Below are 57671 nucleotides of genomic sequence, written 5' to 3'. Positions count from 1 at the left end.
AAATAATATTGCACGCGACTTACACGATGAAATTGGGTCCAATTTAAGTAGTATTTCGCTGTTTACGCAAGTTGCTAAGGACAATAAAAATGGGCAGGAATTAAGCCTTTTTCCCTTGCTGCAAAAAATTAGTGAATACACGCAAACCTCGCAAGAAGCTATGAACGATATTGTGTGGATGGTTAACACTCGAAACGACCGATTTGAGAATATCATTGTACGAATGCGTACCTTAGCAGTAGAACTTTTAGAAGCAAAAAATATTCGATTAACACTTAATTTTGATGACGCGCTTAATGAGTTAAAATTGGGAATGAACGAGCGGAAAAATTTTTACTTGATTTACAAAGAGGCACTCAACAATATTGTTAAGTATGCGGACTGCAGCAATGTTTGGATTGACTTATTTTTGGAAAACAATCGAGTAAAATTGATTATTAAAGACGATGGAAGGGGATTTGTTGAAGCGCATTTGGAGGAAGGAAACGGATTAGTGAATATGAAAAAGCGCGCAGCAGTGCTTAAAGGCGAAATTGCAATTGTATCGAACCCCGGATCCGGAACCCGTTTAGAACTAATTTTTAATTTATAGGAAGTGCTTATATGCCTAATATTAGGCATATTTGTTAAGCTATTTATCACTTAAATTTGTAATATGATAAAAGTATTAGTATACGACGACAACAGCGGAAGACGGGAGGGCCTTCAGTTGCTCATAAGCCAAAGTACCGATGTTACATGTGTAGGGGCTTACGAAAATTGCAAAAACGTAGTTGCACAAGTTGAAACGTTAAAGCCGGATGTGGAGTCTACCGACCGAATGTCGAACCACCGTGATATTGATATCCTATTAGGTTTAAAATCTTCTTCTATAATTAAAGATTGAGCAAATTATTAATACAGCTTAAAATCACTCCACCACAAACTTCTTCTGAAGCCGCACACCATTTACATCACTTAGTATAATATAAACGCCCGGTGCTAGGTCTACTTGTGGTTTAATAATAAAGCTGTTTTCTTCTCTGGCGATAATTGCTGCTCTATAAACGCTCGCTCCTTCCGAATTAAAAATATACAAATCTACCTTTTGATTTTTCTCTTTAATTCCATTTAGTTCTACAGAAAACTCATTTTGGTAGGGATTAGGATTGGGGTAAACGTTCATCGATAATGTTGAAAGCAGTGGATTTTCAGATTCCAATGAATCAATGTATCTTGAGTAGTTTGAATTGGTTGTGATACTGCATGAATCCCCATAGGCTTCCCATTGCCCTGCAAAGTATTTAACCTGAACATAGTAAGTTTGGTTTGCCAAAATTGTACTACCGGATTGATTTGCCCATGAAAGAATAAAGAAATTGTTTGAACTATTTCGGTATATCTCACGTGTGCGATAGCCATTACTGTATGTTCCAGAAACTTTATACTGATAATTTGAAGCACCATAAATAGCATCCCAATAAATAAATGTTGATCCTGAACTGATGGAAGTATTACATTGGGATGTTTGCAATTTGGTGAATGGAGCAGTAGGTGTTGTTAATGTACAGGTACTTCCATAAGGCAACCATGCACCCCCAACAGAAGCAGCGGCTTCAATTGAATAGGTTGTACCGTATTTTACACCACCGGGAGAAATCGAAGGATTAATTGTAGTAAATCTGAAAAAGTTATTTGAATTAGAGGTCTCTATTGTATTATCATATCCGCTGGCCGTAATGTGATACCGATAATACGATGCTGAACTGATTGGCGTAACATAAAAAATATCGTTCAAGGTTGTTTGATTGGTATTACAATAAGTTGAGGTTAACGAAGTTGTTGGAAGGCCTGAAACATGCACAACGCAAGTAGGGCCAAAGCTACCCCATTCGCCTGGTCGGCTGCCGTAAGTTGCATTCGTATTACCTACAAGCGCGCGAACTTTAACGTTGTAGTAATACCCATACCTTACCTTAGGTGTTATTGCTGCCATATCTAGGCGCAATTCACCAACTGAATTAAAGGTAGTACTGGTAGTATCGTATACATAAGCATTGGTAGTGTCGGTTTCTACAATTTTATATTGATACTTGTTAGCTCCGGCAATGGTCGAAACATTAATTAATTCATGCTGGTCAGTTACAATATAATCGCATTGACCAGGTGTTGAAGGATTATCAACTAATTTGTTTTGTGGAAAAGCAGAAAGCGTTATTGGACAAGAAGCACCATAAGGACTCCAGATATTATTCTTTTTATAAGAAACAGAAACATTATAAGTATGTCCATAAATCACACCGGGAGCTTGGGTAATAGGAGAAAAGCTAGTGTTTGAGTTAAAGGTAGAATGCTCAAAATCATAACCTGCCTGCGTGCCAGTACCGACAAACCTATACTTGAAATTACTGACACCTGAAACTGTGTAAGCATAAATCAAATTGGATGAGCTCAAGGTAGTATTGCAATAAGTGGTATCCACCCGTGTCACTTGTATTTCTTTTATTTGAATGTCATCAATATAAAGGCTTCCTTGATTGGCAGCACTGGTTGCCTGAAATCCGAAATATATTTGACCAGTAGCAGTTGCCAAATAATCATTGGCAGAATCTTTATGATAGCTTGTACTACTGCTCGATCCATTAAAGAGAACATAACTACCTGTCAACGTTGAAGCATCAGGGCTTGGTCCTAAATAGACTTGATAAGTTTCGGCAGCACTGCCACTAGCAATTCTATCGTACCAACTCACCCGGTATACGTGACCAGCGGTTACATTAATGGGTGGTGAAAAAAACCAATCATTAAGGGCTGTTGTATTATCTGCATTTTTATCAATACGCATGTGATTACTTCCGGTTCGTGGTGCGGTGGTGCTGGTGTACCAACTGCTTGTGCCTAAACCATCATAATTTTCAATAAGCATACCGCAAGGAATGGTAGGAGCGGTCGCACTTTCTGCACCAAGCGTAATTGTGGTACTAAGGCTTGGTGAAACTGCTTGTGAAGCCCCCGATGCAAAGGATCCTGTGGAGCAGCCAAGTGTTAATGAATCTCTAAAATCATACGGAACTACTTTGTAATAATAAGTTGTTGCAGGCAGTAAAGGAAGCAACGAATAAGCCGTATCAGTACCAACATCCTCATGGTAAACAAGATAGTTAGGTGTACCGCTCCCGCTCCAAACAGTAAGGTCATATCCTTTCAAACAGCTGCTTGCCGTTGTCCAAGTGAGTTTTGTAGCTGTGATACAGCTTGTATTTACGGGTGTAACAGTAACACAGCTTGGCCCCGAACTTGAATCAGGTGTTGCTACCGTTATGTTAATCACTTTAGTACAAAGGCTGTCATCAGTTATTGTAACAGTATGATTGCCTGCTGTAAGACCATTTACAGTTGCTGTATTTGCACCTGTGCTCCACGAATAAGTATAAGGAGCAGTACCATAAATTGGGCTTACTGTTGCAGTTCCAAAGTTTGGACTCAAGCAAACATTATCCGTTGGAGTTACACTACCATCCAATTTACCTGTAATTGCAACTATTTGAGTATCTATATAAGAAGTATTTCCTCTTGTTATTGTGTGCGTAATCGTAAAAGTATAATTGCCGTTCGCTCGGCTTTGAGTGGCACTAGTATTATCCGTATAGTCGGCAAAATAATCCCAGGTAAAAGAAACAGGACTGCCTCTTTGGGGTGTTCTTCTCACATCTCCAAAATCCCATGTATGGATTACATTGGCTGAGTCTTCATCAGCGGTAACAGTAATTTCACCGGGTTTTGAACAACCTGTTCTCGTTATCCTAAACGATGCATCAAATGTACTGGGAATATCAGTGCAATTGTGCAGGTAAACTGATGAAGCCTGTGTGTAAAACTGAAATGTGTCTCCAGTCGTAGTAATAGCCGTGTTATAGTCTGAGTCAAAAAGTTGAAACTGGTTCATTCCACCGGGGGCTCCATTATTCTTAAATTTCAAACAAAAGAATTCATTGGGTCCATTTGGGTAAGTGGTAGTTACCCCAGGAGAAAATGCAACCCGTATTGGAACTTCCATATAACTTACTCCCCCAATAGAAGTACTAGTCATGGGTGTGCCAATAGTAGATCCTGTATCAATGGTACCAGCACTCAATGAAAAGTTAGTTGACGTAAGAGCCCCTGCTAACGGGGGTTCTAAAAAGGCCGGATACACCAACGAAAGATCTATGAATTGAACATTCGATATGGTTTTATGTACACCCAAGCAAACATCAACAATGCTCTCTTCAGCGCAATCTCCATTAGCGTAGGTTATTAAGGGGCAAGTAGCTAAAACACGCACGCATTCATCGCCGGTAGTATAAGTGCTAGTGCCATCTGTCATTGAAACCTGATTGGTATGGCTTGCTGGCGCTGATGGTGTACAAAAATTATTTACTTGTGTAAAATAACCGTCTATAACATAAGTTTTGCACGAGGGACCGGCAGGTATAGTTACTGTTAAAGGTGAGGCAAGGGGATTGTTTACTACTTGAAAATTACTTGGTAAAACATCCGTAATGGTAACTGTTTGCCCAGTTCCCGAATTATTACAAACCTCAACTGTAAATTTTACAGGGTAACCTGCGTAGGTAACAGTTGGTACTGCGGCTTGCTTTATAGTTAAGCACTCTGTTGCAACAATAACTGTAGCTGTAGCTGAATAATCACAACCACTGGCTGTACTCGTTCCTGTTGCAGTAACAGAATAAACCGTTGTTGCGGTAGGACTTGGTGAATAATTATACGAAGTAACTCCACTTACCGCTGTTCCGTTGGCAAACCACTGGTAATTCTGAAAGCCAGTTTGTGGTGCTTCCAAATGTACAGTAGAACCGGGAATGCAATTAGCAAGAGGATCTGAACTTGTAATGCTAAAAGTATTAGGACTTAGGTAATTAACGGTTTCACTAACTTCCCTTTCACATCCATTATTTCCAATAGTAATCAAGGAATAAGTTCCAGGACTAAAAACAGTTATAGAAGGTGTTGTTTGGCCTGTACTCCAAACATAATTAGCATTATTTAAAACATTTGAAGGAGCTACATTTAAAAGCACACCATCCCCTGCACATGCCGCTGATGTTGAATTAATAGTAGGTGTAACGCCTGAATAGGCTCCCATTGCTGTTGTAACTGTCTTAGACAATGTTTGACTACAACCTGATACACTATTATTAATTGTTACGGAGTATGTTCCAGGGCAAACAGTTGTATTGTTTGTTAATGCGCTATTTGACCATGACCAGCTATCACCACTAATTAGAGGAATCACAGATAATGTTACTTCCTGTCCAGCTGGTGAGCAGGTAGTTGTTGGTGTACAGTTCGCAACTATATACCTGTAAGGTTCTTGCTTTATATCTACTGTAATTGAATTACTTGTTCCGGAGCAACTGCCTGCCATCACGCAATAATAAACTCCGCTTACTGTAGCAGTATAATTATATGACGTTGCATTTGTAATTGCTGCCCCGTTCATATACCACTGATAGCTTGCACCGGTTAGATTCAAGTTAGCCTGCAAAAATATTGGTCTATTCCCGCAGGTTACAGGGGATGGATTTAACGGGTTTCCTGCATTTAATGCCTGTATGTTAAATTTATTATCAATAACAAAATCTTGCTCATAGGTATAGAAGCAACCTGTTGAATAAGTAATTGTCAAAGAGACTTTATAGGCTCCGTTTATTAAATTGTAATGAACCGGTTGAAGACCACTCCCGACTAATGTGTATGATGGCACTGGGCCACTAGAAGCGGCAAAGGATGTTGAGGCTGTCATTGGTTGATTAAGTGAGTTTAAAACAACATAACTGTAGGAGTTTCCATCTTCTATTGGGCCTTGATAAACAAGGCTGAAATCAGTAACGCCATTTGTAGGGCATGCAGAAGCATATCCTAAAAAAGTAATTGGATGATCTAAAGGTTCAACCATATAATTCTGTGCATACCATTGACAGGCTCCTGGTTTCACTAGATTACTTTCAGGTTGTCCGTGAACATTATGAACAGAAACGTCTCCCAAGAAATCATCATAAAAATCTCGCTCCACTGTAAAGATATTAACAGCACTTGAAGATTGCAGATAATCACCTAAAAAATTAGAAGCAGGTGCAGCTCCTAGTCTTGTGCTATTCGCAGCAAAAATCGGATGATAGTCGGTTTGGAGAACTGTATTTAATGGTCCCAAACAGGAATTCGCTGTAGGTGTAGATGTTGGGGCCGGGTTGGAACCATCAATTGATTCAGAGAATCGTAGAAAACGGTCAACATATTTATCTGTTCTTCTAAATCCATCATAAACAGTATTTGAAGTACGATTATAGTAATCAGCTAATATTCTATCCACATTCCTTTTTGTTACACCTCCAACCGTATAGTCATCATCAATAAATTCTGCTATCTTACAAGGATTTGTATTGATACCAATTGCTATATCTTGAGGGTTTGTAGCTTCTAAGGATCCGATATAAGTTTCTACATAATAATCATAATTATGATTATCACGAATCTTATCCATTAAAGTAATTAAATCGTTGTAGTCGTCATTGTCTCTTGGCGAACGGACTTGGTCATCAAATAATGCTCCGTTCCAAAATTCCCATTCAGTCGTCAAGACGTCAATATTCTCACATGGTGCTTTGCTAGTAAAGCTATAGTAAAGTGGGTTATTCATATTAACTAACCTTAAGGCTAATTTGCAGTTCTCTGCCACTTCATAACGTGGGTCATCACTCTGAATATTGCTGTCTTCAACGAATTTCAAATCATCGTAAAGGCTAGTTCCATAAGCAGTTGTATCAAAATAAAAAGGATTAGAAGCTCGTAATGAATTCCCAATGCTTAAAGGATTGTTAGGGTCATCCAATTTACTAAAACCTCCAGAACTTCCCACATATTTTATACAATATTCACTTTTCGCAGTACAAATAAACTCTCTTAAAGCTAGAATTTTATCATTAATCTGCTGAGGATTTCCTAAAAATATATTTCTTAGCCCATAGAGGGAAATGTATGTTATATGATTTTGCATGCAATAGGTCAACAATTTATTTTCCTCAGTACTATTAGTTAAAATACTATTTGAAATGTCAATTTCATCTGCATTTGCCCCAGAAGTAACAAGTGTTATAAAACGATTTACATAAAGACCTCTTTGTTCTCCTGGAATTTGAGCCTTTGTTGTAAAACTTACAAGTATTGAGCATGACAAAGCTATTTGTAGTATTATTTTCATGAGTTTAAAATTCTTAAGTTTATCAATATTTCACCATTTTAGATTCTAGTATTAACCTATCATTTGAGTACAATTCAACAAAATAGACTCCTTTAGATAAATGTTCTAAGTTAAATATCGAGGGTTTTGTAGTTTTTTCAAATATTGAAATTTCACCCAGAGAGTTTCGTATGATAATCTTGACATTCGAAAGTGATAAATCTTGCCAATCTAATGTAACAGCAGAAGTAAATGGATTTGGAAAAATTAATAAACTTTGTGCCTTTGTATAATCAATGATTCTGTTTGCGAAAGAAAAATTAAATTTTTTGACAAATAATGAATCCTCTAAAACAAAATTTGTATCTGAAATTCCTCCTGCGAAGTAAAAAGCAGAGTCATAAGCAATAAAGCCGGAAGTATTACTATTATTTTGATACGGGAAATATGCTGACCAGTTATTATTGCCAGCAGTATCTAAAGATATAGTTATAAAATTGTTGGGGAATGCTTGTGAATTGCCATAACCCCCAATAATTAATTCTGTTTGACTTATTGAAAAAGCCTTAATTAAAACAAAATAATTATTCCCATTTGCGCCATTACCTAGTTTATTCCACTTTTGAATACCTTTCTTGTCATATTTAACTATAAATGCGCCATATGCATTACCATAAACATAACAATTAAGGTTATTATCAACAATAATACCCAAAGGGGTTTCCCAGACTTGATTACTCGGACTCGAAATAAACTTTGAGAACCAAAGTATATTCCCGTTACTATCAATTTTCAAAACTCCACTATCAAAACCACTTGTAACATTCAGACCTTGAACGTCTCCCCCTATATAGACATTTGAAGAATCATCAATCGTAGAACAAATGGGATAACCAAATTGATATGTCGTATCAATTACCACAGTCCTCCAAATTTTGTTACCAATAGAGTCAAATTTTTCAACAAACATTTTACCCCCTGGCGCGCAACAACTTGTGTAGCCAATCAGGTAGGGGTTTCCGTACTTATCTACTTCGGCCATTTTACCTTCTTGGTTGTAAGCTAGACTATCGGCTTTAGCCCAAATTAAATTTCCATTCGCATCATATCTATTTAAAAAAGCCATACGGTTACCTAATCCACTTAATGAATCCATTTTTCCTGCTACATAAATGCTCCGATTGTTAAAGATTGTCATCTTATTAAATTCACCAGCCATATTTTGAGCAGCTCCATAGTAGCCATTCCATTTAAAATTGCCATTAGCATCATACTTAACCAAAAAGCCCTCTTTAAATTGGGAATTATTATGAGCTCTTCCGCATACATATATATTATTTAAACTATCTAATTTAAAGTCGTATGGAAGCATTAATCCGCCAATCGTGTCTTCAAATGAACGTTCCCACAATAGGTTACCAGCAGAGTCATGTTTTACAATTAGAAGATTAACATAGTTTCCAAATATATTGTTGCCTCCAGTACCAATAGTTATAATGTCGCCTTGGTAGTCTCTTTTAATAAAAGCGCTTCGACCAATAGCTTCTTTATATTCCCAATCCAAACTTAGAGTTGGCTGAGCAATCAATCTGCAAGTGACATATAAAAACAAAAACAAAAACAAAAAACTCTTTTTTATAATAACATCAAAAGAAGATTTTACCATTTTACTACAAATTAAAATTGATAAGATAAATTTCAAAAGCGAGTTAATTAGTTAAACAAAGACATAATAAAAAAAGATATGCAAAAAAAAATTTATCGCTAATATTTCAAAGTTCGTAGTACGAATTAAGTCATTTATTTTTAATTTGCAATATTAAATCGCAATTAATTGTGAATTTAATCAAGCATACAATCCTTCCAACTTATTCGTCCACTTTGCAAAACAGGTTCAAAATCTTTTGCCCAATTCAATAATAAAAATTCCGATTGGTTCAACTTTGGATACCGGAATATTTGAATTATTCATTTGATTTAAAAACCTGATAAATCAAAGTGCCTGCAACAAATATTCCTGTCCCTATTAAAAGGCCTTTATAATTAAATTCTTTATTGGATTTATTTTCAATGATTCTATTAATTTTTGAAAAATCTGGTTGTTCTTTTTCTGGAAAAGCTTCTGAATACGGTTTCAATCGAATTTGCTTTGGAACCTCCTTTTTTCTAAATCGATCTATATCCCTGAATTCCTCCATTATTTTCTTATTCTTCTCATAAAGCGGTTTTTCAAAAATATTGACTTCAGATGCCGGGCTAAATCGACCTTCTTGATACGCAATGCCATCCACCACCTTTATTATGAAATCGCAGTTGTGCGTTAAAGACTGGTCGCCCTTAAAATTACCCGATTTTGTTGCTTGTGTTATGGCCACAAAAGATTTCCTAGGGTTTTCATTTTTTAATTGCTCTAAAAACTCGCTCTCAATTCCGGCAACATTAATACTATCAATAAATACAAAATCAAATGTACTCTTCGATAGAAAGCTTTTAATTTCATCCTTATCTCTTGTTTCAAGAATTTTCATTTTACTTCCACCAATATCTTTTATTTTTTGTTGAAGGGTTACACTCTCCCCTTCTTCCGCAGCAATGTATAAGACTCTGCCAAAATATTCTTCTAAGTAATCAGCCAAACGAATTGCTAAATTGCTTTTTCCTCCTTTGGGTAATCCCCAAATTACCGCAGAAAAGAACTTTTCAGGCTTGCCGATAAGGTCAAGGAATTTACCCTCAAATTCAAGGCATTGAAATTTCTTTTTTACCAATTCATCTCCGGTAAATACTTTACTTGCTTTGGGCTTAATCACCTGTTCTATTTCCTGCTTCTTTTGCTGGGGTTCACTCATGCTTTGGCCTTCAATTGGCGCGTTCGGATTTCGTTCCGAACGCCCTGCGGAACCCAGTTCGGAACCGTTCGGAACGGGGTCAGAGAAACTCATGCCCTTTTTCAGCATCATCTCCTTAACATGGTTATAAACTGTGGTTTTTCCAATGCCAAGTTGGGTTGCTATTTGCTTAAAACTTTTACCTTCCAAGCGCAGTTTGAAGCTTAATTCTTTTATATCCATTTTAAAATTTTATTAATTAATTTCAAACAAATATAAACATATTACAATTATGTCATAAATTTGCATTTAGTTTATTACTCTAATACAGTCAGAAATGAATGAATCAAAATTCAATGTCAATGATATAAAACTCTCCAACAATCTTTACGATTTGAACAAGGAGATTTTCACAAAAGCCTTTACTTTAAAAGACTTGGGTATTAGCTCAAGAGTTCTCAAGTATTGGTCTTTAATGGGGATTCTGCGCGAAGAAAACAGAGCGGTGGATGAGAATCACAAACTCAATTTTACAGAATACATCTGGCTAAAAATCATTGTTGAATTAAGAGAATTTGGCTATCCAATAGAATATATTAAAAAGGCTAAGGAGATTTTACTAAAAAAAGAATCGCTTGCTGAATCTTTAAAGTTACATACAGACGAAGCCCTAATTGAGTATTTAAGGGGGATGATAAAAGCATCATCAAATAAGGATATTCCGGTTAGTGCATTTCTTAATAGTCCTAGCTCTTGGCAAAAATACAAAACCGTTAAGCGTTCTCTCCTTGATAATACTATATTGATTCTTCTAGGAAAAAAAGAAAATATTGATTGGGTCTTTTTTAATGAGGGAGGTGCATTGTATGTTTATGAGGATGCCTCCAAAAATTCGGAGCAAGTAATTACTTATCTAAAAAACACTTCTCACTTGCGAATTCCACTTATGAATTTAATTATGAATTTCATTGAGGATAAAAGCAAATTAGAATATGTAGCAAAGTATATGCTATTAAGTCCAAAAGAGATGGAAATTCTAAAGCATATTAGAAAGGGAGATTTTGAGTCTATTACTATTCATCTAAGGAACAACGAACCTATTAGGATTGATGAAACACGCAAGATTAAAATTCCTAATACAGCTAGAATATCTGAAATTCTTGCTAAGAGATCTTATGAAAAGATTGAATTGGTTACACAGGAAGGAACCATTACTTACGCCACTAAAACTGTAAAAACAAAACTGTGAAAACAATCCCTGCTAGTGCACTTAAAAAAAGAAGGGTTAAAAGTTCCGCCAGTGCCGGACAAATAATAGTAAAGCTAACTTATTGAATTAATCAAAAGTAAATGCATGTATTACTTAACATGCTCTCATTAAATGAATGCAGAAAAATAATTGAAGAATACGAAATAGAACTTACAGATGAGGAGTTAGCAGCTGTTCGAGATTGGCTTTACCATACAGCTGATACTGCAATTGAAATAGTTGAACAAAGGGAAAATGAAGTTCTAAGTAAAATCATAAATACAGAAACTTATGAAAAAAAGGGTAATAATTTACACTAGGGTATCGACCGATGAGCAAAATAATGGTTACAGTCCGGCTGACCAGAAAGATAAACTCTATAGGTTTTGCGAAAACAATGACCTAGATGTTGTAGGCTTTTATCATGACGATGAAAGTGCGAAAACATTTAACCGCCCTGAGTGGATTAAGATTATGAAGTTCATTAAAATGAATAAGGGTTTTGTGGATTATATTTATTTTTTGAAATGGGACAGGTTCTCTCGCAATGTTGCTGAAGCTTTTATTGAAATTAAGGAATTAAGAAAACTTGGTGTTGAGCCTAGGGCTATTGAACAGCCACTTGATTTTAAAATCCCTGAAAGTAAAATTATGCTCTCAATATACCTTGCTGCTCCAGAAGTAGATAATGATCGTAGGGCTCTAAATGTGTTTCATGGCATTAGAAGAGGTAAAAAAGAAGGTCGCTGGCTAGGTAAATGTATTAAGGGTTATAAGAACGCAAGGGACGAAAACAATAAACCTATAATTATTCCTGAAGGTGGTCAAAAAGAAGTATTGGTAAAGAAAGCCTTTGCCGAATTTGCGACAGGTTTATATAACATTGAACAATTGCGTGGAAAGCTAAATAAAGAAGGTTTTAAAGCAAATCGAAATTCCTTTTGGATGATGCTTCGCAATAAGGGATATATTGGGAAGGTTTTAGTTCCTGCCTATGAAAATGAAAAGGAAGAATGGGTGCAAGGAAAACATAAGCCCTTAATTGATGAACAAACATTTTATATAGTTCAGGATATCCTCGCTGGGCGAAAAAAGAATATCCCCAATAAGTTTAGAACACAAAGAGATGAATTGCCATTGAGGGGTTTTCTTTTATGTCCACAATGCGGAAAGAGGCTAACAGGCTCCGCATCTACCGGACGCAAAGGAGATAAATTTTTCTACTACCATTGTTCCAAGGGCTGTAAAGAAAGGCAGGTAGCTGAAATTGCTAATCACGAATTTGAAAACATACTTTCTAAATTTAAATCGAATGAGCTTGCTATTAAGTTACAAGGAGCTGTTTTAAAAGATAGATTGCAGAAAAAAAATAATGATGGCAAGGCTGAGTTGGTAAGAGTAGCGAAAGAAATTGCGAAACAGAAAGTAAGAATACAAAATGCAAAGGAGTTGATGTTAGATGGTGAATTTTCTGCCACCGATTACAAGAACATGAAATTGGAGATTGAAGAAAAGATTGATTCTTTAACAAGAGAAGAAGCAAATCTAAGGGTAGGAAGCGAAAATCAGTCAGCAAAGGTTCAACAATGCTTAGAGATACTTGTAAACCTCCATCAATACTACGTTTCAGGAGATACTTCCAAAAAACAGAGTATTATTGGTTCGATATTTCCCGAAAAGCTGACTTTTGAAAATCAAAAGTATCGAACCACAAAAGTGAATTGGGTTGTCGCCATGCTTTGCAGCAATATAAAGGACTTTAAAGACAATAAAAAAGGGAAAGGTTTGTTTTCTAACAACCTTTCCCTTAGAGTGGTGCTAATGGATATTGATATGCCGGTAGTAAATGGTATTGAGGGCTTGAAACTGATTCGTAAAAACTGTCCGGAAGTGATGGTGTTGATGCAAACTGTTTTTGAAGAAGAGGAGAAAATATTCGAGGCTATTCGTGCGGGTGCACAAGGATATTTTTTAAAGAAAACACCCCCTTCCAAACTAATTGATGGAATTCGGGATGCTTTTGAAGGCGGTGCTCCTATGAGTGCAGCAGTTGCCAAAAAAGTGTTGGAAGTTTTTCAACTCCAAACGCAAGTTTACAATACAAAACGATTTGATTTAACAGATAGAGAAGTAGAAATTTTAGCACATCTTGCTAAAGGCATGAGCTATAAAATGATTGCCGAAGCATGTGGAATTACCTGGCATACGGTTAATTCTCATTCCAAAAAAATTTATGAAAAATTGCATGTTCACTCTGCCTCTGAAGCCGTGGCAAAAGCAATTGAACAAAGGATTATTTAAGAGAGCTACCTTTAAGAAGCAGGTTGGGCTTGTAAAATATCTTCACGCGTGTAGCTTCTTCGAGGGATATTAATTTCATCGCGATGAAACACTTCAGGCACTTTTTCATCTCTTAGCACCATCTCAATCCATTTTTTGTAATATTTGGGTGTGCCGGCACTTTGAAGCATTTCCTTTAAAAATTCCTTTTCAATTAAGTTGGCCTGTTGCAAAAAATCGAAAATCATGCGCATGCAATATTCATTTACTTCATCGCCTTTTGCGGCACGTGTAGGCGCGAAATACTCATTTTCTTCAATCGCAGTAAAACCACTGTTGTCTTTTTTAGGATAAAACTGATAGGTGTTTTTTGCTGCAATTCCAAATTTGCTCGTCAAACCTAAACTGTGAATAGCCCAGCGCAATGGACCTTTAACAGCCTTTAACAAAGGGTTAGTGCGAAGGTTATCGGTTGCCCTTTTTTTGTCGGGGGTCCATAAAACGAGTGTCGCTGAAAGAAGAGGAGGAATAAATACAACATGTGGTTCCCAACTGTCGATAAGGGAGGGGTTCCAATCTTTTTGATGAAAGTGTTTTGAGATTTTTAATTCGGCCGACAAATTACCTTCATTTAATTCAAGATTTTTGTCAAACAACATGCTTTCATATCCTGAACCAAAAAAGGCATTACTGGTAAGCAAGTAATTATTATGATGATGAATGCAGTGAGCCGCTATCCCTTCTTTTTTAGTTTCATGTCGTGGAAAAATATGAATCTTAATATTGATATGTTCGTTTTCATACACGAAAAAATAAGGGATGTTGTAAAGTGTCCAGGTTTGAGTTAAATAGCCTTCATCCGTAAAATTTCTTTTGATTACTTCTTTCAAAAAAGCAGTGTCATTTCCCATCTTCACCAATATGGGAGATGCCTTGGCATGAAATTCATACCGGTCATTAATTTCATCCGACAATTTTAGAATAGATTGGATGTAAGGATTGTCCTTTAATAAATCGTTCATTTTTTTAAGTATTTAAAAAGGGAATTATCTTTTTGAGAAAAACATTTTTTCGGTGGCAATGAATGTTAAATCTAGCATTTTATAGCATAGCGCATCATAGTCCGACAAATAGTATTAATTTCTTGATTTTTCAGCTGTAATAATTTCATTCAATAGTTTTTCAGTTCCTGCTATATCTTGCGCATCTTTTTTTCCGATATCAATTGATTTCATTGCTGCTTCTTTAGCCTCTTCAAGCCTACCCAACTTAAAAAGAAGATTCGCATAGGTGTCGGTATTCGCAAAATCTTGTTTTAATTCCACTGATACTTGTGCCCACTTAGCTGCTATCTCAAGTTTAGCCGGTTCATCATAATTTTCAAAAATAATCCATGCCGCATTATTTAGTTCATTTGCATCAGTCAACTTGTAAGTTGGGATGTATTGTTCTGCTATTTCAAAAAGGTCTTTTTTGGTAACTTGAGCATATTCCCATTTCATTAGCCAACTTAATTCATCAGCATTTTCGATTTCATGCTTAGATGCGAATAAACTTGCCTCTTGTAGTTTTTCAGGAGTGTTTTTTTTAGCAGCTGCTCTAGCTTCTTCAGCAAACAAACTGGAGATAAACGTATTCCATTTTTCAATGCCAATTATTCCTTTGAATTTTTCTCTATTTCGTATTAAAAAAGAAAAGCTGGAGTTTCGAAGTTCACTAAAATTTGCAAGTAAATCAAACCCATCTGCACTTAATAAATTTTCTGTTTCAGGATTTTTTAGTAGCTCGTTCATTACTTCCTTCCCATCCATATTTGCCGCCATCAACAGCTGCGCATAGCTTTTCAATTTTTTAAAATCTCTATCTCCCGAATCAAAGTTTTTTTTAAGTGTATAAAGTTGAGTTTCAGGATTAAGTGCATTTTTACCATCAATAATAAAATCTGCGGCCTCTTTACTACCACATGCTTGATGTATTTTAGTGCCCCCGGAATTTAGAAAAACAAAGGTAGGATAGGCGTGAATGTCATATTTTTTTGCAAATTCAATACCCTCACCTTTCTCCATGTCCAGCTTTAAGCAAATAAAATTAGCTTCATAAAATTGGATTACTTTTTCATCGGTAAAAACATTTTTTGCCATCCATTTGCAGGGTCCACACCAGGTGGTATAAGCATCCACAAAGACCATTTTCTTCTCGGTAGCAGCTAGTTGCAATGCATCTTTCAGTGTGCCTTTTTGAAATGGAATCTCACCTGCTTTTGAGTTAAGTATGCCTATCAATAATATAAAAGAAGCAAATAATTTGACGCTTTTAAAGTTGTACATTTTTTGTTTCAGTAAATTGATTATTACCCAAAATTAGCAAGAATTTGCAAAGAAAAAAATAGCGTAAAATCAATGTAAATTAACGAGTGGAATTATTAACATACCACTGTGATAAAAAATCGAGGACATGTGAACAGAATCGGGTTTAATTAAGAACTTTATCATCGTAAAATTGAATAATTTGAGTTCGAAACATACATTTCTTATTTTCTTTTTTTGGTTGTTGATACAACAACGTACCTTAGGAGAACCCGGAGCCGGAAACGATACCTTGCCAACTATTTCGACGCTTGACGAACAAAGATTGCTGCGCGCCGATGAGTTATTTGAATTAAAAAACTATATCGCAGCCATGCCGCTTTTTGATACCCTCAGCGTGCATTATCCACAGTCGGTTTTATTTAAATTGAAAACCGGGATTTGCTTTTTGCACGCCTCGTCAAAGCACGATAAAGCCTTAATTTATTTGCAGGATGTAAAGAAAAGAAAACCCGATTTGGAAGGAATTGATTATTATTTGGGAAGAGCCTATTTGTATAATTATTTGTACGATGAAGCCATACAATCCTTTCAAAAATACCAGCAAATTCCAGATCGACGTAATGTAATTAAATTTGATGTTTCACATTTTATTGATTATTGCAACAATGGAAAAAATGTGATAAAGGATCCGCTAAGTATATATATTGACAATGTTGGTAAGCCAATAAACACGGATAATTCGGAGTATGTTCCGGTAATTGCGAGTGATGAATCATTCCTGATTTATACCTATCGCGGAGAACGCAGTTTAGGTGGGAAACAGAATGCTCGTAACCGTCCGGATGCGGAGGGAGAGTATTATGAAGATATTTTTATTTCATATCGCATAGGTGATCATTGGTTATTCCCGGAACCTTTAGCGAACATTAATACCATAAACCATGATGCGGCAATTGCACTTTCTGTGGACGGGCAAAAATTATTTGTTTTTAAGGCAACCAAGAAGGACAAGGGAGATATTTATATTTCTCATTTAAATGGCTTGGATTGGTCTGTTCCGGAACGTTTAAATGCCAACATTAACACCAATTATTGGGAAGGAAGTATCACCATGAGCAGTGATGAAAAAACCATTTATTTTACCAGTGCCCGTCCCGGAGGATTTGGAGGAAGAGATATTTATAAATCCATAAAGCAAGCAGATGGAAGTTGGGGTCCTGCTTTGAATTTAGGTTCCTCCATAAATACTCAATATAATGAAGATGCCCCTTTTTTGCACCCCAACTCTAAATTGTTTTATTTTAGTTCCGAAGGGCATAACAGTATTGGAGGCTATGATATTTTTAAATCGGAGGTATCGCATGATTCACTCACTGCTCCGGTGAATCTTGGTTTTCCGGTAAATACCTCAAGCGACGATAAGTACATTTCCATAAGTTCAAATGGGGCCCATGCTTATTATTCATCGGGGGTGGACGAAGGCTTAGGGCAACAAGATATTTATTCCATTACACCCGGAATTGCCGGAAAAAAGCCACAAATAGCAGTCGTTAAGGGGAGGGTTACAGCTGATGAAAAACCTGTAAAGGCAAAAATTATTGTAACACGTAAAGATGGATCAATGGATTTTGGGACATTTTATTCGAATGCTGAAAGTGGTAATTTTTTGCTCGTATTGCTTCCCTTTATGAGTTATAAAATTAGTTATCAGGCGGATGGTTTTGTTACCCACAACGAATATGTAAACACCGCGTCATTGCGCAATGCGGTGGAGGTAAAGGAGGATATTCACCTTTATTCGGTGGGCTATTCTCTTCCCAGAGTTGAGAGCAAAGATACTATCGGATTTATTTTTTCGAGATTGGAGGAGGAGTTGTTTAAATTGGATAGTATGGATTTGAACGACGATAAATTAATAGCGCTTGCGCGCGAAAGAGAAGCGGAACGCAGGATGAATATCCCTTTAAATTCTACCTCTTTCAGGATTGCAACGGATGCTACCATTAAAAGAATTCTAGCACAAAATGCTTTGCTCAAATTACCGGATAATAAAATTGCCATTAACCAAGATTCCGTGCTTGCTGCTAATCCTTTGAAAACCGCAGACCAAACTCCGAATACCAATGTTATTCCGGTGGATTCCACCTCACACTTAAGTGATAATCGCTCGGACAATCATCAAAAGAAGGCCTCTTCTGAAATGACTATTGATAGAACGAAATCAACAACCGTTGTGCCTTCTGATACTGCTAGAGTTACGCACGACAATCCTGTTTTTGGAGTATATTATAAGGTGCAAATTGGTGCATACCGTCACCCAAAAAATTTCAAATATGCTTTTGTGAAGCCTTTGGGGAATGTTGAGTCTATTCTTTTGAACGATGGTATTACGCGTTTTACCATGGGTAATTTTGAGACCCTTGCGGAAGCAAAAAAATTATGTGAAAAAGTGAAAGGCATCGGAATAAAGGACGCTTGGATAACCGCCACTGTAAATGGTGAGCGCAAGTTACTTCAGGAACTACAACACATGAATTTAAAAGTAGTAAACTGATAAGCTATTTCATTAAGTGCGTATGAAAGTATACTAAATCATCTATTGGGGAGCGAATGATTTTTCCCACTTTCATATTGTTTTCGATGCTCACTTCGCTTAATACATCTCTGAAATTATAACCAACTGAGCCAATACAATTGAATGAATATTTATAGTAATCGGGATAATGGTTTACCAAATTTCTAAAAAAGGTTTGAAAGCCTTCTTTTACAATTTCGCGGGAGTATGAAAAATTATTATTGTCATATACAAATTTGCTGAAACTTGCCAGAAATCTATTGGGCAGCGGTTTGTTGTATAGATTGTCAAAGATGTCTTCGTTGGTTAATCCGAAAGTATCTTTAAAATTTTTGCTCATTTGTTCGGGTAAATAACCTCTCATAAAATCGCGCAGCAATCTTTTTCCAATGTAGGAACCACTTCCTTCATCACCCAAAAAATAGCCCAACGAATCAATGTTTAAAACCACATTGTTACCATCGTAGAAACACGTGTTTGTGCCCGTTCCCAAAATTGCAGCAAAGCCGGCATCCTTTCCCAAAAGGGCTCTAGCTGCAGCTAATAAATCATGACCAACATAAATTTTAGCTTTTCGAAAAACGGCTTGCATTGCTTTAGAAACGATTTCAACTTTTTCGGGAACAGAGCAGCCCGCCCCGTAATAATATACTTCCTTCACAGCAGCGCGGTCTAAATTATCAGGCAATTGCTCATTCATAGAAGCTACAATGGTAGCAGTATCTACAAAATAGGGATTATACCCTTCGGTGTTAAAAAAAGACAGGAGTATTCGGATAATTTACCAGACCCCAATTACTTTTTGTAGAACCACCATCAGCGATAAGTATCATAATCGAATAAGATTAATAGTTAGAATAAAATTTTAATGCCCACCTCCAGCACTCGCATTTTCATAATCAATGCCTTGTGCTTTCAATATTCCACGTACTTTAAATGCAAAAAAAGCAAGGTAAGCAAAGCAAGCAACCGGCACAATATAGGAAGCATGAATGCCAATAATATCAGCAAGTTTACCTTGCAAGGGAGGAATGATTCCACCACCTAAAATCATCATAATTAAAAAAGCAGAACCCTGAGAAGTGTATTTCCCTAAGCCGGAAATACTCAATGAAAATATGCATGGCCACATGATGCTGCAAAACAATCCGCCACTCATAAAAGCAAATACAGCTAATTGACCTGTAGTAGCTAAGCCAATCAGTGTTGCAATTACTCCCATACTACCAAAAACGAGTAAAGTTTTAGCCGGTTTTTCGGCGCCTAAAAAGAAACCAACTATTTGAAATGCAACGCAGGCAATGTACACATAAAGGTGGCTTACATCATGTCCCGCCATAGAGTTAAAAAATAAGATCACTCCAAATGCAATTACAGGAACAAGCACAAACAAAATATTTTTGGTGGATTTAGAAATATCAAAAACAGAAATAGCACCTGTCCAGCGTCCAATCATTAAACTACCCCAATACATGCTAATATACGGTGCTAATTCACCGGGGGTTAGCCCACCGAAATCAGGATTTTTCAATAATTCACCAAGATTACTTTGTACTGAAACTTCCACACCAACATAGGTAAAGATAGCGAGCATGCCCAATACCAATTGAGGATATTGCATTGCGCCCCAACCTTCGGCAGCTTTTTTTGCTGAACTATTCGCATAGAGTAAGCCAAACACAACTACCAACAAGGCAATGAACGAGAGCATAAGCCCTAGGTAATCGTGCACATGGTTTTTTAAGTTTTCGATAAATTCAGGATCGGTGTAACGCGAAAAAATATAGCCGAAGAGCACAATTAAAATCACTGTAATACTTACCAAAAGATTTTTTGCTTTGTTGGCGCTTTCAAATTTTTCTTCATTTTTTCCGGCAGGAAGTTTTTTGGAAAGGAAGAATATACCGGCAGCTAATAAAAACAAAAAGGCAACTCCTCCATACAAGGCAAGCATAGAACCAAGTGACGAATTTTTTATCATGTCTTCGCTGAAGGATGCTGTGCCAAATAATGCCAATCCAACAGCAATTGGACCAATGGTAGTTCCCAAAGAGTTAATTCCTCCTGCTAAATTTAAGCGAGAAGCACCGGTAGATGGATCACCCATAGAAACGGCGAATGGTTGCGCCGATGTTTGTTGCAGAGAGAATCCCAAGGCAACAATAAACAAAGCGCCGAGTATCATTCCATATACTCCCATATTTACTGCACCAATCATTGCTATCGCACCTGCTGTGCTGATTAATAATCCATAAATAATTCCATTCTTAAATCCCCATTTATTCAAAATATCCACTTTCATACTACCACTCATCAAAAACAACAAAAGTGCCCCCAAGTAATACGCGCCATAAAAGGCAAAATCAATCAACTGACTTTGAAATTGATCTAAGCCAAATTTTGCTTTGCAATATGGAATAAATACTCCGTTGCTTGCCGCCACAAAACCCCAGAAGAAAAACACAGATATGAGCACCGATAGGGCTCCCCAATTAGTTGCTTGTTTGGTTTGGTTCATAAATTTTTTTTAGAAGATGAAATTAGTTGATGCCAAATATAAAAAAACCATTTACATACGCTTTTGTTCTTGAACGATTCTCATTAAAATATTTTTGCTGTTAAGAATAAATTTTTAGATTTATGAATTGAAAAGTGTTCGTATCTTTTTGTAACACTTTTTAAAAAAAACCGTTCATAACCCATTATTAAGCGCTGAATTTTACTTTTTTTTCTATGAAAAAACTTCTACCTGGTCTTATTGCTTGCCTTCTTTTTATCTGTAGTATCAATACTTCAAAGGCTCAATCAGCCGGTGATTACCGCACTCGCGCTTCAGGTGCCTGGAGTAGTACCGCTGTGTGGCAAATTTACGTAAGCATTTTTGTGGGCTGGTCAAACACAGCAATTCCACCTAACAATGGCGATGCTGCTATAAGTATTCTGCATTCTGTTTCTATAAGTGGTGGACTTGCTGTAAATGCCGATCAAATTACCATTACAACCGGTTCGTTGACGATTAGCGATGGGACATTGAATCTTTTTAATGGAACCGGAAATGATATAAATGTGACAGGAGGATCACTCATTCTGAACAATGCGGCGGCTACTATTAATGCTCCATCCGGTTCCGCTGTAGTTTCAGCAACAAGCGGTGCCTTAAGTATTTCCAGTGGTACCATTGCTTCCGGAGTAATACTTTATGCTTATAATTCCACCGCATTAACCATTTCTCAAGCAACAGGGGCAGCGATAACCTTAAATGGAAGTATCTACAATTATTCTACTGCAGCCATTTGGAGTGCTGCATCAGCTACCTTTCTTTTCGGAAGTTCAGGTTATTTTTATAATGGATCAGCCGGAATTTTGGCTATTACAGGAAGTGGTACAAACAATATTGGAACCGCAAGTTCAAGTTCTCGTGCGGGGACTTTGGTGAATTTTGGTACGATTACAAAATCCACCAGTGCCACGCTCAATATGAATCTTACCTATTTCAATAATTTATTATTGTTTCAACTCACTAGTGTTGCATCTACTGTTAACATTAATGCCACGAGTACTTCCAGTTATGGAAATTTTAATGCAGCCATTTCGGGAAGTATTTTTAATTACCAAACCACTTCAAAAACCTTTGATCCGGGCTTAACTTATTCGGGTGCCGGTACACACAACATTAATTCGTTAATTACTTATACGAATACTTCAGGTGCTTACGCAATCAGTGGAACTACCGTTAATTTTAATTCCTTGACGAATATTCCGAATGACATAAATATTACCAACTCCACCTTAAATTGCAATAAAGGAGTCACGTTTTCGGGATATGGAATTTCATTTTTTACTGGAACAAATAATTTGAATGTAGGTAGCAGCGGTAGTTTTAATACAGGGGTAAATGACACCCTTACAGTAAACGGAACCTCAACATTAAATGTAAATAACCCCATTTCTGTGGGAGGGGATATGATTGTTGTTGGCGCAGGACAAGTCAACGGAGCCGGTGTTATTCACTTTTTGGGAGATAAGCTCACGAATAATGGAACCATCCAAAATAGCAGTTTTAAGTTTGAGAATACCTACTTGCAATACGTTACCGGGTCGAATGGAAGTATTGCTACCATGGAGATTAATAATCCTGATGCTGTGGAATTTCAATCGAATCACCGTGTCCTATCCTCCTTTGTGTTTACAAATGGGAGAGCCATAATTGATTATAAACTATACATACCGGGAGCTGCAACCATTTCCGGATATAATGCAACTCATTATTTTTATGGAGGAGGATTTTTAAAGCGATTTCTTGCACCTTCCGGTAGCTACATTTTTCCGGTAGGGAATTTAGATAATTATTTGCCGGCAACCATTACCACTGCAAGCACATTTGTTGCAGATACCATCTGGGTTGCTGTGGATAACAATAATTTTAAATCACTGTATAATTCGTTATTAGTGCCAATAGGCAATAATGTAAATGCACATGTGGTGGAACCGGTTTGGAAAGTCAATGAATCAACTGCAGCAGGAAGTGTTTTTACAAGTATAAAATTGCAATGGAATAAATCAAATGAAAATTATTTATTTAATAGAGCAAGTTGTGGAATAGTAAGAAATAGCACGGGTTCATGGAATGCACCGGTGGCTGGAGCAGCAGCAGGTTCCGATCCTTATAATCGAACACTCAGTACAATCACTCTTGGCGGCAATAAGGCTGAACTTTTTGGGATTGCGGATAATTCAGTGAGTTATGCCAACAATAACTTAATTAGTTCACAGATTACCCGTTCAGTGTGTGCCGCAACAAGTTTTACTTTTAGTTTTTCTGTACTTGATTCCAACGCAATGAATGTGGCAAATGTATTCACAGCGCAACTCTCCGATGCAAATGGATCCTTTGCATCGCCTGTAAATATTGGAAGTGTCACAGCAAGAGGCGGTAGAAATTTATCGGTTACAATTCCGGGAGGGACTGCAATTGGCAATTACTCCATTCGAATGATTTCTTCCAATCCATTGCTGGTTGAAACAAAAAATACTTTCGATTATTACAATCAGCGTGTTTCGGTAGTCCCGTTTTGTTATTGTGGTGGAAATTTATCGTCTGTTTCATGTGCAGCGAATCAAATCACTTATGTTAATCTCAACACAATCGGTAAGTCTTCCAATTGCGACCAAATAAGTGGCTTATCCTATACTTCACGCGGAATCGAAGATTATAATTCAGATGGAAATTATTCTCCCAATACTACCTACATCACACGTGGAACTTCTGAAAGCATAACTGTTACCACAAATGCTGCTTCCATTATTTCGGTTTGGATTGATTACAATAGAAATGGAGTTTTTGAAAGCAGTGAATGGACTCAACTTACAACCGCCTCTACAGCCAATGTTCAAGTTGTGGGCACTTTGGCAATTCCTATAGGTGCATCTTTGGGTTTAACCGGAATGCGCATTCGTAGTCGTGCAGTGGGTAGTCCAAATGGCGCTGCTGATGCATGTACTATTTTCGGTAGCGGGGAAACAGAAGATTATTTTATTTACATTGAAGATGCTCCGAACATCACCTCAGTGTCACCCACAGATTTAAACAATTGTGCATCCCCGGCAGCGAATGTGGTTTGGAATTTTAGCACTGCTGTTACTGCAGCAACGGTCAATAGCGATCATTTTGTTGTTCATGGATCCATGGCGGGAGCTGCAGGCGGAACTTACAGTGGCGGAGGCACAAGTACGGTTACTTTTGCTCATCCACAAGCCTTTGAACCTGGAGAACTTGTTACTTACATGAACGATGCTTCTGTGTTGACTTCCTCAGGGCGTAAGATGCCTTCCCGAAGCTATCAATACCGAGCAACAGCGGCTGTCGCGCCCAAAACATTTAAAAAACATGCGCTTACCGGCAGCGGAAATTCCATTGTAAATACCTATAGTTCCGATTTTAATAACGATGGATTTGCTGATATTTTAGATGTGAATCAAGCAGGTTCTAATTTCTCTATCTCACTTGGTAATGGTAACGGAACTTTTGCAAACCCTAGTTTTACATACCTTTCAAGCAGTCCGCGTTCAGCGGCGATTGCCGATTTTGATTTAGATGGTGATATGGATATTGCTATTGCATGTGCATCCCAATACCGCGTTGATTTGTTTTACAATCAAGGTAGTTTGAGTTTTTCAGGACCCTTCAGCGTAACTACATCCTATCGACCATTCTGCATTACTCCTATGTTGGGTTCCGAGAACCATTTAATAGGCTTGGCTTATGGTTCACAAGCAGATAATGGAGTGGGCTTTATTAAAAATTTTGGCCTGCAAATGTTTGAATATGCCAATGTATCCACAACAACTGCGGTGTATGGTATTACTTCAGGCGATTTTGATGAAAGTGGAACTCAGGATGTAGCTGTTTCTTGTGTCGATAATACTATTCGTATTTATGAATTGTATAAAAATAACTTGTTGCTTCAAAACAGTTTTTCTTGTGCGGGAACTTTGCCCATCGATATACAAACGGGTGATTTAAATGCAGATGGGGATTTGGATTTAGTTTGGACGAACTATACCTCCGGCACCTTAGCTTCAGCATTTGGGGCAGCTGCTTATTCCTTTGGAACGCCTACTGCAATTAGTGCTTCAGGTGGACCATATAAGGTAGTTCTAGCTGATTTTGACGGCGATTGCGATTTAGATGTTGCAGCCTCTTTTGATGTTGCTGCCGGATATTCTGTTTTTCAAAATATTGCAGGTTCCTTAAGTGCTTTAAATTATCCGCTGGGTAATTTTTCTCCTGGCTATGTTAATGTGTTGGCTGCGGCCGATTTTGATGAAGATGGGGATATGGATTTAACGGCATCAAGCATTTATTACAATGCAAAATATTTTCTTGAAAATGCTGCATATACCATTCAAACGGGAAGCTTAACAGGTCCTTTTTGTGACAATGCCAGCACTACTGTTACCTGGACAGTTAATGATTCTTTGCCTGTTGCAAATAGCTTTTATGTGCAGCTTTCTGATGCCTCCGGAAGTTTTGCCAGCCCAACCTATTTGGATACTGTTTTCTCCAATTTTTCAGGGTCTACAACTTTTACAATGCCTACGGTTACAGCTGGAACCGGTTACCGTATACGCGTAATTTCAACCACTCAAGGGGTTACCAGTTTTGATAACGGTGCCAACCTTGCTATCGGCGCGGGCCCATCCAATCCAAACATAAATTTTGCATGTTCCGGCACAAGCACCATTTTATCTGCTACCGGTGGAGTCAGCTATAATTGGAGTCCTGCAACGTATTTGAGTTCAGCTTCAGGGTCACCTGTAACCGCAACCCCGGCTGTTACACAAACAATTACTTTAATTGCAAGGGATATTGCAGGTTGCCCTTCAGTTGCGCGCACAGCATCAGTTGGCCCAACTTGCTATTGCTATCCCAATTATTTAAACAATACTTGTTCGAACGATTACATTGCTTCGGTTGTGTTTAACACCCTCAATTATACAAGCCTTAGTTGTGGTGGAAACGATAACAATACTACTATTAATTACTACACCACAATCACACCCAATGTGGCCACAGATGTTAGCCGACTTTCCAGTTACACCCTATCACTTGCAGCGGGAATAGCTAATCCCGAAGGTTTTGGTGTTTGGATTGATTACAACAAGGATGGTGATTATGATGATTCTGGAGAGTTTGTGTATGCTTCACCTACCACAGCCAATCAAACGTTTACAACCAGTATAACCATTCCGGGAACTGCAACACTTGGTGTAACCCGTATGCGGGTGATGGTAGTGAGAGGCAGCCTTGTAACTTCTGTGCAAAATTGCCTAACTACCATACCGCGCGGTGAAACGCAAGATTTTTATATCCGAATTAATGGATGTGCACCGCCTACGAGCTACTTGGTAAGCGGTGGAGGAACAATTTGTTCCAGCCAAACAACAGCAGTGAATTTGAGTAATTCAACCAATAGTGTTACATATGCATTATACAAAAACTCAGTTCCCACAGGAACGAGTCTTAGCGGAACCGGAACAGCACTTTCTTTTAGCAATATATCGAGCGCAGGAACGTATTCAATTTACGCCACTACTTCGCTAGGTTGTACACTAAGAATGCAGGATTCAGTTTCAGTATCGGTAGTATCTGCACCAACCACAGCAAATGCGGGATCAGATCAAACAAGGTGCGGACAAACAACGGCCACACTCGCCGCTAATGCGCCGACTTCAGGTACTGGTGCGTGGACTATAGTGAGTGGAAGCGGTGGTTCCTTTTCATCGACTACCAATCCGCTTGCAACATTTACCGCTGCAGCAGGAAGCACAAATACACTGCGTTGGACCATAAGCAATTCACCTTGTGTATCGAGCAGTGATGATGTTACCATTTCTTTTCCTTTAAATCCCAGCACCGCCGCAGCAGGATCTGACCAGCTTGCGCTTTGCGGGCTTAGCTCTACCACTCTTGCAGCAAATGCCCCAACTGTTGGAACCGGTGCGTGGACAATTGTTGCGGGTACAGGAGGTTCTTTTTCAAATACAGCAGCTCCGGCTTCTACGTTTATTGGAACTTCAGGCAACACCTATACTTTGCGTTGGACAATTACAAATTCAACCTGTACTCCATCCACAGATGATGTGGTAATAGCCTTTCCTAAAAACCCAACAACAGCTGCAGCGGGAGCCAGTCAAACCTTGTGTGGTGCAACTTCTACTACACTTTCCGGAAATGCACCTGTTGTGGGGACAGGCACTTGGACCATCTTTTCAGGAACCGGGGGAAGTTTAGGAAATCCGTCTAGCGCCAGTTCTACATTTAGTGGTGTTGCCGGAAATAGCTATGTGTTATTTTGGACAATTTCAAATGCACCGTGCACTGCTTCGGCAGATTCGCTAGTTATTTCATTCCCAAGAAATCCTTCCACCTCAGATGCCGGAACAGCACAAACACTTTGTGGCTTAACAACAACCGCGCTTGCAGCAAATGTGCCAACGGTTGGTACAGGTTTATGGACAATTTTTAGTGGTACAGGAGGAAGTTTGGCCAATGCTTCAAGTGCAACATCCAATTTTACCGGAATAGCCGGAAACAGCTATACTTTGCGCTGGACAATTAGCAATTCACCTTGTGCATCCTCCTCAAGTGATGTATCTATTTCCTTCCCAAGAAACCCAACTACAGCAGCTGCCGGACCCGATCAACTGAGTTTGTGTGGACTAACTTCAGCAACTTTGGCTGCGAATACACCCACAGCAGGTACAGGTGCATGGACAATCTTGAGTGGTGCAGGTGGTTCTTTCTCTAATGCGGCATCACCCACATCCACTTTTATTGGAACAGCCGGAACAAGTTATACTTTGCGTTGGACAATAAGCAATGCACCTTGTGCAGCTTCAAGTGATGATGTGGTAATTGCCTTTCCAAAAAATCCAACAACTTCAAATGCAGGTGCAAGCCAAACCCTCTGTGGTTTAACTAGTGCCACCCTTTCCGGGAATGTGCCCAGCGCCGGGACTGGTATTTGGACAATTTTTACGGGAACAGGTGGTGTGCTTGCGAATGCAACTAGTGCGAGTTCAGGATTTACCGGTGTAGCCGGAAATACCTATGTTTTATTTTGGACCATAAGCAATTCACCTTGTACAGCTTCTGCTGATTCGCTCGTTGTTTCTTTCCCTAAAAATCCTACTACTGCTGCTGCAGGAAGCGATCAAACCCTTTGTGGAGCTACATCTACAACCTTAGCAGCTAATACACCAACTGTTGGTACAGGATTGTGGACAAAAGTTTCGGGAGTGGGGGGAACCTTTGGAAATATCGCAGCTGCAAATTCATCTTTTACCGGAACTGCCGGAAATTCTTATACCTTACGCTGGACCATTAGCAACTCTCCATGTACCGCCAGTAGTGATGATGTGCTAATAAATTTCCCATTAAATCCAACAGTAGCCAGTGCTGGTAACGATACCAATATTTGCAATGGTTCCACCATCAATTTAAAAGCAAACACAGCGCTTGTTGGAACAGGTGCATGGACCTTAGCAAGTGGCACATGTGTTATTGCCAATACATCCTCCCCAACAAGTACTGCAAATGCATTCACAAACAATGCGATTGCAACATTGGTATGGAGCATTAGCAATGGAGTTTGTCCTACTTCACGTGATTCCGTTAAAATAAATTCAAATGCAAGTTTTTGTGCAGCTACCCTTGCTGATTTTGCTGCAAACAGTACCACAAGCTGCACTGGAGCAACAATCACCTTTACGGATTTATCCAGCAATGCTACTGCATGGAATTGGAACTTTGGTGCGAATGCAAGCCCTGCCAGTGCCAACACGCAGGGACCTCATAATGTTTCGTATGGCGCTACGGGTGCAAAAACAGTTTCACTCACTGCAACCGGCCCCGGAGGATCAAATACAGCTACTAAAACGAATTATATTAATGTAATTGCCACACCCGGCACTCCTACCGGAATTACAGGTAGTACTGCTATTTGTGCAGGTACAACAGCAGTAATTTATTCTATTTCGGCAGTAACTTTTGCAACAAATTATGTATGGACTGTTCCCGCGGGAGCATCCATTACCAGTGGTGGTGGAACAACCTCAATAACTGTTAATTATAGCGCGTCTGCAGTATCCGGTAATGTTACTGTGTATGCAGCTAACACTTGTGGCAATAGCGGAGTTGCTACCTTAGCAATTACTGTTTCACAAGTCCCTACTACATCTCAAGCTGGATTTGATCAACTAACTCTTTGTGGAACTACCACAGCTAATCTAACAGCAAATGCACCAACAGTGGGTACAGGAGGCTGGAGTATTGTGAGTGGCGGTGCGGGTAGTTTTTCAAACGCAGCTTCACCGGTTTCTTCTTTTACAGGAACTGCAGGTAATAGCTATATTTTACGATGGACCATTTCTAATGGATCGTGCACCTCCTCAACAGATGATGTTGCCATAACATTTAATCAAAACCCAAATACAGCCCTCGCAGGTTCGGATCAATTAAACCTTTGTGGATTAACCAGTGCAAGCCTTGCTGCAAATGTTCCAAGTGTTGGAACCGGATTATGGACTATACTTAGTGGTAGTGGAGGATCCTTGTCGAATGCAACTTCAGCTAGTTCTGTTTTTGTAGGAGTACCAGGAAATTCTTATACTTTAAGATGGACCATTTCCAATTCACCGTGCACGGCATCGAGCGACGATGTGGCTATTTCTTTCCCACAAAGCCCAAGCGTATCACTTGCAGGAAACGATCAAAGTAATTGTGGGGCTACATCTACAGTGTTAGCTGCAAATACGCCGCTGGTTGGAACAGGTGTATGGTCGATTATTACAGGAAGTGGAGGAGCTTTTGCGAATGCGAATTCACCAAGTACTACTTTTACCGGAACAGCCGGAACAACTTATACTTTGCGATGGACCATTTCGAATGCTCCTTGCGCGGCATCAACTGATGATGTTTCGATTTCATTTCCACAAATTCCTTCCACTGCACTTGCGGGTTCTGATCAATTGAACTTATGCGGCACAACAACGGCCGGCTTAGCAGCCAATGTTCCGTTAGCCGGTAATGGATTATGGACAATTGTTTCAGGAGGTACCGGAAGCTTTTCGAATGCTGCTCTAGCAACTTCTACATTTACCGGAACAGCAGGAAATACCTACACCTTGCGATGGACAATTTCGAATGCTCCATGCCTTGCTTCAAGTGATGATGTTGTGATTACATTTAATCAAAACCCAACTACCGCAGCGGCCGGACCAGATCAACTTAATCTTTGTGGAGTTACTAGCGCTACCTTAGCTGCCAATGCACCCTCAATTGGAATAGGAACTTGGACAGTTGTAAACGGGACAGGCGGGTCATTTTCGAATATAAATTCTGCAACAACAGTGTTTGTAGGAACAGCAGGAAGTACCTATACCTTGCGCTGGACCATTGCTAATGTGCCTTGCAGTAATTCATCGGATGATTTAATTATTGCTTTTCCGCAGAATCCAACAGTTGCGAGTGCCGGTTCGGATCAAACAAGTTGTGGCGCTTCTAGTGCTACACTTTCCGGTAATACTGCGCTTGTAGGAACAGGCACTTGGACGGTAATTAGTGGTGCGGGCGGTTCATTTGCAAATTCAAGTTCAGCCGCTTCAACCTTTAATGGAGTTGCCGGAAATACTTATACTTTACGCTGGACAATAACAAATGCTCCATGTTCCGCATCAAGTGATGATGTAATTATTTCATTCCCTTTAAATCCATCAATAGCAAATGCAGGTTCAGATCAGTTGAGTTTATGTGGAGTTACAAGTACTGTGTTATCCGCGATTACACCTACTGCCGGATCAGGGACTTGGAGCATTGTATCGGGAAGTGGCGGCTCTTTTGCCAATTCAGCCAGTGCGACATCTACCTTCATCGGAACAATGGGTATCAGCTATACATTACGTTGGACAGTTGCCAATTCGCCTTGTGCATCCAGTACCGACGATGTAGCAATTACCTTCAATCCAAATCCAAGTATTGCACTAGCCGGAAACGATCAAACTTTATGTGGGGCTATCAGCACCACACTGACAGCTAATGTGCCTTTAATTGGTGTAGGAACTTGGACTGTTATTTCGGGAGTTGGTGGATCATTTACTTCTAGTAATAATGCTTTAACAACTTTTATTGGTACTGCCGGCGCAAGCTATACACTCCGTTGGACCATTGCCAATGCACCTTGCGGAAGTACAAGCGATGATGTTACGATATCCTTTCCTCAAAATCCGAGCATTGCAGCAGCAGGAGCCGACCAAACTTTATGCGGAGTAACAAGCACAGCGTTAAACGCCAACACGCCAACAATTGGAAGCGGATTATGGACAGTTGTATCCGGCACCGGTGGAAGCTTTAGCAACTCAAGTGCTGCAAACTCCGGATTTACAGGAGTTGCCGGTGGAAGCTATACTTTGCGCTGGACCATTAGCAATGCGCCCTGTGGAAATTCTACTGACGATGTTTTGGTTTCATTCCCACAAAATCCGAGTACTGCAAATGCAGGTATAGACCAGTTGAGTTTATGCGGAGTAACTGCAACACTCCTGAATGCTACAGTACCACCTGTTGGTACCGGAGTATGGACAGTTGTTTCGGGTCTTGGAGGCAGTTTTACAAATGCGTCGAGTGCCTCTTCTCTTTTCACAGGAACAGCAGGAGTAAGCTATACCTTAAAATGGACTGTTTCGAATGCATCGTGTGCTGTTTCGAGCGACAATGTGCTGGTTACATTTAATCAAAACCCAACACTTGCTAATGCCGGACCCGATCAAAACTTATGTGGTGCCAATACTGCATCCTTAAGTGCGAATGCAGCCATAGTCGGTAGCGGTAGTTGGAGTATTGTTGCAGGAAGTGGAGGGTCATTTTCATCTACTACTAGTCCGCTTGCAAATTTTACTGGAGTTGCAGGAACCAATTACACTTTGCGTTGGACTATTTCAAATGCACCTTGTACAGCAACAAGCGATGATGTAACGATTTCGTTCTTGCAACTTCCAAGTGCCGCGTTTGCCGGAAACGATACCACAATATGTAATGGTTCATCCATTTCACTCAGTGCAAATAACCCAATTGTAGGTAATGGTTTATGGTCAGTTGTGAGTGGATCAGCAAATATTATTAATACCGGTTCCGCAACAAGTATTGCCTCCGCATTTGCAGTAGATACTACAACCATTTTAGTTTGGACAACCAGCAATGCCAATGGTTGCCAAAATAGTTCGGATACCGTTAAAATTAGAAGCAATAGTGCAGTGTGTATAGTAACACTCGCAGACTTTACTGCTGATACCATTAAAACGTGTTTAGGTGCTACGGTTACTTATACGGATGCATCTAATCAAGCCACATCTTGGAATTGGAATTTCGGACCGGGAGCTTCTCCGGCAACAATTAGCGGCGTGGGCCCGCACACGGTAACCTATTCCAGTACCGGATTTAAAACGGTTAGCTTAACTGTTAGCGGACCCGGGGGTACTGATACCAAAACCAAAACGAATTATGTAGAAGTGCTTCAAGTGCCCGGAGCAGCCGGAGTAATTTCAGGTACAACTACAGTATGTGCAGGCCAAACCAATGTGAGTTATTCTATTGCTAGCATTGCTGCAGCAGATGCTTACAATTGGATTTTACCAACTGGTGCAGGTATCAATACTTTTAATCAAAATACAATTACTGTTGATTTCGGAAGTGCTGCTGTTTCTGGCGATATTTCTGTTGAAGCAAGTAACGGCTGCGGTTCAGGTGCAGCATCTGTGCTCTCAATTATAGTGAATGCATTGCCCGAAACGGCCTTAGGTATTTCAGGTAACGATACCATTTGTGATGGTGCCCTTAGTGAAACGTTTACAATAGCGAGCATTGCAAATGCTAATTCGTATAAATGGATTTTATCAGCGGGGATTATTAGCACCTCAGGAAGTGACACCACACTTAACCCGCAAATTACTGTTCAACTGACGCCGGGTATTACTTCCGGAACCATTCAGGTATATGGGATGAATGCTTGCGGCAATGGTATTTCTTCTCCGATGTTTGATATTTATGTGGCTCCTTATCCTGCTGCTGCAGGTACAATAACAGGAGCAAGTTTGGTGAGCGCTTGCCTTAATCAAAGCGGAATAAGTTATACCGTTCCTGCTATAGCAAATGCAAGTAGTTATGCTTGGACTTTGCCTGCGAATGCTAGCATAGTTGGAGCAACAAATTCTACATCTATTCAAGTAAATTATCCGGCAACTTCCTTATCCGGTAATGTAACCGTAAGTGGTGTAAATGCGTGTGGTTCCGGAATTCCGGCTGCGCTTGCAGTTACTTTTAATTCGGTGCCTATTACCGAAATTTGTTATGCTACTGTTGATTCTGCAACGGTTCAATGCTTATTGTTTTGGCAACGACCAACGGAAAGTTATGTAGATAGTTTTGTGATTTACAGCGACCCAACCGGTGGCTCCAATTTGATACGAATTGCAGCGCTTAAAAACGATACGGTTAGCAGTTACTTGGATCCATTTTCAAGTCCACTTATAAATCCGGTTGCTTATCAAATCGCAACCAAGGATTCTTGTAATAATCAATTGAGTTTAAGTGCAACCATTGTTCACAAAACAATAAATTTAAATGGAACCCTAACCTGGGGCGGTGTAGCAAAACTCTATTGGAACGATTATTTAGGAATTACAGATCCCGGAAGGTATTATACTGTTTTGCGCGATACTACAGGATCAGGGCCTTTCAACGATACCTTAGCAACTAATATATCCCCATTGGCGGGATTGAATTATACCGATTTAAACTCATATCAGTATCCAAATTGCAGGTATATAATTGCCATGGATTTTAGCACAAACTGTGATCCTACGCAACGCATGATGGCTACAAAAAGCACCTCGCGTTCAAATATTAAAAACCGAGCCGCAATGCCTCCTGATGGTATGTCGCAATTTAGTACTGTACCTTTTTCAGCACAACTGTATCCAAATCCGGCAACCCGAATGGTGAATGTGGTAGTAACGGGAGCAGATAGGAATTATTCGATTTCTATCTCCGATGTGCTTGGACAAGTTGTTTTAACAAAATCACTGAAAGCAACGAATGGTGCAAAAAGTAAAGTTGAGCTGGGATTAAACGGCTTGGCTCCCGGTGTTTATTTTGTGACCGTTCAACTCGAAAACAATGTAAGGAAAGTGATGAAATTGCAAGTGGAGTAGTTGTTTTGGGAATGGATAATATTTAAACTAATTTAACCAATTGTATTAAGTCAAAAAGTAAAAAAAATGAGACGAAGAATAATAACTTTTTTATCGATTGCTGCGCTGCTGTCGACAGCAATTAGTAAGAGAACCAATGCAAGTGTTCTAACGGTAAGTAATGCTTTAGGTAATGTGGCGCAGTATCTTCAAATAAATCCGGCCATTGCTGCGGCCTCTTCCGGTGATACCATTTATGTAGCTGGAAGCACGATTACCTATTTAGATGCAACCATTAATAAACCACTCACTCTAATCGGCCCGGGTGGATTTAATCAAACATCCTTGGGGCTTACAGCCAAAATTGCAAATATTAGCCTAACTAGTAATGCCTCAAATACATCCATTTTTGGAATGGTAATTTTTGGCGGTAGTATAAGTGGTTCGAGCTTAACAATTACTAATCTAACTATAAGTAATTGTCATTTTCCAAGTAGTCGACTGCTCTTGAATAGTCTTCTAAATTCATCCGGAATTACTATTCGAAATAATGTGTTTAGCGGAGGAAATTCGAGTATTGAAATGGGTTCTACTACCAATTGTTTTAACTTGCTTATTGAACACAATATAATCAATGGTTTTATTAATGGATTAACATTAGTAAATGCTATTATTCAGAATAATTTTTTCTATAATTCAATTGTAAATGGGTATGCATTTGCTTTTTTTAATGGTTGCTCGAACCTTATCATTAAAAACAACACTTTTTTTAATGCTGACCCAATTGCTCAAACAATCGCTTGCATTTATACCAATAACATAACTTATTCTACTAGCAGCACATATACAGCATTGGGTGGCTCTAACTTAGATAATGTGAATCCGCTTTTTGTGAACGTACCTGTAAGTGGTAATTATACTAGTTTGTACAACCTTCATTTGCAAACAGGTTCACCAGCAATTGGTGCGGGTAGCGATGGTAATGATATTGGATACTACGGTGGCATAGTTCAAGTAAACCCAAGTGGCGAGCTATTCAATATGCCATTTATTCGTAGCATGGAGGTGTTGAATACAGATGTGTTGCAAAACGGAAATGTGAATGTAAAAGTGCGAAGTACAAAAGCAAGATAACCAAACAAAAACCATATGAAAAAGCTAGTAGTATCACTCCTAATTATTGGCGCGCTTTCAAAATTGAATGCAGCTGTTTTAATTGTTAATAACAACAGCGGAGCCAATGCATTGTATACAACAATTGACGCTGCTTTAGCAGCCGCAGCCCCCAATGACACACTTTACGTAAACGGCAGCAATGTAACCTACAGTCAGTTTACAATTACGAAAAGCATTGTAATTATTGGGCAAGGAACATTTAGCCAAAAGCAAAATGCATTTCCAAGCAAAGTAAATGGCTTTGTCTGTAACAGTAATCTCTCCAACATAGTTATTAAAGGTCTTCACCTCATAAGTGATGCATCGTTTGCAAGCAAAACAAATATCTCACAGGTAGAAATAACCGGAAATTATTTTACTAGTAGCGGTGTTGTAAATTTTAATGCTGCAACGAATTGCTCTTTAATAAATATTTCAAACAATATTTTTGGAACCCTAGGGGCAAATAAAATTGACTTTGTGAACAGCGCCGGATTAAGCAATGTTTTGATTCAAAATAATTTGATTTTTGGGTCTATTCGCAGCCTTAATGCCAGCAATTCACTTATTAGTCACAATGTAATTTTAAGTATTTCGGATGCATTTGAATTTTTTGGCGGCGTCCCATTTTCGAATGTGATGATAAAGGACAATATTTTTTACAATGCCGATCCCATTGCGAATACTACATCCTGCACCTATTCTAATAACATCAGTTTTAGCACCGGCACACCGTATGCCAATATGATTGGTACAGGAAATTTAGACAATGTAAATCCTGAATTTGTGAATGTGACGAATGGAGCCTATACCACTGCATTTAATTTCCACTTGTCTAATTTTTCACCTGCCATAGGCGCTTCGTCTACCGGGGATGACATTGGAATTTATGGAGGCTCTTTTACTGCGACTACAACCGGCGAAACAAGCAATTTGCCGGTAATTCGAACTATGGACATTCAAAATCTGAATGTCATACAAAATGGAAATGTGAATGTAAAGGTGCGCAGTACGAAAGCTCGCTAATTTGCTACATACTAATTCTTAAAAAAAATAATATTAACTAAAACCAAAAAAATGAAATCGAAACTAGCTACCCTTATACTGGTAAGCATTCTAATTGTTAACGCACAGGCCACCGTGCGCACATTAAGTAACATAGGAGGCGCTCAATTTGGGAGCATGGATGCCGCAATTACCGGCTCAAATGCAGGAGATACCATTATGGTAAAAAACACAAACATTTCCTATCAAATAATTGATTGCGACCCGGCTTGGAACAAAGCTTTTTGTGTTATTGGAATTGGTTTTAATCCCAATGTCTCAGTTCCCAAAAAGGTACAAATGAGTTACTATGAAGTCTGTAATAGTGGTGCCAGTAATAGTAAGTTTGGATTAAGTGCCGGAGGAAATGGAAGTAAATTTTATGGATTAGAATTTATAGTGGAGGTCGTAGCTGCATCCAACATCTCAAATTATACCTTCGAGGATTGCATTTTCTACGCTCCTGTTAACTTTGGGGGTTTTTCTGCCAATGGAGTCACTTTTAAAAATTGTGTCTTTAAAGGCACCGGCAACGATAATTTAATAATCTCACCTGCGCAACAAGCAACAATTGTTATCACCAATTGCATTTTTAATGGAGCGGTAAACGGAAATAACAATGTTGTTTCGAATGTAATTTTTGACCATAGTATTTTTTTGTCCACTATCGGGAATCCAATCGCTAACTTTCAATTGACCACTTTTCAAAATTCAATTTTCATGAATACTGCCAGTCTATCAAGCAATACTTTCAACTGTATATTTAATAACAATATCGCACAATTGGCTGCAACTCTGCCACCTTCAGGAAATTCCGGCGCCGCAAACAGTGTTAACGTCGATCCATTGTTTGTGAACTATACCTTGGGTAATCTATATAATCCAAGTTTTTCCTTTAAACTGCAAGCGGCGTCACCGGCAATAGGGGCAGGATTGGGCGGCTCGGATATTGGAATACACAACAGTAACAGCACTTTTAACGAAGCGGGTGAGCCGGTGTTGGCTCCAATCATAAGAAATATGACAGTCGAGAATTCGAATGTATTGAATAACGGAAATGTAAATGTGAAAATCCGCAGTACAAAAGCGCGATAAACTAATTTTAATTTAAAACCTTCTATCATGAAAAAAGGGAATTTCAAAAGCTTAAAAGAAGCATGTCTATTAATTGTGTTCCTACTTATTAAGAATACACAGGCAAATGTGCTATTGATTAATAATAACACCAATAGCCCTGCACCCTATAACGACATTGCCACTGCAATGAGTGCTGCCAATTCGGGCGACACACTGCTCCTCACCGGTTCACCGTATCATTATGGAAACATTAGTATTACTAAAACATTAACCATAATTGGCACCGGAGTAAATCCCCAAAAACAATTGCCTTATACAACTTCCGTGGGAACAATAGGGATGGGTAATAATTTAAGTGATGTGAAGCTTACCGGATTAATTATAACAGGAGCAATCAGCTTAGCTCCCGGTACAACAAACTTTAATTTAGAATATTGTTACATAGCTGCGAATCAAGTTCAATTAAACAGTTCTTGCGTCAACAATAAAATTAGCAACTGTATTTTCAACGGTGGTGGGCGAAATATTGATGGATTTGATGCTTGCGGCGGATATTATGTTAACTGCAATAATCTTTTAATTCAAAATTGCATATTTAATGGCGCTGTATCAGGCTTAAATATACCGGGAACCGTAATTCAAAACAATATCTTTTTAAACGGCTCAACCGCTTTTAATGGGATTAATGTGTATAACAACGGTGGTTGCTACACTACAAGCTATATCTATAATGCCACCATTCAAAACAATATTTTTTATAAGGCTGATCCTATTGCATTTACAGGCGGGTGCGCCATGAATAACAACATCAGTTACAGCCCAAGTGCTACCTTTTCTCCGATGACAGGCAATGGAAATTTAGATAATGTGGATCCTCAGTTTGTAAATTTTCCGGCAGCAGGTGCCCCTTTTGGTTTTAGTTATGATTTTCACATTAATGCAGCCTCTCCTGCGCACCTTGCGGGAAGCGACGGCAAGGATATGGGTATTTATGGAGGAACATTTCCTTGCTCGCTTTATGGTGAAGTTTATAATATGCCCGTCATCCGACAAATGAATATAAACAATACCAATGTGGAACCCAATGGCACTCTAAATGTGAAGTTGAGAAGTACCACCTCGCGTGTTAATTAAAATGTAAATCTGTTTTTATAAAAAATAGCCAATAGCAATTGAAAATCTTAAATCAATAAAATGAAAAATATACTACTCCTCATTTCAATATTTCTACTTCCATTAATGGGAAGCGCTCAGAAGCTAATCATGGGCGAATATTTTTTCGATACTGATCCGGGTATTGGAAGCGGAACGGCAATTATAGTTCCCATTCCCGCAGATTCGGTAGAGATAAATTTTACGGTAGCTGTAAGCGCTTTAAGTCCCGGCCTGCACAATTTGTATGTGCGCATGCTTAACGATAGTGGCGTGTGGAGTTTGGCTGAAAATCGCCTAGTAAATGTGTATAAAGCAAGTGTAAATAGCGCAATTGTGGGTGCTGAATATTTTTTTGATACCGATAACGGTATTGGAACAGGAACTTCTGTAGCTATTGGAACCAGCGGCGACTCCGTGGAATTTAGTTCTTCGATTTCAGTAAGTGCATTAAGTGCAGGGTTGCATAATTTGTATTTCCGCACAAAAAATGCTGACGGAATTTGGAGCATTTCAGAAAACCGTTTAGTAAATATTTACAAAGCACCTATCAATTCGAATATAGTAAAAGCAGAATATTTTTTTGATACCGATCCGGGTGTTGGATTGGGAGCTGCATTAACAATAGGAACTGCTGCCGATTCAGTTGAATTTACTTCAATCATTTCATCCGGTTCAATTTCACTTGGGTTACATAATTTATACATACGCACCAAAAATAGTGACGGGGTATGGAGCATTAGTGAAAACCGCTTGATAAACGTGTTTAAAAATGTGAACAGTCAAATTGTGTGGAGCGAATATTTCTTTACCAGCGATCCGGGAGTCGGCAATGGGATTGGTTCACCGGTGCCGGTTCCGGGCGATTCAGTAGAGTTTACTACTAGTGCGCCAACTGCAGGTTTAGGTTTTGGTGTAGGTACACATTCGATTTTTATGCGTACAAAAAATGCCGATGGGATATGGAGCATTGCCGAAGAACGTAGCTTTAGTGTGTGCGATACCATTGGCGTAGTGCCAACAATTATAGGCGATACAATGCTAGCAGCTTGCACCAATCAAAATGGAATAATTTACACAATCGATACTGTGTTAAATGCTGATTATTATGTGTGGAATTTACCTTATGGCGCAAGCATTATATCGGGCGATAGTACAACATCGATAACCGTGAATTACAGTGCCTATTCCTTATCGGGATTTGTTACCGTTGCCGGTGGATATGGGGGTTGTACCGGAGTACCAACGTCTTTGCACGTAAATTTTAAGCCCATACCGGTTGTTCAAATTTGCAGCGCCACTGTGGATTCCCTTACACAAAAAACTAAAATATCGTGGCAGCGTGCAAGCGAAAGCTATGTAAGTGGCTATGTTTTGTTTCGTGAAACAGCAGGCACTTTTGCAGCTATCGATACTGTTCCGAATACTCCACCTGCAAGTTATTTAGACACAGCATCACATCCTGAATTACAATCCGAAAAATATAAAATTGCAGTGTTGGATAGCTGTGGAAATGTTGGTGATACAAGTGCCATATTTGAGCATCGAACCATTTATTTGTATGGTTATGTCGGGGCTGGAAGCATTGCAAAATTATATTGGACCGATTATATTGGAAACCCTGATCCGAATCGTTTTTACAATGTAATGCGCGATTCAACAGGTACGGGCAATTTTAGCATTATCGCGGCCAATCTTCCTAAAACAACTTTAAGCTATACAGATGCCAGTTCCGGTGGATTTGCAAACTGTCGCTATTACATCGATATGTTCTCTGACATAAATTGTGATCCCAATTTGAGGACTTTAGCAACTAAAAGCACCTCTCGCTCCAACATCAAAAATAAAAGCCTTTTAACCGATAGTATAACTTTTTTTACCGGAGTGCCTGCCTTTCCAAAGCCTGAGCCTGCGTTTAAAATTTACCCCAATCCGGCTAAAGATTTAGTAAATATTGTATTAAAGGATGCCTCCTTAAAATACGGAGTTTCCATATATGATATGCTCGGTAAGGAAGTTTTAAAATCGGCCTCCTCTTTTTATAAAAATGCAGAAGTGGTGCAATTGCCGCTGAATGGGCTAACACGAGGACTTTATTTTGTGCGCATAAAAACAGCGGAAAAGGAATATGTGTCGAAGTTGAATGTGGAGTAATAATTAGTTACTATATAATTTAGTTTATTATGCGAAGTATATTAGTTTTCATTGGTCTTTTTTTGTGCACTCCATTATTAAATGCACAAACGAGTCAAAATGGATACATCTACTATCCAGGAACTACAAATGCAACAAATGCACAATTAAGCCGAAAAAACTGCTTACTTATTGACAGTTTGGGCAATAAATGGGTGGGTTACCAGCGCGCCGGACTTGGAAAATTTTCGAATGGAAGTTGGAGCATGTTCAACATGCTGAATTCCGCACTACCGGATAGTTTTGTCACTTGTTTAGCAGTATACAAATCAACAAAAATTTGTATCGGTACCAGAAATGGTTTTGCTTTATTTGATGGCGTTTCTAATTGGAATATTTATACAACAACAAACTCTGGAATAATTGGTAATTACATTTCTTGCATTACTGTTATCGATGATGATATTTGGATAGGAACACGTTCGGGAATTTCTAAGTTTAGTAACAATTCATTCACCAATTTTACTCAAACGGGAAATGGATTGCTTAGCGATACAGTTTTATCAATTGCAGCCTCACCAGTGGCGTTTAAAATTTGGATTGGTACCCAAAGAGGATTAACAAAATTGGAAAATGGTATTGCCACAAATTACAATGCGCTCAATTCTAACTTGCCAACAGACCAAATTGTTAGTTTATTATATCATGCAAATAAGCTTTGGATTGGTACTGTAAGTAATAGTCTTTACCTTTTTAATGGAATTTCATTTTACAAATTCAATAACATTTCTAATTCAGCCATAGAAACAAATAATCGTATTTATTTTATTGAACCCCTTGGTAACAATTCGGTGTTAGTGCCTTCCTTAAACAGTATATTAGAAGTAACTGAAAATACAGTTGTCAACACCTATTTGAATTATTATGCAAATCTTAATTCAAACCCACTCTTTGCACATTACCTTAAGTTTGATGCTAACAGTAATCTCTTGTGGATAATTAAATCTACTACTTTTGGGGCCGATTTCACCGGCATATTTTCTTTTGATAGAAATGGGTATGAATCCATATATCCATGGATTTATAATAACATCCCTTTAACTTACAAGCCTGAGAATTTAATTTCCAATAATAATGCAAAATATTTAGATGCAAATAATGTAAAAGCTTTAATTTTAAATAGAGGTGATATGTTTTATAATCCAACAACTAGTAACTCAAGCTATGAGGTACCTAAAGGGAGTGGGAAAACCACAATGGGTTTACAGGCATTTTGGATTAGCGGTTTGGATGCTGGCAATAATTTACATTTGGCAGCTCAAACATATCGTCAAATCGGAACTGATTATTATCCAGGCCCACTGGATACACTAAATGGAAGCATAGATTCTGCTACTTCAGTTTTGTTCGATAAGGTTTGGAAAATATCAGCCCGGGATATAGAGGAATTTAAATTTAATTTTTCAAAAGGACTTGTTCAAAACGCAAGCTATTTGCCAACTAACGATATAATAACTTGGCCTGCATCAGGAATGGGCAATTATTCAAGAAAACTAGCACCTTTTGTTGATGTTAATTCGAATGGGGTTTATGACCCGCTCATTGGGGGTGATTATCCCCAAATATTGGGCGACCAGATGACATATACAATTTTTAACGATAATTTGGCAGCCCATGGTGAAAGCGGCGGAACCCCGCTCAAAATGGAAGTGCATGCCTCAGCATATTCTTATAATTGCGGTAATTTACCCGATAGTTTAACGGTTATAAATAACACCACATTCTATAAATACGAGATTTTTAATAGAAGTACCGACGATTATCACGATGTGAAGATTGGAATACTTGCAGATGAAGATTTAGGCAATGCTTCTGATGATGCGATTGGTAGCGATAGCTCAAATAATTTTTCTTATTGCTACAACATTGACCTCATTGATCCTGTTTATGGATCCACCCCACCCATTCAAAGTCAGATAATATTAAATGGTCCGCCTGCAGCACTAAATGATGGGATTGATAATAATAACGATGGACAAGTTGATGAATTGAACGAGAATTGCTTGCTCTCAGGACTAACCTATTTTTTAAATAATTCAACCCAACAAGGTAATCCTCTTACAACAAACCAATTTGCAAATTACCTGAATCTTAAGTGGCGGGATAATACAAATTTGACTTATGGCGGAACTGGCTATGGCGGTACTCAAAATACGCGATTTGCATTTCCGGGAAGGCCAACTGTGGCTGGTTCATGGTATTGTTCAAGCGCAAATGATTATAGAACCATTGCGAGAATTGGTGCTTTTGAGTTGAAAAAAGGCGAATCAGTAACAATTGATTTTGCTGATATTTTTTCGCAAGATACGCTGCTACCGTACAATTCTACTGCTTACTTTGATTTAGCAAAAGCAGATGCTGCCAAAATTAAAAATTGGTTTTCGGTTCAAAATTATCAACCGTGCACACCTTCAATTGAAACCATAAGTACTTTACCATTTTCTGCAAGCGAATACTGTGCGGGTGATACAACTTCCGTAAGATTCGTTAGTCTCGGTAATTTTAATCCGGGGAATGTATATACAGTTGAACTCTCTGATGGTGAATTTGGACTTTCATTACCTTTCACGTTAGGGAATATTGTAAGTAATGCCAACTCAGGAACCATACAAATCACGTTTCCTGCTTCTTTGATCAATGGCAAGGAATATTGGATTAGAGTTAACTCGTCAAATCCTCCCATCGTAGGTGCCGTTAGTACGGCTAATTTAATTTTGAACCCCTTACCACCAACCCCATTAGCCATTTCAGGTACTAGTTTTGTAAGTGCATGTCAAAATCAACTTGGAATTTCATATTCCATTTCTCCGGTGAATACTGCTTCTGCTTATGCATGGACATTGCCTAATTTGGCAACAATAGCTGGCGTTTCTGATAGTAATGTGGTGAGCATAAATTATAGTGCCTACTCTTCTTCCGGTAATATTAAAGTCAGTGCTGTTAGTTCCTGTGGAGTGAAAGGACATCCTTCTGAATTATTTGTAAATTTTAAACCTGTACCACTTGCCGAAATATGCAGTGCCACCGTTGATTCGCTTACGCAAAAAACAATAATATCCTGGCAAAGGGCTACTGAGAGTTATGTTAACAGCTATGTTGTTTTTCGTGAAGTAGCCGGAGCTTTTACGGCAATTGATACCGTTCCAAATGTTCCACCAGCAAGTTATTTAGATACTGCTTCACATCCCGAACTTAAATCCGAAAAATACAAAATTGCAGTGCTCGACAGCTGTGGAAACGTTGGGGACACTAGCGCCATATTTGAACACCGCACAATGTATCTTTATGGTTACGTAGGAGCAGGAAGTATTGCCAAATTATATTGGACTGATTACATTGGAAACCCTGATCCGAATCGCTATTACAATGTAATGCGTGATTCCACAGGTACGGGCAATTTTACCATTATCGCGACTAATCTTCCTAAAACCACTTTAAGTTATACCGATGCCAGTTCCGGCGCATTTGCAAACTGTCGCTATTACATCGATATGTTCTCTGACATAAATTGTGATCCCAATTTACGGACATTAGCAACTAAAAGTACCTCCCGCTCCAACATCAAGAATAAAAGCCTTTTAACAGACAGCATTACATTTTTTACAGGAGTGCCGGTCTTTCCAAAGCCTGAACCTGCCTTTAAAATTTACCCTAATCCTGCTAAAGATTTAGTGAGTATTGTATTAAAAGATGCCTCCTTGAAATACGGAGTTTCCATATATGATATGCTCGGTAGGGAAGTTTTAAAAGCGGACTCCTCTTTTTATAAAAATGCGGAGGTGGTGCAATTGCCGCTGAATGGGCTAACACGAGGACTTTATTTTGTGCGCATAAAAACTGCGGAAAAGGAATATGTATCGAAGTTGAATGTGGATTAAGTTGTTAGTGGGATAGAATAATATTAATTATTAGTTATTAATCCTAAAAGGAGTAATATGAAAAGGCAATTTCTTTTAGCCCTTATGGCAATTTTTTCAGGACTATGGGTAAGGGCACAAATTGTAAGCATTCCTGACCCTAACTTTAAGGCAGCTTTGCTTGCAAATACAGCTATTAATACTAATGGGGATGGGCAAATACAAGTAAGTGAAGCTGCTATTTATCAAGACACAATAAGTGTTTTTAACCGTAATATTTCAAGCCTTCAAGGTATTGAAGCATTTACTTTAATAACTCGGCTAGACTGCAGATACAATCTGTTATCTAACCTGGATTTATCTAACAACTTGTTACTAGATAATATTAAATGCGGGGGGAATCAATTATCGAGTTTAACTATTGGAAATAACTTCTCGCTAACCATTCTTCTCTGCGAAAGCAATCAATTAGTAAGTCTTGATGTTTCAGCTTGCCCATCCTTATATGTGCTAGGGTGCTCAGGGAATCAACTACAAGATTTGGATCTTTCTAATTTATCCTCATTATATACTGTAGGTTTAGGATTTAACAATTTAAACACCCTTAAGCTAACAGGGTGCAATTCACTTCATAATTTATATATTTCAAACGGCCTAATCGATACTCTAGACTTGTCCACGAATAGTTCACTTGTTCAACTTTCTATTACTAATACAAAAATTAAAAACCTTGATGTTTCGAATTGTCATTTACTTGAAACTTTGGGCTGTGACAGAAATTCTCAGTTAAGTAATATAAAAACAACTGGATGTGCTAGTTTGTGGGGTATTTATTGCGGTCAAAATATGCTTATAAACTTGGATGTTTCAACCAATATTTCATTAGTTACTTTCCATTGCGAAAGGAATAAATTAACAAGTCTTGATTTTTCAAATAATCCGAATCTTGTTGAATTATATTGTGATAGTAATTTGTTAACGCGTTTGAATCTCAAAAATGGTAACAATAGTAATATGCTTCCACCTTCATTATGGCAGAATCCAAATTTGTTTTGCATAGAAGTGGATGATACGGTTTATGCAAATTCATTTTGGGCTGGACCAGGAGTCACGGGATCTACAGCTGTATTTAGTACAAATTGCTCGTTGCCTATTGTAAACATTCCTGATCCTAATTTTAAATCGGCATTGGTAGCTAATCCAGCCATTAATATTAATGCCGATTCCGAAATTCAAGTAAGTGAAGCTGATGCTTACGCTGATAGTATTAATGTTCAAAATAAGGGCATTACTGATTTAACCGGAATCGAAGCATTTGTTTCGATTCCGGTTTTACTTTGCTCCCAAAATCAACTTAATAGCTTAACCTTAAATTTAAATACGCATCTTGCTCATTTGGACTGCTCTAATAATCAATTAATAAATTTGGATGTTACTTCAAACACTGCACTTCAAAGTTTAAATTGCAATAACAATCAATTAACTAAGCTGGATGTATCTGCAAGCGATTCGTTGCGCGTGTTATTTTGTGCTGCAAACCTGATTGATTCAATTGATGTAACTAGTAATAATTTTCTGCAAGTATTTCGATGCAACGCCAATCAATTAACTGGTTTAAACGTTTCAAATAACACAGCCCTTTTAGAACTCAATTGTAGCAATAATAACTTATCAAATCTGGATGTTTCAACCAACCTGCTTTTAAATTATTTGGCTTGCAGCAACAATTCAATTTCGGCACTTTCCGTTGCTAATAACCCATTATTGTATTACCTAAATTGCGGGGCTAATCAGTTAAGCACAATTGATGTTAGCAACAATCCGGGCATTACCGATTTGCGCTGCAACAACAATCAGATTACCTCCCTAGATGTTTCGGCTCAGTTGATATTAGCCGGTTTACATTGTAACGCAAATCAATTAAATAGCTTGGATCTCAGCTTCAATTCAGCCCTAGTGTATCTGGATTGCCCAAATAATCAACTTACCACTTTGAATGTCAAAAATGGGAACAACACAAATGTCTCTCATTACAATTCAAAAAATAAACCCGCTTTAACCTGTATTCAGGTGGATGACTCGCTTTATTCAAGTGCTAATTGGGGCTCAGGAATTGATGCGTCGATGTCTTTTGGTAATTCTTGTCTGCAATGTTTGGTTGCCATTCCGGATGCAAATTTTAAAGCTGCATTGGTTACAAATTCTGCAATAAATACAAATGGAAACACTGAGATTGAATGTTCGGAAGCAGCTGCATATACAGGGATTTTAGATGTTTCAAATCTAGCGATTTCCAATTTGATTGGAATTTCAGCATTCACAGCAATAAGTGCCTTGAACTGTTCCAACAATAATTTAACGAGTCTTGATATCACTGCAAATACACAACTTACAAGTTTAAAATGTTCAAATAATCAATTGAATGCACTCAGTGTTTCAGCAAATACTTCACTTGTGGAATTGTATTGCCGTAACAATAATTTAACTGTTTTGGATGTGTCAAACAATGCTGCCCTTTCCACTTTATATTGCGGCAACAATCAAATTACACACCTCAACCTTTCCATGTTGAGTTCATTCGAATATTTGGATGCATTAAACAACCAATTGATTTACCTCAACATCCAAAATGGGAACAACACAAATATTCAGGATTTTGATGCAACCGGTAACCCCAATTTGCTTTGTATTCAGGTGGATGATACAAGTTACATGCAAGCGAATTGGTTTGCATACATTGATCCTATTGCCACATTTAGTTTAACTTGCTCCTGCACATTCCCGGCTGCAGCAGGACTCATTGTGGGGACAACTTCTGTAAGTGCGTGTTCTAATCAATTGGGTATTATTTACAGCATCGATACGATTGCAAATGCACTAGCCTATCAATGGACTTTACCACCTTTTGCCAATATTGTTGGTGCAGCCAACTCCAATGTGATACAAGTAAATTATGGCCCTTATTCCGTCTCGGGTGCTATCTCAGTTAAGGGAAAAAATCTTTGTGGAAATGGACCAACATCTACTCTTGCCATCAATTTTAAACCTATCCCACTTGCCGAAATTTGCCGCGCCACCGTTGATTCCGCTAGTCAAAAAACAATACTCGAATGGCAAAAACCAATTGAAAGTTATATAAATGGATATGTAATTTACCGCGAAAACGCTGGTGCTTTTGTAAATATCGATACAGTTTCAAATGCAGCATTTAGTTCCTATTTAGATACCGGCTCACATCCAACTATCCAAGCCGAAAAATATAAAATTGCAGTATTAGATAGTTGCGGAAATATTGGTGATTTAAGTGCGCCTTTTGAACATCAAACCATTCGACTTTACGGAAGTATCCAACCGGGTGGTTTTGCAAAGCTCTATTGGACAGATTACATCGGAATTAATGATAGCAGTCGTTATTTTAATTTACTGCGCGATACGCTTGGAAATGGGCCGTTTAACGATACACTGGCAAGCCACATCAGCCCGTTGGTTTTGATGTCGAATACAGATTTAACCTCCGCAATACATCCCTTATGCCGTTATGTGGTAGAAATGATTTTCAATAGCAATTGCACACCTACTCAACGGGTGCTCGCAACGAAAAGTACTTCGCGTTCAAATATTAAAAATAAAACAACCTTGTTTGATTCAACCGGAGTAGGTATTGCAGATTTTGAGAAGCACTTTCAAGGTATAAAAATTTATCCTAACCCTACGCACGATTTGCTATCCATTCAACTGAATACAAAGGAACTTATAAATGAAATTATTATTTACAACTTACTGGGTAAAACAGTGCGTAAGGAAATGTTATTGAATACACCAAAATCAAATGTTCTTATGAACTTAAAAGGAATTGAAAAAGGTGTTTATTTTTTGAATATACAATCAGGAATCTATTTTTATATAACAAAATTAATAATAGATTGAGCTAGCGAATAGGGCTCATTAACTTTTGAAACACCCCTAAAAAGATGAAAAAAATAAAATCGCTTTTCACCATTTTTCTTCTAGTCCTGATTCTAAGCGCAGCTGCTCAAAACAACTATTTACCGGTAACACTTACCGGTTTTACAAAAGATGTGGTTGCCGATGGAACTGGTTTACCTTCGACTTCCACCTCTACCGGAGCCGATGCGGATAATGCAGGCTACTATTTCATCGATAGCACATTTCGACATTCACCCACCGATTCAACTGCAGATTTCTTTCTGCCAAGCAATCGAATCATATATAGCCAGGCAACTCCAGGGAATTACTTTTTTTTACAACCCTATTGGAATTACAATTCTTTAAGATTAGACAATACCACTAATTCTGGTTCCCTTAATTTTGCTGTTCCACAAAGTGCTTATAATATGTACTTGCTTGCAACATCAGGTGGTGGTTCATCTGTATGTACCATTAATGTAATTTTTACCGACAATACTAACACAAGCTTTACCAATGTTACCATTTCCGATTGGTATGGAGGAACTCCTTATGCCGCTAAAGGTATTGGTCGTACTTTTTTAAATGCTCCGGATCCCGCTCTTGACGCAGATAATCCCAGGTTATATGAAATTGATTTGCCGATAACTTCAACCAAATTAATAAAGCGAATTGCTATTTCAAAAGCTAATGCTGCTTCTGTGCTGCATGTTTTTGCTGCCAGCATTTTACCGCGTTCACCCTTCTGTGTTTCGGGTCCAATTTCACAGTATGATTCCTACGATATTGGAAAGGTAACTTTTGGTACTTTATCCAATGGAAATCCAAACCCGGCTCAAAACAATCTTTCTGCGATTGGAAACTACAATGACTTTACCAATTTAACTGCACAAAACTATACCCAAGGAGTAAATTATACTTTTTCTATCAACCAAATTGCAAAGACTTCATTTTTCAGAGCAAACTCTTATGCTGCTTACATCGACTATAATCACGACAGTATTTTTGACGAATTGTACGAGAAAATCACCGCAGGTAGTATGAATGGCGATAGCGGTGTTTTTTCAGCAAGTACGAATGTAACTATATCCCTGAATTCATTGCCCGGAACTACCCGAATGCGCGTTGTATTGGTTGGAACCGGTGAGAAGGCCCGTGCTTGTGGGACTTATTATTACGGCGAAACGGAAGACTATTTAGTTACTATTTTAAGCGCACCACCATGCAGTTTAAACCCAATTGCAGGACTTGCTTCGAGCAGCGATTCCACAGTTTGTGCTGACACACTTTTTAGACTAAGCTTGGTGGGTAACAGCATCGCCGCTGATATCCAATATCAATGGCAAATATCGCCCGATAGCAACAATTGGCTAAATGTAAGTGGCGCGAATTACACTGAATTTGTTACAAGCGTTGTTACGGATAGTTATTACCGTTGCATTACTACTTGTGTAAATTCAGCACTTTCAGATACTTCTTCGGTAGTAAATATCAAAGTGAATCCATTTTATTTATGCTATTGCAATACTTCCCTATTGGGAAATTCGAATCAATTAAACATTGGAAATTTTACCTATGGTGGCTTAAACAATGGCACGGATACTGCAATGCTCAACAATCCCACTGCAACAGCTATTTATTCCGATTTTAGAAATCTTACACCGCAATCATTTGTGCCGGGTGTCAAAGATTCTGTTTCTGTTACGGGTATTTCGTCTTCTTCCTTTATTTCTAATAATAGGGTTGCAATATATATTGATTACAATCATGACACACAATTTAATCCAATTAGCGAAAATGTTTTTAATGGTATTAATGTGCAACAAATCTATGGTAATAAGATTAGCGGTTTTATTACGATTCCTTATAACGCACTCACCGGTATTACCGGATTAAGAGTCAAACTCAGTTCTGATGATTACAACCAACCGGATCCTTGTAGAAGTATTTATGAAGGAGAAACAGAAGATTATTTAATTTCTATTTTGCCGGCTCCTGTTTGTAGTGGTTTGCCTAATGCAGGAGGAGCATTTTCAAGATTAAATGACTTGTGTGCCGGTGATAAAACTTCTATTCATTTAATAGGTGCTGAACTAGCCAACGGATTAACCTATCAATGGGAAAAATCCAATGATTCGATAAGTTGGCAATCCATACTTAATGCAACCGATACTGTATTAAAAGTGGTGCAAAATGCTACTGCTTTTTACCGTTGTTTAGTATCCTGTGGAGCAGGAAATTCAGCCACATCGCAAAGTATTAAAATAGCCATGCGCCCTTCTAATTTGTGCTATTGTTCCGACACATTGGGTGGTCAGGAATCTTTAACCACTATATTTATCAATCGGGTGAGCATAGTAGGAACTCCATTAAATAATGCAAGCACTACTTCCCCTTATGTAAATGAAAGTGCGCTATCTGTTTATCCACCTACAGGAAATACTACGTGTATACTTTATCATGACAGTACTTATAAATTAAAAATTTCTACAACCGAAAGTCGGCCAATTTCATGTTGGATTGATTATAATGTGAATGGAAATTTTGAAAAAAATGAGTATTACAAAATAACAGATTCATCCACTCCCGGGTTCGAGGATTCTGTCGAAATTACAATCCCTAATTCAGCCAATGCAGCCTTAACCGGAATGCGCATTCGCTATGGCTCCGAGAATGATGTGAATGATTCAACCAGTGCATGCGACTTCTTTTACAGCGAAGGTGGGGGTGATGGTGAAACCGAGGATTATTTTATTACCATACAATGTATCGCTTCTCCCGATAGTGCAGGCGCAATTACCGGAGAAAGTTTTGTAACTGCTTGTATCAACCAAAATTTGATTTCGTATTTTATTGATTCGATACCTTATGCCTCAAACTATTCTTGGTCATTGCCGCCCGGAGCAAGCTTTTTTGGTGACTCTACAAGCAATTCGATTACGGTTAATTTCAGTGCATTTTCCGCTTCCGGCCTCATTCAAGTAAAAGGTCAAAATGCATGTGGTGATGGAGTAGCTTCCGAACTGTTTATTGATTTTATTCCCATCCCTGTCGCCGAAATTTGTCGAGCTACCATTGATTCAGCAAGCCAAAAAACTTTACTGGAATGGCAGAAGCCAATTGAAGATTACGTGGATGGATATGTAATTTTTCGCGAAATAGCCGGGGTGTATGTCAACATCGATACGGTTTCGAATACTGAATTTAGTTCCTATATCGATAGTGGCTCAACACCGATCATTCAAGCTGAGAAATATAAAATAGCCGTATTGGATACTTGCGGAAATGTAGGCGATATTAGCGCTCCTTTTGAACATCAAACCATTCGACTGTATGGCTCTATTGATTGGGGCGGAGTCGCCAAATTGTATTGGAACGATTATGTAGGTATCGATGACTCTTCACGCTACTTTAATTTGTTAAGAGACACCACCGGAACCGGTGCATTCAACGATTCAATTGCAAAAAATATATCACCACTTTCCTTGATGAGCTTCACGGATGTTGGTTCTGCCGGTTTTCCGAATTGCCGTTACGTGGTTGAAATGGTGTATCAAAGTAATTGCAATCCAAGTTTCCGCACCCTTGCTACTAAAAGCACCTCACGTTCCAACATCAAAAATAAGGCGGATTTAATTTTTGATTCACTTATTTGCTGTGGGTTTACAAATCTAAACGGATTTAATCAAGGCTTTAAAATGTATCCTAATCCGGCAAAAAATATTTTAAACATTGCAGCAGATTTGGCTTTCACAAGTCTGCAGATTCGTATTTTTGATGCGCCTGGAAAAACGGTGTTTTATAAAACAGTAGAAAGTGCCAACGCTTTTCAAAACATCCAACTGCAGTTGCCCGCTTTGAAAACTGGAATTTATTTTATTGAACTCATTGCACCTCAACATACCGCCTATTTAAAGCTAAGTATTATTGAAAATTAAATGCACATGAAAAAAATTTATTTCCTACTAGTAAGCCTACTCATATCCCTATTTGCAACAGCCCAACAATTTATTCCGGATTCTTCTCAAACCTATTACGTGAATTCAATTACAAATTCAAGTAGTAACATAACAGCCTTCGACGATGGAAATAGCGGTGCCTATCTCATGTGGCTGGATGCCCGGAGCGGTAATGGGAAAACAGCCATATATTTTCAGCACCTCAATAAATATGGCGCTCCGCAATATCCTCAGAACGGTAAAAAACTGCTTTCTGCTTCATCAAACACAATCAGCGGATATAAGGCAATAAAAACTCAAAATGGATTTGTTGTCGCTTGGAATTTAAACACTGCGGTGTACCCTGATAGTTTGTTTTGCAATTATTTTTCATTTAATGGAACAGCGCTATGGTCTCAGGCAACGCTCGTTTCATCCCGATCAGTTACCATGATTTCGGTTACGAATAATGGGTTAAATATTATGCCTAGCGACTCCGGGTTTTTTATCAATTATTCGAGTGTTTATTTTGGTGGCTCCGAAGGATTTGGATTTAATAGAATCGACTTTAATGGAAATTTACGCTGGCCTATAAATCATTTTCAACCCAGTTCAAATGGCTATTATTGGACCTCCGTCAGCGACAAACACAATGGCTTTTTTTATGCGGTAACAACCGGTGGAATTGGGGCGCATATTTATGTACAACACTACAATGCCTTAGGCCTAAAAAGTTTTCCGAACGAAGTAGATATCTCCACATTGGCCGGTGGGAGAGGAAATTCCGCAATGAAATTAACTTGCGACGAGGACACCAATTTATATGTAACTTGGGAAAGCAGTATCAACACAGATATTGTTTTAGCCAAAATAACAGCAAGGGGAACGCTTCCATGGATACCAAATTTTCGAAGCATGAGTAATGTGGCTGCTTCTAAAACAACACCCGCAATACTTTATTTTAAAAATAATATTTACACCACCTGGAGCGATGGTCGTCCGCCTGCATTTTTTTACCATGTGTATGCACAGAAAACCGATTTAAATGGAAACAATCAATGGACTCTTAACGGAGACAGCATTTTTCAATTGGGTTCGTATAGTCCTTCCCCACGAAGCATTGCAAACGCTGCAAATGAGCTAGTGATGGTGGCCAACATGGCACCCGGATTTTTAGCACAACTAAAAGATACTGCCGGAGCCTTAAAATGGATTGCAAATGGACGTAACATTCATATTCCAAATGATGTTCCTTTTTACGACGACTATGCCTTGGTTGCCGCTGCTGATAGTGCTGTTGCTTGCTTTTGGGTAACTTCCGGCGGAAAGGTGTGTGCCTCAAAAATGTCCCGCCAAGGTAAACTTTTTAATCAATACCCACTTCCTTCATCAGCAGGTGTTATTAGTGGAAACGATACTATTTGCGCAGGATCTACCGGCCAAGTGTATACCGTTGCGCCTATAACAAATGCAACTCAATACATTTGGAATCTGCCTAGTGGGTTAATGAGTGCTAGTGGTTCTGATACCACTCAAACACCTTCCATTACTGTTAATTTTGACCCTTCAATTCTCGCTGCTACAATTAAAGTTTGGGGTAACAATTCGCTAGGTGACGGTGCTGCTTCGGCTGATTTTAACATTATCCTTAAACCCTTGCCCGCAGCAGCCGGTAGCATTAGCGGTCTCGATTCAGCAGCCGCCTGTACACTTCAGAATGGAATCAATTACAGTATAGCACCACTTGCAAATGCCGATTTTTATAGCTGGACTTTACCGCCTTTGGCAAGCATTAATGGGAATCCGGATTCAAATGCAGTGAGCATCAATTTTAGTCCTTACACTACTTCCGGTAATATTATAGTGAGTGGTTACAACGATTGTGGAGCGGGCATTTCAGCTGCTCTTCCCATTTATTTTAAACCCATTCCAACGGCACAAATTTGTTTTTCTACAGTTGATTCAGCTACTCAAAAAGTGTTGCTTTTTTGGGAACAACCTATTGAAACGTATGCGCATAACTATGTAATTTATCGCGAAACCGCAGGAGTGTTTCTACCAATTGATACTACTATTCATCCTGCACTTGCAGGTTATTTGGATACTTCCTCCCACCCAAATTTACATCCCGAAAAATATAAAATTGCCGTGCTCGATAGTTGTGGAAATGTGGGTGAATTAAGTGCCGTTTCTGAAAATAAATGCATTTATTTATACGGTTTTTTGGGCTGGGCCAACATTCCCAAATTGTATTGGACCGATTATATTGGGGCTAGCGATACAAGTCGCTTATACAGAGTGCTAGTTGATACAACCGGAAGTGGACCTTTTTCAATTTTGGCCGATAGCTTACCTGCTACCCAACTTAATTTTACCGATTACATAAGCCCTTTAAATTGTGTAACCTGTCGCTATGTTATTGAAACCGTTTTCAGAAATTTTTGCAATCCCGATGCACGAGCGATGGTAGCAATAACTACTTCTCGCTCAAATATCAAAAATAAAAATGAAATCCCCTACGATAGCCTTGTCTTTGGAATAAAAAATAAACTTCCTCTGCAAAATTCTTTTAGCATTTATCCCAATCCTGCAAAAGAAAAAATAACTATTGGTAACCTCAGCGCAAATAATGCGTATCAAATTAGCCTTTACAATGCTATTGGACAATGTGTAATAAACGCTTATGAATCGGGAAAGAACAATTGCGAAATCTCGATTCAAGACTTACAAAGCGGTTTATACCTGATAAAAATTAGTTCTGAGGAGCAGCGTAAGGTTATTAAAATTCAGGTGGAATAGTATTCCACTCAGAATGTTATTTTTGTAAAACGCCTAACACTAAAATTAATGAAAATGAATACTATTGCTACCCGATTTAAAAACACAATTAAAACCTTTTGCTGGTTTAAATTTATGCTCCTTTCGGGATGCTTTTATCTTTCCACACTTAATTCACAAGCGCAGCTTACCAAGCAATGGGATTATCGCTTTGGAGGAACTGCTATCGATGAATTTCACGATGTACTTTCTATTTTAGATACCAATACTTTTGATACCAGAGCTTACTTATTAGCCGGCTACTCTGAGTCCGGCGCGAACGGCGATAAAACCAACGCAAGTCAAGGCTCCGGCGATTTTTGGCTAATCAATGTAAATAGCCTTGGCGTGAAGCAATGGGATAAAAGTTACGGGGGTAGCAATTACGATGAACTTTTTGAAGTGCAGCAATGCGCCGACGGCGGATTTATTTTAGGAGGATGGTCCAATTCCGGTATTAGTGGCGATAAAAGCCAAGCCAGTATTGGTGCCGGCGATTATTGGGTGGTACGCACCAACATGTCAGGAACAAAATTATGGGACCGCACATTCGGCGGTACTTCCGAAGATTACTTGCAATCCGTTAAACAAACCAGCGACGGCGGGTTTATTTTAGCCGGCCGTTCTAATTCCGGAATAAGTGGAAATAAAACTGGTGCAAACCGCGGAACTGTTGGTGTTACATGGGATTACTGGGTAGTTAAGATTGATGCAGGAGGAACCAAACAATGGGACCAAACCTATGGTGGATTTGATGACGATCAATTGTTTGCGGTGCAACAAACCAGCGATGGTGGCTATATTTTAGGCGGATACTCGAATTCCGGAATTACCGGCGAAAAAAGTCAAGCTTCTCAAGGGTTAGATGATTATTGGATAGTGAAAATTGATGCCAACGGAGTAAAACAATGGGATAAAACCTTTGGTGGAACAAGTGCCGACCAATTACAAATGGTGCTACAAACCAGCGATGGCGGCTATCTTTTGGGCGGAGGTTCAGCATCAGGCGCCAATGGCGACAAAAGCCAAGCCAGCCGAGGAAATTTTGATTACTGGATTCTTAAGACCAATGCTACCGGCGTAAAACAATGGGACAAGCGTTTTGGTGGAACTAGCGCTGATAATTTATTTGATGCCATTCAAACTACAGATGGCGGGTATTTGTTGGGCGGCGCTTCCAGCTCTGTTGCATCGGGAGATAAATCCCAAGGGAATCAAGGAACAGCCGGCACAAGTTATGATTATTGGGTGGTGAAAGTGGATGCCAATGGCATTGCTCAAGTGGAAAGAAGATTTGGCGGTAGCGCCGATGATTATGCCAAATCAATTTGCGAAACTCCCGATGGAAATTACTTGGTGGCAGGCTGGTCAACTTCCGGTTTAACCGGCGATAAATCTCAAGCGAGTCGAGGAAGCATTGATTATTGGTTTGCGAAAATTTCAGGACCCAATTCAATTACTACCGGAGCAATAGCAGGTCCGGAATGTGCCGGAACAAGTGTAAGTGTAAACTATACCGTTACCGGGACGTTTAATGCCGGCAATGTATTTACTGCTCAGTTAAGCGATAGTTCCGGAAGTTTCGCAAGCCCAACTACTATAGGAACACTTTCTTCCACCACAAGCGGAACCATCAATGCCACTTTACCATTTACATTTGCTGCAAGCAATTATAAAATTCAGGTAATTAGCAGCAATCCAGTTGCGCAGGATATTTATCCCTCCACAGCTTTTCAAATTAACTTTCCCATTTCCTATTATCCCGATGCCGATAACGATGGCCATGGAAATGCAGCAGGAGCAGCTACCTTAAGTTGCACACCGCTTGCCGGACAGGTAACTAATAATGACGATTGCAATGATGCCGATCCCTTGGTATATCAAATTCCTACTGGCAACGATGGAGTAACTAGCCTTAGTGCAAACTGCGAAGGCAGCTCAGGTAATTTATTTTCATGTTTACCCATGCAACAAGCAACATCTTACCAATGGATACTATCATCGGGCTTGAGTTCTGCTTTTGTAAACAACATTACACCCGATACCAGTATTAGCATAACAATAGGGCTTGGCGCCGGAATCGATAGTATTGGAGTGGCCGGAAAAAATAGCTGCGGACTAAGTGATACCTTATACCTCATTCTTAATAAATCGCTGCTTCCACAAGCCGCGGGAGCTATATCCGGCGATACGCAAATCTCCTCTTGCATCAACCAGCTTGGAATTACTTATAGTATTCCGGCCATTGCGCATGCAACAAATTATGTGTGGACTTTGCCCGACTCTGCTGTTATTATTGGCAAT

Annotated in this window: 23 protein-coding genes and 1 pseudogene (2 of these 24 only partly in view); 17 read left to right on the top strand and 7 right to left on the bottom strand. The window is 38.8% G+C overall.

Annotation, left to right across the window (positions count from 1 at the left end):
• Nucleotides 1-592 carry the end of a hypothetical protein gene (locus IPP32_02180; GenBank protein ID MBL0046893.1) on the top strand. The gene continues 2630 nt to the left of window position 1, outside the view, so the window shows 592 of its 3222 coding nt (coding positions 2631-3222); the start codon falls outside the window, past its left edge; its stop codon occupies nt 590-592.
• Nucleotides 593-655: 63 nt separating this feature from the next.
• Entirely contained in the window at nt 656-886 is a 231-nt protein-coding gene (locus tag IPP32_02175; GenBank protein ID MBL0046892.1) for a hypothetical protein, read from the top strand.
• A 24-nt stretch (nt 887-910) separates the two neighbouring features.
• Here the strand turns inward: IPP32_02175 and IPP32_02170 are convergent, their stop codons facing one another.
• The 3 genes from IPP32_02170 to IPP32_02160 form a co-directional block, all read right to left on the bottom strand.
• Nucleotides 911-7240, bottom strand: a complete 6330-nt coding sequence (locus tag IPP32_02170; GenBank protein ID MBL0046891.1) for a hypothetical protein — start codon at nt 7238-7240, stop codon at nt 911-913.
• A gap of 22 nt (nt 7241-7262) precedes the next feature.
• On the bottom strand, nt 7263-8885 hold the full coding sequence (locus IPP32_02165; GenBank protein ID MBL0046890.1) for a T9SS type A sorting domain-containing protein: 1623 nt from the start codon (nt 8883-8885) through the stop codon (nt 7263-7265).
• A gap of 298 nt (nt 8886-9183) precedes the next feature.
• Nucleotides 9184-10290: a hypothetical protein gene (locus tag IPP32_02160; GenBank protein ID MBL0046889.1), complete on the bottom strand. Its 1107-nt coding sequence runs from the start codon at nt 10288-10290 to the stop codon at nt 9184-9186.
• Nucleotides 10291-10384: 94 nt separating this feature from the next.
• Here IPP32_02160 and IPP32_02155 point away from each other — a divergent pair, with 94 nt between their 5' ends.
• The 3 genes from IPP32_02155 to IPP32_02145 all read left to right on the top strand — a co-directional run bounded on the left by IPP32_02155 (nt 10385) and on the right by IPP32_02145 (nt 13597).
• A complete protein-coding gene (locus IPP32_02155) occupies nt 10385-11296 on the top strand; it encodes a hypothetical protein (protein ID MBL0046888.1) in 912 nt (303 codons plus the stop codon).
• Between the two features lie 101 nt (nt 11297-11397).
• On the top strand, nt 11398-11616 hold the full coding sequence (locus tag IPP32_02150) for a hypothetical protein (GenBank protein MBL0046887.1): 219 nt from the start codon (nt 11398-11400) through the stop codon (nt 11614-11616).
• Entirely contained in the window at nt 11588-13597 is a 2010-nt protein-coding gene (locus tag IPP32_02145) for a recombinase family protein (protein MBL0046886.1), read from the top strand. Before IPP32_02150 ends, IPP32_02145 begins: the two co-directional genes overlap by 29 nt.
• 11 nt (nt 13598-13608) lie before the next feature.
• Here the strand turns inward: IPP32_02145 and IPP32_02140 are convergent, their stop codons facing one another.
• Entirely contained in the window at nt 13609-14598 is a 990-nt protein-coding gene (locus tag IPP32_02140) for a hypothetical protein (protein ID MBL0046885.1), read from the bottom strand.
• Between the two features lie 114 nt (nt 14599-14712).
• Entirely contained in the window at nt 14713-15903 is a 1191-nt protein-coding gene (locus IPP32_02135; protein ID MBL0046884.1) for a thioredoxin family protein, read from the bottom strand.
• 181 nt (nt 15904-16084) lie between these two features.
• Between IPP32_02135 and IPP32_02130 the strand changes: the two genes are divergently transcribed.
• Nucleotides 16085-18439, top strand: coding sequence for a PD40 domain-containing protein (locus IPP32_02130; protein ID MBL0046883.1), 2355 nt, complete (start codon nt 16085-16087; stop codon nt 18437-18439).
• A 4-nt stretch (nt 18440-18443) separates the two neighbouring features.
• On the opposite strand, the pseudogene IPP32_02125 reads toward IPP32_02130, so the two are convergent.
• A pseudogene (locus IPP32_02125) lies at nt 18444-19293 on the bottom strand (N-acetylglucosamine kinase).
• A gap of 32 nt (nt 19294-19325) precedes the next feature.
• A complete protein-coding gene (locus IPP32_02120) occupies nt 19326-20978 on the bottom strand; it encodes an MFS transporter (protein MBL0046882.1) in 1653 nt (550 codons plus the stop codon).
• A 215-nt stretch (nt 20979-21193) separates the two neighbouring features.
• On the opposite strand from IPP32_02120, the gene IPP32_02115 reads away from it, so the two are divergent.
• From IPP32_02115 to IPP32_02065, 11 genes are all read left to right on the top strand, one after another.
• Nucleotides 21194-34228 carry a VCBS repeat-containing protein gene (locus IPP32_02115; protein MBL0046881.1) on the top strand — a complete coding sequence of 4345 codons (13035 nt, stop codon included), beginning with the start codon at nt 21194-21196 and terminating at the stop codon, nt 34226-34228.
• 66 nt (nt 34229-34294) lie between these two features.
• Nucleotides 34295-35341 (top strand): hypothetical protein, encoded by a 1047-nt coding sequence (locus IPP32_02110; GenBank protein MBL0046880.1) that lies wholly within the window; start codon nt 34295-34297, stop codon nt 35339-35341.
• Between the two features lie 15 nt (nt 35342-35356).
• The gene (locus IPP32_02105) at nt 35357-36388 is read left to right on the top strand and encodes a hypothetical protein (GenBank protein ID MBL0046879.1); all 1032 of its coding nucleotides are present in this window, start codon (nt 35357-35359) and stop codon (nt 36386-36388) included.
• Between the two features lie 51 nt (nt 36389-36439).
• Nucleotides 36440-37501: a hypothetical protein gene (locus tag IPP32_02100; protein MBL0046878.1), complete on the top strand. Its 1062-nt coding sequence runs from the start codon at nt 36440-36442 to the stop codon at nt 37499-37501.
• A gap of 27 nt (nt 37502-37528) precedes the next feature.
• A complete protein-coding gene (locus IPP32_02095) occupies nt 37529-38617 on the top strand; it encodes a hypothetical protein (protein MBL0046877.1) in 1089 nt (362 codons plus the stop codon).
• Between the two features lie 60 nt (nt 38618-38677).
• Complete coding sequence (locus tag IPP32_02090; GenBank protein MBL0046876.1) at nt 38678-40789, top strand: T9SS type A sorting domain-containing protein; 2112 nt, start codon at nt 38678-38680, stop codon at nt 40787-40789.
• 29 nt (nt 40790-40818) lie between these two features.
• Nucleotides 40819-44706 carry a T9SS type A sorting domain-containing protein gene (locus tag IPP32_02085; GenBank protein MBL0046875.1) on the top strand — a complete coding sequence of 1296 codons (3888 nt, stop codon included), beginning with the start codon at nt 40819-40821 and terminating at the stop codon, nt 44704-44706.
• A 57-nt stretch (nt 44707-44763) separates the two neighbouring features.
• Nucleotides 44764-48612: a T9SS type A sorting domain-containing protein gene (locus IPP32_02080; protein MBL0046874.1), complete on the top strand. Its 3849-nt coding sequence runs from the start codon at nt 44764-44766 to the stop codon at nt 48610-48612.
• 44 nt (nt 48613-48656) lie between these two features.
• Nucleotides 48657-52550, top strand: a complete 3894-nt coding sequence (locus IPP32_02075; GenBank protein MBL0046873.1) for a T9SS type A sorting domain-containing protein — start codon at nt 48657-48659, stop codon at nt 52548-52550.
• 6 nt (nt 52551-52556) lie between these two features.
• Nucleotides 52557-55349, top strand: a complete 2793-nt coding sequence (locus IPP32_02070; GenBank protein ID MBL0046872.1) for a T9SS type A sorting domain-containing protein — start codon at nt 52557-52559, stop codon at nt 55347-55349.
• 54 nt (nt 55350-55403) lie between these two features.
• Nucleotides 55404-57671, top strand: partial view of a T9SS type A sorting domain-containing protein gene (locus IPP32_02065; GenBank protein ID MBL0046871.1) — the 5' portion only. The gene runs 1023 nt beyond the window's last position; only the first 2268 of its 3291 coding nucleotides appear in the window; it begins with the start codon at nt 55404-55406; its stop codon lies beyond the right edge, outside the window.

The sequence above is a fragment of the Bacteroidota bacterium genome, assembly GCA_016721765.1.
Classification (GTDB): Bacteria; Bacteroidota; Bacteroidia; order UBA4408; family UBA4408; genus UBA4408.
Note: the sequence above shows the minus strand (reverse complement) of the source record. Positions and strands in the feature narration are given on the sequence as shown.

Coding starts and splice junctions, on each gene's coding strand:
- IPP32_02100 (MBL0046878.1), top strand. CDS start 36,440: ATGAAATCGAAACTAGCTACCCTTATACTGGTAAGCATTCTAATTGTT.
- IPP32_02115 (MBL0046881.1), top strand. CDS start 21,194: ATGAAAAAACTTCTACCTGGTCTTATTGCTTGCCTTCTTTTTATCTGT.
- IPP32_02095 (MBL0046877.1), top strand. CDS start 37,529: ATGAAAAAAGGGAATTTCAAAAGCTTAAAAGAAGCATGTCTATTAATT.
- IPP32_02085 (MBL0046875.1), top strand. CDS start 40,819: ATGCGAAGTATATTAGTTTTCATTGGTCTTTTTTTGTGCACTCCATTA.
- IPP32_02175 (MBL0046892.1), top strand. CDS start 656: ATGATAAAAGTATTAGTATACGACGACAACAGCGGAAGACGGGAGGGC.
- IPP32_02120 (MBL0046882.1), bottom strand. CDS start 20,978: ATGAACCAAACCAAACAAGCAACTAATTGGGGAGCCCTATCGGTGCTC.
- IPP32_02160 (MBL0046889.1), bottom strand. CDS start 10,290: ATGGATATAAAAGAATTAAGCTTCAAACTGCGCTTGGAAGGTAAAAGT.
- IPP32_02165 (MBL0046890.1), bottom strand. CDS start 8,885: ATGGTAAAATCTTCTTTTGATGTTATTATAAAAAAGAGTTTTTTGTTT.
- IPP32_02140 (MBL0046885.1), bottom strand. CDS start 14,598: ATGAACGATTTATTAAAGGACAATCCTTACATCCAATCTATTCTAAAA.
- IPP32_02075 (MBL0046873.1), top strand. CDS start 48,657: ATGAAAAAAATAAAATCGCTTTTCACCATTTTTCTTCTAGTCCTGATT.
- IPP32_02155 (MBL0046888.1), top strand. CDS start 10,385: ATGAATGAATCAAAATTCAATGTCAATGATATAAAACTCTCCAACAAT.
- IPP32_02135 (MBL0046884.1), bottom strand. CDS start 15,903: ATGTACAACTTTAAAAGCGTCAAATTATTTGCTTCTTTTATATTATTG.
- IPP32_02145 (MBL0046886.1), top strand. CDS start 11,588: ATGAAAAAAAGGGTAATAATTTACACTAGGGTATCGACCGATGAGCAA.
- IPP32_02070 (MBL0046872.1), top strand. CDS start 52,557: ATGAAAAAAATTTATTTCCTACTAGTAAGCCTACTCATATCCCTATTT.
- IPP32_02150 (MBL0046887.1), top strand. CDS start 11,398: ATGCATGTATTACTTAACATGCTCTCATTAAATGAATGCAGAAAAATA.
- IPP32_02080 (MBL0046874.1), top strand. CDS start 44,764: ATGAAAAGGCAATTTCTTTTAGCCCTTATGGCAATTTTTTCAGGACTA.
- IPP32_02105 (MBL0046879.1), top strand. CDS start 35,357: ATGAAAAAGCTAGTAGTATCACTCCTAATTATTGGCGCGCTTTCAAAA.
- IPP32_02170 (MBL0046891.1), bottom strand. CDS start 7,240: ATGAAAATAATACTACAAATAGCTTTGTCATGCTCAATACTTGTAAGT.
- IPP32_02110 (MBL0046880.1), top strand. CDS start 34,295: ATGAGACGAAGAATAATAACTTTTTTATCGATTGCTGCGCTGCTGTCG.
- IPP32_02090 (MBL0046876.1), top strand. CDS start 38,678: ATGAAAAATATACTACTCCTCATTTCAATATTTCTACTTCCATTAATG.